At 67.5% G+C, this 43791-nt stretch carries 46 protein-coding genes and 1 tRNA gene; 24 read left to right on the forward strand and 23 right to left on the reverse strand.

What is annotated here, in order from left to right; translation table 11 throughout:
* Nucleotides 1-243: 243 nt before the first annotated feature.
* The 4 genes from B1964_RS07280 to B1964_RS07295 form a co-directional block, all read right to left on the reverse strand.
* A complete protein-coding gene (locus B1964_RS07280) occupies nt 244-1809 on the reverse strand; it encodes an APC family permease (RefSeq protein ID WP_079929358.1) in 1566 nt (521 codons plus the stop codon).
* A complete protein-coding gene (locus tag B1964_RS07285) occupies nt 1809-2696 on the reverse strand; it encodes a universal stress protein (protein ID WP_035728497.1) in 888 nt (295 codons plus the stop codon). The genes B1964_RS07280 and B1964_RS07285 overlap by 1 nt, the downstream gene beginning before the upstream one ends.
* Before the next feature lie 163 nt (nt 2697-2859).
* Nucleotides 2860-3756, reverse strand: coding sequence for a universal stress protein (locus B1964_RS07290; protein ID WP_079929359.1), 897 nt, complete (start codon nt 3754-3756; stop codon nt 2860-2862).
* Nucleotides 3757-3921: 165 nt separating this feature from the next.
* Nucleotides 3922-5772, reverse strand: a complete 1851-nt coding sequence (locus B1964_RS07295) for an NAD(P)/FAD-dependent oxidoreductase (protein WP_079929360.1) — start codon at nt 5770-5772, stop codon at nt 3922-3924.
* A gap of 184 nt (nt 5773-5956) precedes the next feature.
* Here B1964_RS07295 and B1964_RS07300 point away from each other — a divergent pair, with 184 nt between their 5' ends.
* The 3 genes from B1964_RS07300 to nucS all read left to right on the forward strand — a co-directional run bounded on the left by B1964_RS07300 (nt 5957) and on the right by nucS (nt 9507).
* Nucleotides 5957-7186: a GAF domain-containing protein gene (locus B1964_RS07300; RefSeq protein WP_035728495.1), complete on the forward strand. Its 1230-nt coding sequence runs from the start codon at nt 5957-5959 to the stop codon at nt 7184-7186.
* Nucleotides 7187-7271: 85 nt separating this feature from the next.
* The gene (gene glsA / locus B1964_RS07305; RefSeq protein ID WP_006371592.1) at nt 7272-8708 is read left to right on the forward strand and encodes a glutaminase A; all 1437 of its coding nucleotides are present in this window, start codon (nt 7272-7274) and stop codon (nt 8706-8708) included.
* Between the two features lie 100 nt (nt 8709-8808).
* The gene (nucS, locus tag B1964_RS07310) at nt 8809-9507 is read left to right on the forward strand and encodes an endonuclease NucS (protein WP_014359649.1); all 699 of its coding nucleotides are present in this window, start codon (nt 8809-8811) and stop codon (nt 9505-9507) included.
* A gap of 18 nt (nt 9508-9525) precedes the next feature.
* On the opposite strand, the gene B1964_RS07315 is transcribed toward nucS, so the two are convergent.
* Both B1964_RS07315 and mce read right to left on the reverse strand, forming a co-directional pair.
* Nucleotides 9526-10605 carry a hypothetical protein gene (locus B1964_RS07315; RefSeq protein ID WP_079929361.1) on the reverse strand — a complete coding sequence of 360 codons (1080 nt, stop codon included), beginning with the start codon at nt 10603-10605 and terminating at the stop codon, nt 9526-9528.
* A gap of 81 nt (nt 10606-10686) precedes the next feature.
* Nucleotides 10687-11172, reverse strand: coding sequence for a methylmalonyl-CoA epimerase (gene mce, locus B1964_RS07320; RefSeq protein WP_020171638.1), 486 nt, complete (start codon nt 11170-11172; stop codon nt 10687-10689).
* A gap of 80 nt (nt 11173-11252) precedes the next feature.
* Here mce and B1964_RS07325 point away from each other — a divergent pair, with 80 nt between their 5' ends.
* From B1964_RS07325 to B1964_RS07345, 5 genes are all read left to right on the forward strand, one after another.
* Nucleotides 11253-12482 carry an acetyl-CoA C-acetyltransferase gene (locus tag B1964_RS07325; protein WP_079929362.1) on the forward strand — a complete coding sequence of 410 codons (1230 nt, stop codon included), beginning with the start codon at nt 11253-11255 and terminating at the stop codon, nt 12480-12482.
* Nucleotides 12483-12666: 184 nt separating this feature from the next.
* The gene (locus tag B1964_RS07330; RefSeq protein WP_014359651.1) at nt 12667-13032 is read left to right on the forward strand and encodes a DUF3817 domain-containing protein; all 366 of its coding nucleotides are present in this window, start codon (nt 12667-12669) and stop codon (nt 13030-13032) included.
* Nucleotides 13033-13075: 43 nt separating this feature from the next.
* Nucleotides 13076-13384 (forward strand): thiamine-binding protein, encoded by a 309-nt coding sequence (locus B1964_RS07335; protein ID WP_006371586.1) that lies wholly within the window; start codon nt 13076-13078, stop codon nt 13382-13384.
* Nucleotides 13381-14667 carry an MFS transporter gene (locus tag B1964_RS07340; protein ID WP_079929363.1) on the forward strand — a complete coding sequence of 429 codons (1287 nt, stop codon included), beginning with the start codon at nt 13381-13383 and terminating at the stop codon, nt 14665-14667. Before B1964_RS07335 ends, B1964_RS07340 begins: the two co-directional genes overlap by 4 nt.
* Before the next feature lie 94 nt (nt 14668-14761).
* Complete coding sequence (locus tag B1964_RS07345; protein ID WP_020171635.1) at nt 14762-15679, forward strand: tetratricopeptide repeat protein; 918 nt, start codon at nt 14762-14764, stop codon at nt 15677-15679.
* Nucleotides 15680-15743: 64 nt separating this feature from the next.
* Here the strand turns inward: B1964_RS07345 and B1964_RS07350 are convergent, their stop codons facing one another.
* From B1964_RS07350 to B1964_RS07390, 9 genes are all read right to left on the reverse strand, one after another.
* Complete coding sequence (locus B1964_RS07350) at nt 15744-16505, reverse strand: ABC transporter permease (RefSeq protein ID WP_079929364.1); 762 nt, start codon at nt 16503-16505, stop codon at nt 15744-15746.
* The gene (locus tag B1964_RS07355; protein WP_079929365.1) at nt 16505-17284 is read right to left on the reverse strand and encodes an ATP-binding cassette domain-containing protein; all 780 of its coding nucleotides are present in this window, start codon (nt 17282-17284) and stop codon (nt 16505-16507) included. Before B1964_RS07355 ends, B1964_RS07350 begins: the two co-directional genes overlap by 1 nt.
* Entirely contained in the window at nt 17281-17661 is a 381-nt protein-coding gene (locus B1964_RS07360; protein WP_079929366.1) for a DUF1048 domain-containing protein, read from the reverse strand. The genes B1964_RS07355 and B1964_RS07360 overlap by 4 nt, the downstream gene beginning before the upstream one ends.
* A complete protein-coding gene (locus B1964_RS07365; protein WP_079929367.1) occupies nt 17658-17993 on the reverse strand; it encodes a PadR family transcriptional regulator in 336 nt (111 codons plus the stop codon). Before B1964_RS07365 ends, B1964_RS07360 begins: the two co-directional genes overlap by 4 nt.
* A 168-nt stretch (nt 17994-18161) precedes the next feature.
* Entirely contained in the window at nt 18162-20456 is a 2295-nt protein-coding gene (gene glgB / locus B1964_RS07370) for a 1,4-alpha-glucan branching protein GlgB (protein WP_079929368.1), read from the reverse strand.
* A 22-nt stretch (nt 20457-20478) separates the two neighbouring features.
* The gene (locus B1964_RS07375) at nt 20479-22479 is read right to left on the reverse strand and encodes a maltotransferase domain-containing protein (RefSeq protein WP_079929369.1); all 2001 of its coding nucleotides are present in this window, start codon (nt 22477-22479) and stop codon (nt 20479-20481) included.
* Nucleotides 22480-22600: 121 nt separating this feature from the next.
* On the reverse strand, nt 22601-24769 hold the full coding sequence (locus B1964_RS07380; protein WP_079929370.1) for an ATP-dependent DNA helicase: 2169 nt from the start codon (nt 24767-24769) through the stop codon (nt 22601-22603).
* A gap of 9 nt (nt 24770-24778) precedes the next feature.
* Complete coding sequence (locus B1964_RS07385) at nt 24779-25393, reverse strand: isochorismatase family protein (RefSeq protein ID WP_079929371.1); 615 nt, start codon at nt 25391-25393, stop codon at nt 24779-24781.
* A gap of 66 nt (nt 25394-25459) precedes the next feature.
* Nucleotides 25460-26716, reverse strand: a complete 1257-nt coding sequence (locus B1964_RS07390; protein ID WP_210739326.1) for a nicotinate phosphoribosyltransferase — start codon at nt 26714-26716, stop codon at nt 25460-25462.
* A 68-nt stretch (nt 26717-26784) separates the two neighbouring features.
* On the opposite strand from B1964_RS07390, the gene clpS reads away from it, so the two are divergent.
* Genes clpS through B1964_RS07405 form a run of 3 tightly spaced genes read left to right on the forward strand, consistent with a single transcriptional unit; the run spans nt 26785 to nt 28796 of the window.
* Complete coding sequence (clpS, locus tag B1964_RS07395; protein WP_026920197.1) at nt 26785-27108, forward strand: ATP-dependent Clp protease adapter ClpS; 324 nt, start codon at nt 26785-26787, stop codon at nt 27106-27108.
* A gap of 6 nt (nt 27109-27114) precedes the next feature.
* Nucleotides 27115-27690, forward strand: a complete 576-nt coding sequence (locus tag B1964_RS07400; protein WP_014359660.1) for a DUF2017 domain-containing protein — start codon at nt 27115-27117, stop codon at nt 27688-27690.
* Nucleotides 27691-27710: 20 nt separating this feature from the next.
* Nucleotides 27711-28796, forward strand: a complete 1086-nt coding sequence (locus B1964_RS07405) for a P1 family peptidase (protein ID WP_079929372.1) — start codon at nt 27711-27713, stop codon at nt 28794-28796.
* 46 nt (nt 28797-28842) lie between these two features.
* Here the strand turns inward: B1964_RS07405 and B1964_RS07410 are convergent, their stop codons facing one another.
* Together B1964_RS07410 and B1964_RS07415 are read right to left on the reverse strand one after the other, a co-directional pair.
* The gene (locus B1964_RS07410) at nt 28843-29235 is read right to left on the reverse strand and encodes a DUF4189 domain-containing protein (protein WP_079929373.1); all 393 of its coding nucleotides are present in this window, start codon (nt 29233-29235) and stop codon (nt 28843-28845) included.
* Nucleotides 29236-29262: 27 nt separating this feature from the next.
* Nucleotides 29263-30054, reverse strand: a complete 792-nt coding sequence (locus B1964_RS07415) for an LppX_LprAFG lipoprotein (protein WP_079929374.1) — start codon at nt 30052-30054, stop codon at nt 29263-29265.
* A 291-nt stretch (nt 30055-30345) separates the two neighbouring features.
* On the opposite strand from B1964_RS07415, the gene B1964_RS07420 reads away from it, so the two are divergent.
* From B1964_RS07420 to B1964_RS07465, 10 genes are all read left to right on the forward strand, one after another.
* Entirely contained in the window at nt 30346-30753 is a 408-nt protein-coding gene (locus tag B1964_RS07420) for a M67 family metallopeptidase (RefSeq protein ID WP_006371569.1), read from the forward strand.
* A 6-nt stretch (nt 30754-30759) separates the two neighbouring features.
* The gene (locus tag B1964_RS07425; RefSeq protein WP_079929375.1) at nt 30760-31044 is read left to right on the forward strand and encodes a MoaD/ThiS family protein; all 285 of its coding nucleotides are present in this window, start codon (nt 30760-30762) and stop codon (nt 31042-31044) included.
* The gene (locus B1964_RS07430; RefSeq protein WP_006371567.1) at nt 31041-32015 is read left to right on the forward strand and encodes a PLP-dependent cysteine synthase family protein; all 975 of its coding nucleotides are present in this window, start codon (nt 31041-31043) and stop codon (nt 32013-32015) included. The genes B1964_RS07425 and B1964_RS07430 overlap by 4 nt, the downstream gene beginning before the upstream one ends.
* Before the next feature lie 140 nt (nt 32016-32155).
* Nucleotides 32156-32755, forward strand: a complete 600-nt coding sequence (locus B1964_RS07435) for a rhomboid family intramembrane serine protease (RefSeq protein WP_079929376.1) — start codon at nt 32156-32158, stop codon at nt 32753-32755.
* Nucleotides 32752-33558, forward strand: coding sequence for a glutamate racemase (gene murI, locus B1964_RS07440; protein WP_193361613.1), 807 nt, complete (start codon nt 32752-32754; stop codon nt 33556-33558). Before B1964_RS07435 ends, murI begins: the two co-directional genes overlap by 4 nt.
* 83 nt (nt 33559-33641) lie before the next feature.
* Entirely contained in the window at nt 33642-34406 is a 765-nt protein-coding gene (locus B1964_RS07445; RefSeq protein ID WP_006371564.1) for a cyclic nucleotide-degrading phosphodiesterase, read from the forward strand.
* Between the two features lie 43 nt (nt 34407-34449).
* Complete coding sequence (rph, locus tag B1964_RS07450) at nt 34450-35202, forward strand: ribonuclease PH (RefSeq protein ID WP_006371563.1); 753 nt, start codon at nt 34450-34452, stop codon at nt 35200-35202.
* Entirely contained in the window at nt 35199-35840 is a 642-nt protein-coding gene (gene rdgB / locus B1964_RS07455) for an RdgB/HAM1 family non-canonical purine NTP pyrophosphatase (protein WP_079929378.1), read from the forward strand. The genes rph and rdgB overlap by 4 nt, the downstream gene beginning before the upstream one ends.
* Nucleotides 35841-35847: 7 nt before the next feature.
* Nucleotides 35848-36456: a TetR/AcrR family transcriptional regulator gene (locus tag B1964_RS07460; RefSeq protein WP_079929379.1), complete on the forward strand. Its 609-nt coding sequence runs from the start codon at nt 35848-35850 to the stop codon at nt 36454-36456.
* 66 nt (nt 36457-36522) lie between these two features.
* Complete coding sequence (locus B1964_RS07465; protein ID WP_079929380.1) at nt 36523-37824, forward strand: NAD(P)/FAD-dependent oxidoreductase; 1302 nt, start codon at nt 36523-36525, stop codon at nt 37822-37824.
* A 51-nt stretch (nt 37825-37875) separates the two neighbouring features.
* Here B1964_RS07465 and B1964_RS07470 read toward each other — a convergent pair whose 3' ends face one another.
* The 5 genes from B1964_RS07470 to B1964_RS07490 all read right to left on the reverse strand — a co-directional run bounded on the left by B1964_RS07470 (nt 37876) and on the right by B1964_RS07490 (nt 41390).
* Nucleotides 37876-38232, reverse strand: coding sequence for a DUF3817 domain-containing protein (locus B1964_RS07470; RefSeq protein WP_020171620.1), 357 nt, complete (start codon nt 38230-38232; stop codon nt 37876-37878).
* Complete coding sequence (locus B1964_RS07475; protein WP_006371555.1) at nt 38229-38690, reverse strand: hypothetical protein; 462 nt, start codon at nt 38688-38690, stop codon at nt 38229-38231. Before B1964_RS07475 ends, B1964_RS07470 begins: the two co-directional genes overlap by 4 nt.
* A gap of 80 nt (nt 38691-38770) precedes the next feature.
* The gene (locus tag B1964_RS07480) at nt 38771-39745 is read right to left on the reverse strand and encodes an NAD(P)H-quinone oxidoreductase (RefSeq protein ID WP_079929381.1); all 975 of its coding nucleotides are present in this window, start codon (nt 39743-39745) and stop codon (nt 38771-38773) included.
* A 47-nt stretch (nt 39746-39792) separates the two neighbouring features.
* Complete coding sequence (locus B1964_RS07485) at nt 39793-40716, reverse strand: acetoacetate decarboxylase family protein (RefSeq protein ID WP_079929382.1); 924 nt, start codon at nt 40714-40716, stop codon at nt 39793-39795.
* 101 nt (nt 40717-40817) lie between these two features.
* Nucleotides 40818-41390, reverse strand: coding sequence for a TetR/AcrR family transcriptional regulator (locus B1964_RS07490; protein ID WP_079929383.1), 573 nt, complete (start codon nt 41388-41390; stop codon nt 40818-40820).
* Between the two features lie 158 nt (nt 41391-41548).
* Here B1964_RS07490 and B1964_RS07495 point away from each other — a divergent pair, with 158 nt between their 5' ends.
* Nucleotides 41549-42232: a type 1 glutamine amidotransferase domain-containing protein gene (locus B1964_RS07495; protein ID WP_079929384.1), complete on the forward strand. Its 684-nt coding sequence runs from the start codon at nt 41549-41551 to the stop codon at nt 42230-42232.
* Nucleotides 42233-42283: 51 nt separating this feature from the next.
* A tRNA-Leu gene (locus B1964_RS07500) sits at nt 42284-42368 on the forward strand.
* Between the two features lie 68 nt (nt 42369-42436).
* Here the strand turns inward: B1964_RS07500 and B1964_RS07505 are convergent.
* Nucleotides 42437-43093, reverse strand: coding sequence for a hypothetical protein (locus tag B1964_RS07505; protein WP_014359671.1), 657 nt, complete (start codon nt 43091-43093; stop codon nt 42437-42439).
* A 285-nt stretch (nt 43094-43378) separates the two neighbouring features.
* Here B1964_RS07505 and B1964_RS07510 point away from each other — a divergent pair.
* Nucleotides 43379-43791: LysR family transcriptional regulator (locus B1964_RS07510; RefSeq protein ID WP_139765661.1), on the forward strand; the 413-nt coding region annotated here is incomplete at its 3' end.

A 43791-nucleotide genomic window follows, 5' to 3' on the forward strand; every position in this document is an offset into this window, starting at 1 on the left:
GCTAAGCCCACCAGCGCCAATGGTACTGCACCCTAATCAGTGTGGGAGAGTAGGACACCGCCGAACACTAATTTCCGGGATGCCCCGCAACACCTAGTGTTGCGGGGCATTCCCCATTCAACCCTTATTACTCGACGCCCGGTCGCACACAGCTCGACCACACATGTGTATGTGTGCCGGCTCCGACGTTGTGTGCCCTGCAGGACACACAACGCCGAAGTCGACACACAAACTCCCACCGACTTACTGCGCTGGTACCGATTCCTCGGGCGTCGTGTGTGGCAGTGTCTCACCGCGGAAGAACGCAGGATGGCGTGCGCGAAGATAGATCATCACCACAGCACCGACGGCGAGCAGTCCGAATCCGATGTAGAAGACCAGGCCGATACCGAAAATGGACGCGCCACTGCCATTGTCGGGATTCATGCTCTCGCCGACCGAGATGACGAACACGACGATGAGTGCGAGTCCACCGAGAAACGGGAATAGCAAGCGGTAGACGAAGTTCCGTGCGGACGAGAGCAGCGTGCGCCGGAAGTACCACACGCAGGCGAATGCGGTGATGCTGTAGTACCAGCAGATCATGATGCCCAGGGCGGCGATCGTGTCGATCAATGTGCGTTCGGACAACACCGTCACCACCGTGTAGAACACTGCCGTCACGATCCCGGCCACCAGTGCGGCGAATGCCGGCGACAGGAATCGCGGATGGATCTCGGCGACCTTCTTCGGGAATGCGCCGTACGTGCCCATCGCGAGCATGGTGCGGGCGACGGGGAGAAACGTCGTTTGCAAGCTCGCGATCGATGACACCAGGATCGCGGCGAAGAGCAACAATCCGCCCCATCGACCGAGGATCGGTGTGGCCAGGGCACCGAAGACGTTCTCGGCGTTGGCCTCCGAACCCAGACCGACCCCGTCGGTGCCGACGCCGGCGTACATCATCACCGCGACCGCGACCAGCAGATAGGTGAGCAGGATCGACAGGACACAGAGGATTCCGGCGCGCCCCGGGGTGCGTTGCGGGTCCTTGCACTCCTCACCGAGGGTGAGACAGGTGTCCCACCCCCAGAACGCAAAGATCGAGCCGGTGAGTCCGACGGCGAATGCCGAGATCGTCAAACCGGTGAACGGGTTGAACCAATCGATGTCGAAGGACAAGCCGGCGGGGGCGTCGCCGGCGCCGACCTTGACGAAAGCGATGATCGCGAAGGCGAACAGCACGATGATCTGAAAGCCCACGAGCACGTACTGGATACGTTCGCTGGTGGTGATCCCGTGCATCGACACCCAGGTGGCGATTGCCAGGAGAACAAGCGTGGTGAGGATGTTGACGAGCTTGTTCGTTCCGAGATCGGCGATCGAGGGGCGGTCGGCGATCTGGGCGATGATCAGGTAGAAGAATTGCACGCCGATCGCCGCCAGATTGGAGAGCACGATGATAGTCGCCACCACCATGCCCCATCCACACATCCAGCCGACGTAGGGCCCGAAGGCCTTGGTCGACCAGGTGAACGAGGCGCCACAGTCCGGGGTGTCGGAGTTGAGCTCACGGTAGGCGTAGGCGGTCAGGAACATCGGGATGAACCCGGCGATGAAGATCGCCGGCATCTTCAGACCGACCGCTGCGACGATCAAACCGATGCTGGCGGTGAGGGTGTAGCCGGGAGCCACCGTCGAGATCCCGAGGATCGCCCCGGAGAGCACACCCACCTTGCCGGTGGCGAGTCCCTTCTCGTTGGCGAGGTGGGAGTCGGGAATCGTCGGGGTGGCAGCGGGGCGAGACACGGCGGGATCGTTGGGTTTCATCAGGCGTCCTTCGGAACGACGATCATCGGAACCGACAACGCGCGCAACATCTTTGCTGCAGTCGAGCCGAGGAACAGGTGGCGGGGCTGGGCGAGTCGGCTCGAACCGACGAAGATCAGGTCGCCGTCCTCCCAGTGCAGCGAGGTGATGGCGTCCTCGGTGGTGCGGGCGGGTACGACGGCCGAGGTGATCGGATGGTCGTCACCGAGCTCGGCGCGTGCCTGGGCGAGGACGTCGGCGAGGTGGGCAGCTGCGGCAGCGCGCGCGGCATCGTCGTCGGCGTCGCGGCGCCAGGGGGTCACGTGGTCGTCATCGGTGACCAGGGAGACCAGCCGCAACGGCAATCCGGTACGGGCGCACGCGTCGACGGCGGCACGCACCAATGGTGCGGTACCCGGCCGTCGGCCGATGGCACAGGTGATCCGACGCGGTGCGCACGCCATGTCCCGGCTACCGCGTGGCGTCAGCACCACCGGTGTCGTCGACGCGTGCAAGACGTCGTTGACGACCGACCCGAGTGAGTGGCGTCCGACCAGTCCGCCTCCGGAGCCGCCCACCACGATCGCCGCGCAGTCGGTCGCCTGTGCTTCGGCCACCAGTCCTTCGGCGGCATTGTCGTGGAAGGCGACCCGGGTGGTGGCGGTGACGTCGTCGGGAACCCGGTCGGTGGCTTCAGTGAGCCATCGTGTTGCCTGTTCGTCGAGGATCTCCGCGAAGTCGGCGTTGCCGGTGGCTGCGATCTGTGCCGTCGCAGACGGCGGCGGCAAGACCATGCAGACGTCGAGGTCGGCGTGCAGGGATCGTGCGAGGACGACGCCGAGTGCCAGTGCGTCCTGTCCGCCCGGCGTGGACAGGTAGGCGACCAGCAGTGTGCGGCCGGTGGTCATGATGTGGGCTCCCATCGGTCAGGGTTCGTTACGTCGGATCCGCCCGTTTCGGATCACGAACCCCACTGTGCGCCGCATCACGTCCGGAACGCACCAGCCACCGTGTCGAATCGACGCCCCTGCCGCTGGACATTATGGTGAAGCCACTCGGGAGGGTGTCCGCTCAGTCGGGATCCTTGGGTACCACGACCATGGGAATGGCCAACGCACGCAGCATCTTCGACGCCGTCGCCCCGAAGAACAGTTGCTGTGGGCGAGCGAGGCGGCTGGAGCCGACGAAAATGATGTCCTCGGCGGTCCACTCCAGCGATGCGACGGCATCCTCGATGGTGTCGCCCGTGATCACCTCGGAGGTGATCTCCTGACCGTCGGGCAGTTGTGCGCCGATGGTCGCCACATGCTCGGCGAGCTGTTCGGTGGCGTGGGCCACTGCTTGTTTCTCGTCATCTTCTGTCTTGTCACCGTCGCGATGGGCCGTGGCATCGTCGCTGGTGACCAACGAGACCAGACGCAAAGGGAGACCGGACCGCGAACACGCGTCGACCGCGGCGCGCAGCAGTGGTGTCGCCCCGGGCCGGCGGCCGATGGCACAGGTGATCCGACGCGGCGGGCGGGCGGTTTCCTGTGCCCCGAGCGGCGTGATCACCACCGGCTTCGTCGAGATGTGCAGCAGGTCGTTGACCACCGATCCGAGTGCGTGACGTCCTCGGATGCCCCCTCCCGAACCGCCGACGATGATGGCCGCGCTTCCGGTCGACTCGGCCTCGGCCACCAGGCCCTCGGCGGCGTTCTCGTGAAAGGCGATGTGCCCCTCGGCGACCACCTCGTCGGGAATGCGGCCGACCGCCTCCGACAACCAGTCGGCGGCTTGGGCGTCCAACATCTCCGTGGTCTTCCGGACCGGGTCGGCGCCGCCGTCGCCGCCCTGCGGTGGTGGGGGCAGGACCATGCAGACGTCGAGTGCTGCATGGAACGGACCGGCGAGAGCGATCCCGAGGGCCAGCGCGTCCTCGCCGCCCGGCGTCGGGAGATAGGCGGCGAGCAGTTTGCGGGAGGGCATGGCGGCTCCGATCGGCGGTGTTCGGGGTGTGCGCTTCGATGCTCTCACTCTCGCGCGCCCGGCACACGCGTCTGGCACACGCGTGTGGGTTCCGAATCCGGACACGACGCGAGCCGGGCCGCCGCGGGGATTCCCGAAGCGACCCGGCTCGGCGTCGGCGGCAACTCAGCTCAGATGATGGACCTCTTGCAAGCCGTACACCGGGGTGGGAATTCCCTCATACCGCGCCTTGAGCTGCAGCGCCAGATACAGCGAATAGTGCCGCGACTGATGCAGATTGCCGCCGTGGAACCACAGACCGGGCTGCTGCGTCGGCTTCCACATGTTGCGCTGTTCGCCTTCCCACGGCCCGGGATCCTTGGTGGTCTCGGACCCCAGTCCCCACACCTTGCCGACCTTGTCGGCGATCTCCTGGCCCATCAGGTCCGCGGCCCACCCGTTCATCGAGCCGTAGCCGGTCGCGTAGACCACGACGTCGGCCGGCAACTCGGTGCCGTCGGCGAGAACGACACTGTTCTCGGTGAGATGGTCGACGTCGCCGTGCTCGAGTTTGATGGTGCCGTCGGCAACGAGTTCGCAGGCGCCGACGTCGATGTAGTAGCCCGAGCCGCGCCGCAGGTACTTCATGAACAGGCCCGAGTCGTCGTCACCGAAGTCCAGGTCGAAGCCTGCCGCCTCGAGGCGAGCGTAGAAATCCTTGTCGCGTTCGCGGATCTGGTCGTACAGCGGGATCTGGAACTCGTGCATGATCCGGTAGGGCAACGAGGCGAAGGTCAGGTCGGCCTTCTTGGTGGTCATCCCGCCCGCCACCGCCTGCTCGCTGTACAGGGCGCCGAGACCGATCTCCATCAGCGAGTCGGATTTCACGATGTGCGTCGAGGACCGCTGCACCATGGTCGTATCGATGCCGTTGTCCACCAAAGCTTTACAGATGTCGTGCGCGGAGTTGTTGGAGCCGATCACCACCACCTTCTTGCCGACGTAGCCGTCGGGCCCGGGGTGTTGACTGGAATGGTGCTGCTCACCGGTGAACACGTCCTGGCCGGGGAAGGTGGGCACGTTGGCCTTGCCCGACATACCGGTCGCCAGGACCAGCTGATCGGGGTGCAGGGTCAGATGCTCGCCGTCGCGATCGATCTCGACGGTCCAGCGGCCCTCGTCCTCGTCGTAGGTCGCCGATTCGCACGTCGTCTTCGACCAGTAGGGCACCTCCATGACCCGCGTGTAGAACTCGAGCCAGTCGCCGATCTTGTCCTTGGGTGCGAAGACCGGCCAGTTCTCCGGGAAGGGGAGATACGGCAGGTGGTCGTACCAGACCGGATCGTGCAGGCACAGCGACTTGTAGCGGTTGCGCCACTGATCGCCGGGGCGATCATGACGGTCGATGACGATCGACGGAACGCCGAGCTGGCGTAGTCGGGCGCCGAGTGCGATGCCGCCCTGACCGCCACCGACGACGAGGACATACGGCTGACGCGTGCGCCCCAACTCGGCCTCCTCGTCGGCCTTGCGCTCCGCCCAGGATCGGGTGTCGGGGTCGGATCCGTGAACCGCTCCCATGACCCGGGTCGGGCCGCTGTGTTCCTCGTGGCCCTTGAGTTCCTGCAGGGTCGTCAGCAGGGTCCACGCCTGGTCCTCGCCGGAGTCGGCGTCGGGTCGTAGACGCAGATGCCCGACGCCCCGGCCGGTCGCCGTCTCGAACTCGATGAACGCCGAGACCACCCCCTCGTCGTCGGTGGCCGGTTCGCTGGTGGCGAAGCCCGACGGGGCGGTGTCGGAAAGGCGCTCGCCGAGCATGTCGGCAATCTGCTCGCGGCCTTCGACCGTCTTCAGATTCCAGGTGAACGACACCAGGTCGCGCCAGAACGAGTCCGTGGCGAACATCGAGGTCACTGCCGGGATGTCGCGTGCGGCGAGTGCGGTCTCGAATCGATCGAGCCACCGGGTGGCGCGCTGTTGTGGTGTGGGCGGTTGGTCTGCGGCGGTCGCCACATCGGGTTCGAGTGTCTGGGTCATGCCAGCTCCCTTCGGTCATCTCTGATGTGACTCACAGCACACGCGCCGGCAGTGCGTGACGGCAAGGGTTGCATCCCGTTGCGACGTGCGGGGCGGTTGCGACGTGCGGGGCACGGGACTGCAACCCGATGCAACCCCGGTGGTGTCTTTGCGAATTGGCTGTGACCGAGCGCACAATCGTGAGGTGTCGACACTGCCAGCCGGACTCGAGCCCGCCGTCGCCGCCGGCGACGATCCGCGCCAGTTCGCGGCTGTCCTCTCGGCGGTGTACGACGCAGCGATGGCCGGCGACAAGCCGCCGGCCCGTCCCCGGCAGGTCATCAGCGAATCGTGGGGACGTGTCCTCGGCGCCGGGGTCGACCCCGACCACGGTCCGGATGCGGCAACTCTCGACGTGGCCGAGATCGAGGTGCGTCGAAACGAGTCGGGACTGCACGAGGTCCTCGACGACCTGACCTTCGGCCTCGATGCGGTGATCTCCGACGGCCACAACATTCTCGTCGTCGCCGACGCGGCCGGGCATGTGCTCTGGCGCAGCGGTGCCAACCAGGTGCTGCATCGGGCCGACCGGCTCGGTTTCGTCGAGGGTGCGTGCTGGGCGGAATCGTCGGTGGGTACCAACGCAATCGGCACCGCCCTCGAGTCGGGGCGGGCGGTTCAGGTGTTCTCCGCGGAGCACTTCGTGCGCACCCATCACACATGGACCTGTGCGGGTGCGCCCATCCGCAATCCACGCAGCGGCGACGTGCTCGGGGTGGTCGACGTCAGTGGTCCGGCGGCCACGATCCACCCGACCACGCTGGCCCTGGTCGACACCGTTGCCCGGCTCGCCGAATCCCGGCTGCGCGAACACCATCGACGCGTTCTCGACCAGCTCCGGGCGGTCGCCGCGCCCATACTCGCGCGGACCGAGGGTCCGGCCATGGCCGTCGACCGCGACGGCTGGGTGGCCGCAGTGGGATCGGTGGCACCGCGGGCGCGACTGAGCATCCCGACGGGACTCGCACCCGGCCGCACGGCCGTACCCGACCTCGGCCTGTGCGAGATCGAACCACTGCCGGGAGGATGGCTGCTCCGGACGGTTGAGGCCACCGATCCGAGTCGGCCCACCGAGGTGGTGATCGGCGCCGACGGCACCGGCGTGGTGGTGCGCGTCGAGGGATTCGCCGGCAGCTGGACCCAACGCCTCTCGCCTCGGCATGCGCAGATTCTCGGTATGCTCGCCGCCGCGCAACCCGGTGGGCTTCGCGCGGCCGAACTGTCGCAGAACCTCTTCGGCGTCGCCGACCGCACGATTACCGTGAGAGCCGAGATCTCCCGTCTCCGTAAGCATTTCGGCGGTCTGCTGTGTGCCAACCCGTACCGCTTCGCTGACGGTGTGGTGGTGCGTGACACGCGTTTCGCCCCGAACTGATGGGCGGCGCCCGCCGTCGATGTCAGCGGTCCGCCTCGCCGCGGGATCGGCGCGGGATGACTGCCGCACCGGATAGATTGGTGCCGTGCCGATCTCCCATGTCCACGGATACCTGCGCCACATCATGGATGAATGCGCGCCCGATCGTTCCGGAGCGGTTGCCGACTACATCCCCGAACTCGCCGCCGTCGACGCCGATGGCTACGCCCTGTCGATGTGCATGCACGACGGCAACACCTATTCGCTCGGTGACGTCGGCGTCGAGTTCACCATCCAATCGGTGTCCAAGCCGCTCACCTATGCGCTCGCGCTGACCCGCCTCGATGTGGCGGAGGTGGATGCGAAGATCGGCGTCGAGCCGTCGGGTGAGGCGTTCAACGAGATCAGCGTGGACGAGCGGCGCCGTCCGCGTAATCCGATGATCAATGCCGGCGCGATCCTGGCGTCGTCGATGCTGTTGCCGCCGGTCCGGTCGCTGCCGGCCGGTGCCGTGGACAAGGCGTTCGACGAACTCGTCGAGTTCTACTCCGGTTGCGCCGGGCGACATCTGACGATCGATGAGCAGGTCTACGCCTCCGAGGCCGCCACCGGTTCCCGTAATCGCGCCATCGTCTACATGCTCGACAGTTTCGGCGCGGTCGACACCGACCCCGAGGCGGCCCTCGACCTCTACTTCCGTCAATGTTCGCTGCGGGTGACCAGCGACGACCTCGCCGCGATCGCCGCGACGATCGCCGCGGGCGGGGTCAATCCGCGCACCGGTCGGCGGGTGCTGAGCAACGAGGTGGCCCAGCGGCTGTTGAGTGTGATGACCACGTGCGGCATGTACGACGGCGCAGGGGACTGGGTCACCTCGGTGGGTCTGCCGGCCAAGAGTGGGGTCGGTGGCGGCATCCTGGCGGTGCTCCCCGGCCAACTCGGGATCGGTGTGTACTCACCGCGCCTCGATCAGCACGGCAACAGCGTCCGCGGTGTCGATACCTGTCGCCGGTTGTCCCGCGACCTGGGCCTGCACATGTTCAATGTGACGCGCGAGAGCCGGGTGTCCATCCGGTCGGTGTACTCGATCGGTGAGTTCGAGGTCGGCGCGGACTGGGACGAACTGCAGCGCAGTTACCTGCGAACCTGTCGCGACCGGGTACGGGTATATGAACTGCAGGGGGATCTGACCTTCGCCGGCGCCGAGCGTGCCCTGCGTCGCATCGAGTCCGATCTCGACGACCTCGATGTCGCAATCGTCGAGATCTCGCGCGTCGGGGTGATCGATCCGGTCGCCCGGACGATGCTGCTCGGTATCAAACACACCACCGATGTGCGCGGGCAGCGCGCCATGCTCGTCGATCCCGATGGCGTGGTACGGGAGAGCGTGGACAGTCATCGCTCCGACTTCGTGGTGCCGAATCTGAATGCGCCCGAACAACTCCGGGGTCTCGATCCCACCCTGCCGCACGTGCACTCGACGATGGAGGCCGCGGTCCGCGACGCCGAGGAATTCCAGCTGGAGTCCTTTCGGCGCCCGTGACGTGTGCGTGTTTCGGCCGCGGATCACCGGACGGGATTTCCGCCGCCGCACTCGGAGTGGGGTTCTTCGAGACGTAGGGCGAGCAGTTAAGCTGCCGACTGTGCGTCTGGTGATCGCGGAATGCCAAGTGGACTATGTCGGACGGCTCACGGCCCATCTGCCGATGGCGCGTCGGTTGCTGCTCATCAAGTCCGACGGGTCGGTGAGCGTGCACGCCGACGACCGCGCCTACAAGCCGCTGAACTGGATGAGCCCGCCCTGCTGGCTGGCCGAGGAGCCGGTGCCCGAAGAGGTCGCCTGCGCGCACGACGAGGTGGTCGCCTACTGGGTGGTGACCAACAAGGCCGGTGAGGAGTTGCGGATCACCATCACCTCGATCGAACACGATTCGACCCACGAACTCGGCGTCGATCCGGGGCTGGTGAAGGACGGCGTCGAGGCCCATCTGCAGGAGTTGCTCGCCGAACACGTCGAGACCCTGGGCCCCGGCCACACCCTCATCCGCCGGGAGTACATGACGGCGATCGGCCCGGTCGACATCCTTGCGCGCGACGCCGACGGCGCGACCGTCGCAGTGGAGATCAAGCGGCGCGGCGAGATCGATGGTGTCGAGCAGCTCACGCGGTATCTCGAATTGCTGAACCGCGATCCGCTCCTCGCCCCGGTGAGCGGGGTCTTCGCCGCGCAGCAGATCAAGCCGCAGGCGCGCACCCTGGCCCAGGACCGCGGAATCCGTTGTCTCGTACTCGATTACGACGCACTCCGCGGGGCCGAGAGCACGGAGTTCCGACTGTTCTGATCGGTTGTGCTCAGCCGATCAGTTCTGCTCGACCTCGAGTGGGGCGGTATGGATCGGTGCGGTATCGGCGCGCTTGCCTGCGTGGCGGCCGTTGTGGCCGGTGGCCTTCTGGAACGGCTCGGTGTCGATTTGCGCGTCGCGTGACAACAGGGTGTTGAGCAGTTCGGCGTCGCTGTGTTCGGACGCGGTGGTCAGCTCGGCATCGACCTCGGTGTTCAACAACGCCGGGAGTTCGGCGAGACGCTCGGAGATCCGCGAGAACTCGGAGACGATCTCGTCGCGTGCCTTCGTGACGCGGTCGCCGAGTTCGCGCGAGCGCGCCACCCGTTCGGTGGCGATGGCCCGCGCGGTGCTCTCGATGTCGGCGGCGAGGGCGTTCGCCTCAGATCGCTGGGCGGACAGTTCCGCGTCGTGTTGAGTCCGCGCGTCCTGCAACTCCTGTGCCGTGCGGCGCCGGAGTTCCTCGGTCTCGGTGCGCGCCTTGGTGAGGATCCGTTGCGCCTCGGCCTTGGCTGCGGCCATCGTCTTCTCGTGTTCGGACTCCATTGCGGCGGCGCGGTCGGCGCGTTCGGCGGCGGCGCGTTCGGCGTCCGCGGCGGCCTCGGCCTTGGTGGCGTCGGCCTCGTTGCGCGTCTTCGCCGAGTACTCGTCGGCGTCACCGACGATCTTGCTCGCCCGGGCGCGCGCGTCGGCGACGATCCGCTGGGCCTCCTCGGCGGCGTTGCGCTGGGTGTCCTCGGCCTCCTGGCGAGCCACGGACACCGTCTCGGCCGCTTCGGCACTCGCCTCGGCACGCATCTCCGAGGCCTCGTCGGAGGCCAGCTGCAACATCCGTGAGAGGCGTTCACTCATGCCGGTGACCGACGTCGGCGGCACCGACAGCTTGTCGACCTCGCGGCGCAACTCCTCGATCTCGTCGCGGGCATCGGCCAGGTGCGCCGCGAGTTCGCGGGCATGCGCGGTGGCCGCGTCGCGATCCGCGGCCAGCACCCGCATGTCGGCGTCGATGCGCCGGAGGCGGTCGGCGACCTGTTCTCGGTCGTACCCGCGCATCACGATCGCGAACGGTAACTGCTGCTTGGGTGCAGGGGCTGACATGCGGGCCAGTCTAATCGCAGCACCCGGACGTGCCGAGGAGGACGAAGGTCCCTCCCCGGCCACGCAGACGACCCGGTGGTCTCAGTGGGCAGACGCCGCGGGCTCGACCAGTTCGAGGAGCACCCCGCCGGCGTCCTTGGGGTGTACGAAGTTGATCCGGGAGCCGGCGGTGCCGCGACGCGGCTGTGGGTACAGCACGCGGACGCCGTTCGCGGTCAAGCGGTCCATCACCGCCACGACGTCGGTGACCCGTACCGCGAGCTGCTGCAGGCCGGGGCCGTTGCGATCGAGGAATTTCGCGATGGTCGACTCCGGGGTCAGCGGCGCGAGGAGTTGGATGACGGCACCGTCACCTCCTTGCGGGCCGATCATCGCCTCACGCACGCCCTGCTCGTCGTTGGTCTCCTCGTGGAGCTCGACGAATCCCAGATTGTCGGCGTACCACTGCTTGGCGGCGTCGAGATCGGGCACGGCGATGCCGACGTGATCGATCGCGAGGACGAGATCGGAGATCAGTGCGGCCGGGGATTGGGCGGTGGTGGCGGGGTCAGCTGCGGAAGTACTCATGGCCTAACGGTAGCGTTAGAGGCGACAAAATACAGAGCGACCGCTCGGTTGGTGCCGCGGTCAGAGTCGTGGAGGTCCCCATGTCCCCAGATCAGACGACGTCGGTGATCGTCGCCGGCGCACGCACGCCGTTCGGCCGGATGCTCGGCTCTCTCAAGGGTTTCAGTGCCGTCGACCTCGGTGCCATCGCCATCAAGGGTGCGCTCGAGCGCTCGGGGGTGGCCGCCTCGGAGGTTCAGTACGTGATCATGGGTCAGGTCCTGACCGCCGGTGCCGGACAGATGCCGGCACGCCAGACCTCGGTCAAGGCCGGCATCGGGTGGGACGTACCCGCGCTGACGATCAACAAGATGTGCCTGTCGGGAATCGACTCGATTGCACTCGCCGACCAGCTGATCCGCGCCGGGGAGTTCGACGTGGTGGTCGCCGGCGGTCAGGAATCGATGACCCAGGCGCCGCACCTACTGCCGGGCAGCCGTAGCGGCTTCAAGTACGGCAATACCGAACTCGTCGACCACATGGCCTACGACGGCCTGTTCGACGCGTTCACCGACCAGCCGATGGGTGCGCTGACCGAGCAGGGCAACGACCTCGGGGCGAGCGGAGCGACGGGGAATGAATATCGTGGGTTCTCCCGCGCCGAGCAGGACGAGTTCGCTGCGCGCAGCCATCAGCTCGCCGCCACGGCCTGGAAGAACGGTGTCTTCGCCGACGAGGTGGTTCCGGTGTCGATCCCGCAGCGCAAGGGCGATCCGATCGAGTTCGCCGAGGACGAGGGCATCCGTGCCGACACCACCGCCGATTCGCTGGCCGGCCTGCAACCTGCCTTCCGCAAGGACGGCACCATCACCGCGGGCAACTCCTCGCAGATCTCCGACGGGGCGGCCGCGGTCGTCGTGATGAGCAAGGCCAAGGCCACCGAACTCGGCGTCGACTGGCTCGCCGAGATCGGTCCGCACGGCGTCGTCGCCGGTCCGGATTCGTCGCTGCAGCAGCAGCCCGCGAATGCCATCCGCAAGGCCTGTGACCGCGCCGGGATCGCGCCGACCGACCTCGACCTCATCGAGATCAACGAGGCGTTCGCGGCCGTCGGGCTGGCCTCGACGAAGTCCCTGGGCGTCGATGAGTCGATCGTCAACGTCAACGGCGGGGCGATCGCCGTCGGCCACCCGATCGGCACCTCCGGAGCACGCATCACCCTGCACCTGGCGCTGGAACTGCAACGGCGCGGTGGCGGCGTCGGCGCCGCGGCGCTCTGTGGCGCCGGTGGACAGGGCGATGCGCTGATCGTCCGGGTTCCCAAGGCCTGATCTCCAGAGCCTGATCTCCAGAGCCTGATCGCCGGAGGTCTGAGCGCCGGAGTCTGATCTCCCCGGGTCTGACCTCCAGGGCCTGATCGACACCGCAACCATCCCGTGGTGCCCGTGATGTGGGTCACGTCGGATCGCGTACGGCTACTACGGGATGTCGTAGGTTGTCCGCGGCTCCGGCACAATGGAGCGCATGAGGCAATTCTTCGACCTGTCCACGCCCGCCAAACGATTCCGCTTCGTCGCCGTGCTCGAAGCCATCACGTGGGCGGCGCTGCTCGTGGCGATGTTCTTCAAATGGGTGCTCGGCCACGACGAGGCCGTGCAGATCCCCGGCATGACGCATGGGATCGTGTTCATGGTGTTCGTCGTGGTCTCGCTGCTGACCGCGTTCTCCCTGCGCTGGAGCGTGAAGGTCACCGGGCTGGCCCTGTTCTCGAGTATCCCGCCGTTCGGGACCCTGGTCTTCGAGTGGTGGGCCCGGCGCAACGGACACCTCGCCGAGCTGTCGGTGTCGGAGTCGACGAGCAACGCAGCGGCCGCTGCCTGAGATACTCGGCTGCCTGAGATACTCCGCTGATGGGGACTCAACGATGATCGTCGCATTCAGCATCACGCCGTCGGGCGGCGACGCGGTCGAGGACGACGGCGGCATGAGCGCCGCGGTGGCGCAGGCGGTGCGCGTGGTTCGCCACTCCGGACTGCCGCACCAGACGACCGCGATGTTCACCTACATCGAGGGTGAGTGGGACGAGGTGATGGCCGTGGTCAAGCAGGCCACCGAAGCTGTCGCGGCGCTCGCCCCGCGCGTCGGGCTCGTGCTCAAGGCCGACATCCGGCCGGGGCACACCGGCGAACTGGCGGGCAAGGTCGCCCGGGTCGACGCCCATCTGGAGAATTGACCGATTCCGGGCGGTCGACGGCGCCCGAGCATCTGGGTCGATCTCGTGCCGGTGTGACCGCGATCTTCTGCCTCAACGGCTTTCTGGCCGCGCTCTGGGTGGCCCACATCCCGGTCATCACCGAACGCACCGGCACCTCGCACGAGTTGTTGGGCGGGTTGCTGTTGCTCGTGGGCGCGGCGGCCTTCGTCGGGATGCAGGTGTGCGGGCATCTGATCGACCGCGTCGGCTCGCGAACTACCACGATCGCCGCAGCGGTCGTCCTGTGCCCGGCCATGCTGGGTCCGGTCCTGGCCACCGACCCGGTCGGCCTCGCCTGCGCGCTCGCCCTCTTCGGGTTCGCCAACGGTTCTCTCGACGTGTCGATGAACGCGCAGGCCGTCGTCGTCGAACGGATCTATCGACGCCCGATCATGTCGGCGTTTCACGGTTTCTTCTCCGTCGGTGGACTTCTCGGTTCCGGTGCGGTGGCCCTGGGGCTGTGGATGCAATGGCCGGTGGTGGCGACGGTGGCGGTGCTCGCCGGCATCGGGCTGGTCGTGGTTGCCGTCGCGGCACGGGGAATCGTCGCCCGGGGTGGTGCCCCGGTCTCGGTTTCGGCGCAGGGCGCCCCCGGCGGTGACGCCGACACGGAGTCGCCCCAACCAGGTGTCCCGGCCTCGCCGGATGCCCCACGTGTTCGCTGGTGGCGCGAGGTGGACCTGCGACGCCTGTCGGTGATGGCGGCATTGGCGTTCGTGCTGATGCTCGCCGAGGGCACGTCGTACGACTGGAGTGCGTTGCACGTCGTCGAGACCTTCGGCACCCGGGAGGCGGTCGGCGCCATCGCATTCGCGAGTTTCAGCGCGGCGATGATGGTCGCCCGGTTCGTCGTCGATCCCATCGCGGCACGTGTGGGACCGGTGTCGGTGGTGCGTGGGGGTGCGGTCATCGGAGCCGTCGGGATGGTCATCGTGCTCGTCCCGTCGACGCCGACCACCTCCTCGGCGATCGTCGCGATCATCGGATGGACGATCTTCGGCATCGGGTTGGCCGGGCTCATCCCGCAGATCTTCACCGCCGCGGGCAATCTCACCGAGCACTCGAGCGGGCGGGCGATCTCGATGGTGGTGGGCTGTGGCTATCTCGGCATGCTCGCCGGGCCGGCGATCGTCGGCGTGATCAGCGGCCACTCGAGTCTGCGTCTCGGCCTCACACCGGTGTTGGTCGCCCTCGCTTTCGCGGTCGTGGCCGCCGGGGTGGTCGCCGCGCCCGACAGAGGTGAGCGCACCTCACGCGTGTGAGCGCGACGCGCGGTCATGACACACTGTAGGGGTGAGCAGACCTTCCAACAGGGCACAGGCAGCCGCAGCCCAGCAGGCGGCCGCAGCTGTCGCGATGTCCGGTGCAGTCGACCTGTCCGCACTGAAGGAACGCGCGGAAGCCCAACGCGCGCAACCACAGCGTTCCGCAGCTCCCGGCGGACCGCCGGCATCCGGCCCGAGCTCGCCGGGTTCCGCCTCGCCGGGATCGGTGGTGGACGTGACCGAGGAGACCTTCGAGACCGACGTGCTCGCCCGGTCGACACGGCAACTCGTCGTCGTCGACCTGTGGGCCACCTGGTGTGAGCCCTGCAAGCAGCTCTCGCCGGTGCTCGAGCGGATGGCGGCCTCGGCCGGCGGGCAGTGGGTGCTCGCCAAGGTCGACGTCGACGCCAATCCCCGTATCGCCCAGGCCTTCCGCGTGCAGTCGATCCCGATGGTCGTGGCGATCGCCGCGGGCCAACCGGTCGCCGCGTTCAACGGGGTACGCAGCGAGCAGGAGATCACCGCGTGGATCGATGAGATCCTCTCCCAGGTCGGCGGTCACCTCACCGGGGTGCCCGACGCCGACGAGCCGGAGCCCGAGGCCTCAGATCCACGGATGGACGCCGCCGAGGAGTTGCTCGACTCCGGGGACTTCGACGGCGCACTCGGCGCGTACCGGGCCATCGTGGAGGCCGAGCCCGACAACGTCGAGGCCGCCTCGGCGGCACGCAACCTCGAGTTCGTGCTACGGGCCCAGGCCCACGATCCGGCCATCGTGGAGACCGCCGCGGCCGCAGATGTCGACGCGCAACTGGCGGCGGCCGACGTGCTTCTGCTCGCCCAGCAGCCCGAGGCGGCATTCGATCGGATCATCGAGGTGGTGCGCGCGACCGCCGGTGACGACCGCACCCGCGCCCGCACCCGGCTGCTCGAGCTCTTCGAGTTGTTCGATCCGGCCGAGCCGTTCGTCGTCGCCGCCCGGCGCAAGCTCGCGAGTGCCCTGTTCTGAGTCCGACCCGCGCTGAACCGATAGCGGTTCGACCAGAGCCGTGCCGGAGCGCGGGTCATGGAGTTCACGACACCTTGCGTCGGTAGACGACCATCGCGGCGGCGTAGGCGATCACCAGGATGCCAACGCACCATCCCAGGGCGATCCAGAGGTCGCCGCCGACCGGCTGCCCGGCGAACAGTGCGCGAATGCTGTTCACGATCGAGGTCACCGGCTGATGCTCGGCGAAGGCCCGCACCGGTCCGGGCATCGACTCGGTCGGCACGAACGCGGAGCTTATGAACGGCAGGAAGATCAGCGGGTAGGAGAATGCACTCGCGCCGTCGACGCTCTTCGCGGTGAGCCCGGGGATGACCGCGACCCAGGTCAGCGCGAGGGTGACGACGACGAGGATGCCGGCCACCGCGAGCCACCCGAGGACGCCGGCACTCGACCGGAACCCCATTGCCACCGCGACCAGCACCACGATGGCCACGGCCACCATGTTGGCCAGCAACGAGGTCAGCACATGCGCCCACAGGGTCGCCGAGCGTGCAATCGGCATGGATTGGAAGCGCTCGACCATCCCACCGGCCATGTCCGAGTACAGCCGAAACGCGGTGTAGGAGATCCCCGACACCACCGTGATCAGCAGGATGCCCGGCAACAGGTAGTCGATGTAGGGGCCCGAACCGGTCTGGATCGCACCGCCGAGGACGTAGACGAACAGCAGCAGGAAGGCGATCGGCATGACCGCGGTGGTGATGATCGTGTCCGGGCTGCGCGTCACATGCCGCAGGGTGCGGCCGAGTAGGGCAGTGGTGTCGGTGGCGAAATGTGTGGCCATCACGGCTCCTTGGTCGTACGGGTGGTGTCCTCGCCGATCATCGCGAGGAAGACGTCTTCGAGCGAGGGCTGCTTGACGACGTACTCGACCTCGGCGGGCGGGAGGAGCGCGGTGAGCTGGGCGAGGGTGCCGTTCTGGATGATGCGCCCCTGATGGAGGATCGCGATTCGGTCGGCGAGGTGTTCGGCCTCCTCGAGGTACTGGGTGGTCAGCAGCACCGTGGTACCGCGTCGGGCGAGGTCGGTGATCGACTCCCAGACCTCCAGGCGCGCTTGCGGATCCAGTCCGGTGGTGGGTTCGTCGAGAAAGATGACCGGTGGTTCGCCGATCAGGCTCATGGCGATGTCGAGTCGTCGTCGCATCCCGCCGGAGAACGTGGCGACCCGACGGTCGGCGGCGTCGATCAACGAGAACCGGTCCAGCAGGTGCTCGGCCACGGCGTCGGCGTCGGGTAGATGGCGCAACCGGGCGACGAGGACGAGGTTCTCGCGGGCGGTGAGGATGTCGTCGACCGCCGCGAATTGTCCGGTCAGGCTGATGGATTCGCGTACCAGTTGTGGCTGCCGGGTGACATCGTGACCCAGGACCCGGATGGTGCCGGCGTCGGGCCGGGCAAGCGTGGTGAGGATCTTGACCGTGGTGGTCTTGCCCGACCCGTTGGAGCCGAGCAGGGCAAAGATGCTGCCGGGCGCCACCTCGAAGTCGACCCCGCGCAGGACCTCGAGTTCCTTGAACGACTTACGCAGTCCGGCAACGGAGATGGCGGGCTCGGCGGTCATTTCTCACGCTCCGGGGTGTCTGTGTCGGGGTTGCTCGCCTCGGCGGCGATCGCCTGATCGAGCGCCGTGGTCAATCGCTTGCGTTCCTCGCTGATCCACGACGCCTCCGGGTAATTGCGCAGGAATCCCTCGGCGAACTCGATCGGGTCGTCGCCGACGAGGTCGGCGACCGGGGTCCGGTCGGCGGCGGCCTGCTCGAAGAGGTCGGCGAGGTCGGTGAGCAACGACATCAGGGCATCGGTCTCCGAGGAGGCGAAGTAGTAGATGTAGTGCTCGACGGCCTCGAGGACGGTGCGCAGATGGTCCGGTAATGCGTCCCTCCGCGCTTTGTATCCGCGCCAACGTTTCTTGTCGCCGATGATCTTGGTGAGCATCACGATTGTTCCTTTCGGTGGTGAAGTGTGTCGAGCCGGTCGGTGAGGAAATCCCAGGTGCGCCAGAACTCGTCGAGGTACTCGTGACCGGACACGTTGAGGGAGTACACCTTTCGGGGCGGACCCTTCTCCGACGGCACCTTCTCCACGTCGACCAGTCCGCGCTTCTCGATGCGCAACAGCAACGCGTAGACGGTTCCCTCGGCGATGTCGGTGAAACCCTGTTCCCGCAGTGCCGCGGTGATCTCGTACCCGTAGGCCGCGCGCAGACTCAGGATCGCCAGGACGATGCCCTCCAGCGTGCCCTTGAGCATCTCGGTCATTTGTTTGCCCAACGCGTCCTCCGATACTCGGGTGTGAAGTACTACTCAGTGTTGCTGACTACTAGTACATAGTAACGCTGAATAGTGAAAGCGCAAGGCGTCCAGCAGGCCACACAGACGACGGCGCCGGGTCGAGGATCTCGACCCGGCGCCGTCGGGGGTTTCAACCGACGTGGGCGATCACGGGGGCGTTGGAGCGGAATGGGTCGGGGAATCGACCGGCACCGGGGCCAGCCAGATCGCCGAGTTCGCCGGGAGCATCACCGTCGCCGAGACCGGACGGGCATGCCACGGTTGGTCGTCGGTGACGACGCTGCCGAGATTTCCCTGACCGGAACCCGAATACGCCGACGAATCGGTGTTGAGGACCTCGGCCCAGGTGCCCGCCACCGGAAGCCCGACGCGGTAGTTGCTGCGATCGGAGCCGGAGAAGTTGAACAGACATGCGAGAACCGAACCGTCCGCTCCGTATCGAAGGAAGCTGATGACGTTGTTGGCGGTGTCGTTGGCGTCGATCCACTCGTAACCCGCCGGGTCGGTGTCCGCGCTGAACAAGGCCGGGGTCTGTCGGTAGACCCGGTTGAGATCGGTCACGAGAGCCGAGATGCCCGAATGCAATTCGCCTTCCCAGCCCGACATCTGTGACCAATCCAGGCTGCGGTCCTCGGCCCACTCGCCGGTCTGACCGAATTCCTGTCCCATGAACAGCAATTGCTTGCCCGGATGCGCCCACTGATATGCCAGGAACACGCGGACCCCGGCGGCCTTGGTGAACGAGTCGCCGGGCATCCGGGTCCACAGTGTGCCCTTGCCGTGGACGACCTCGTCGTGGGAGAGCGGCAGGACGAAGTTCTCGCTCCACGCGTACATCATCGAGAAGGTGATCTCGTGGTGGTGGAAGCTGCGGTGAACCTGATCACGCCCGAGGTAGCCGAGCGTGTCGTGCATCCAGCCCATGTTCCACTTGAAGCTGAAGCCCAGCCCGCCCAGATCGGTCATGCGGGTCACGCCCGGCCATGCCGTCGATTCCTCGGCGATCGTGACCACGCCCGGGAAATGCTTGTGCACAGTGGCATTGGTCTCCTGTAGGAACTGCACCGCCTCGAGGTTCTCGCGCCCACCGTAGATGTTGGGACGCCAGCCGCCGGCCGGGCGCGAGTAGTCGAGGTAGAGCATCGAGGCGACCGCGTCGACGCGCAGGCCATCGATGTGGAATTCGTCGAACCAGAACAGCGCGTTCGCGACCAGGAAGTTGCGTACCTCGTGGCGGCCGAAGTCGAAGACGTATGTGCCCCAGTCGAGTTGCTCGCCGCGCATCGGGTCGGCGTGTTCGTACAGGGCGGTGCCGTCGAAACGCGCCAATGCCCATTCGTCCTTGGGGAAGTGGGCGGGCACCCAGTCGACGAGTACGCCGATCCCGAGCGAATGCAGGTGGTCGACGAGATACCGGAAGTCGTCGGGGTGGCCGAACCGGGCCGAGGGCGCGTAATAGCTGGTGACCTGATATCCCCACGAGCCGCCGAAGGGGTGCTCGGCGACCGGCAGGAATTCGACGTGGGTGAAGCCCTTTTCGACGAGGTAGTCGCCGAGTTGCTCGGCGATCTCCCGGTAGGACAACCCCATTCGCCACGACCCGAGGTGCACCTCATAGATGCTCATCGGTTCGGTGGCCGGTGCGGAGGCGGCGCGGGTGGCGATCCACGCGTCGTCGGACCACTCGTGCGCCGAGGTGGTCACCACCGACGCGGTCGCCGGGGGCACGTTGGTGCCCAACGCCATCGGGTCGGCCTTCTCCCGGATCACCCCGTCGGCGCCGTGCACCTTGAACTTGTACTGGGTGCCCGCGCCGATGTCGGGCAGGAAGACCTCCCAGATGCCGCTGGAGGCCAGCGATCTCATCGGCGCGGTGCGCCCGGTCCAGTCGAAATCGCCGATCACCGCCACGCCGTGGGCGTTCGGAGCCCACACCGAGAACGCGGTCCCCGACACCTCGCCGTCGGGAGTGGTGTAGCTGACCGGCCGCGCCCCGAGGATTTCCCACAATCGCTCGTGGCGGCCCTCGCCGAACAGGTAGCGGTCGGTCTCGCCGACGCTCGGCAGGAAGCGATAACCGTCGGCGACGACGTAGGACTCGTGGCCGCCCGCGCCGTCGGGATACTCCACGCGGTAGCGGTAGTCGATGAGACCCTCGATCGGGACCGCGACGACGAACAGATCGTCGGTCTGGGCGGTCATCGGATAGTCGACGCCGCCGATGACCGCGGTGACCGACGTCGCGGTGGGACGCAGCGTCCGCAGCACGGTGAAACCGGTCCCGGTGTCGTGCGCGCCGAGGAAGGCATGCGGGTCGGGATGGGTCAGGGCATCGATCCGTCGCAGATCGTGGCCGGAGGCGTTCGGGTCGGGCTCGCCGCACGCCGGCGAGGCCGTGGGCCGGGGATCGTCGGGGGTGGGGAATTGCGGGGGATTGGTCACGTCGTCGTCCTCTCCTCGTTCCTCACCGGATGCGGTAGGAAAGCTGTTGCGCGAGCGCCGGATCGAGGGGCGGCAGGGCCAGGATATGGGCCACCGCGCGCCACGGTTCGAGTTGGATGTAGTTCGCCTGACCCCAGGTGTACTCCTCTCCGGTGACCTCGTCGCGGACCCCGAAGTGGTCCTGCCAGTCGAAACCGAGGGCGGGCATGTCGAGCCACAGGGTCGCGGTCTCGGTGCCGAATGGATTGAGGTTGATGACGACCAGTACCCGGTCCCCGGAGGCGGGGTCGATCTTGGAGTAGGCGATCAGCGCCGGGTTCTCGATGTGGTGAAAGGTGATGTTGCGCAACTGCTGCAGAGCCGGATGACGACGCCGGATCGCGTTGAGCGAGGTGATCCACGGTTCCAGGGATTCCCCTCGGGACGCGGCCGCCTTGTAATCGCGTGGGCGCAGTTGGTACTTCTCCGAATCGAGGTACTCCTCGCTGCCCTCCCGGGCCGGCAGGTGTTCGTAGAGTTCGTATCCCGAATACACACCCCAGGTCGGGGAGAGGGTCGCCGCCAGCGCCGCCCGCAATGCGAACATGCCCGGGCCACCATGCTGCAGGCTCTCGTGGAGGATGTCCGGGGTGTTGACGAAGAGATTCGGCCGGGCCTCGTCGGCGTGTGCGGCGAGTTCGTTGCCGAACTCCTCGAGCTCCCAGCGCGCGGTCTTCCACGTGAAATACGTGTAGGACTGCGTGAACCCGAGGCGCGCCAGTCCGTAGAGTCGTGCGGGGCGGGTGAATGCCTCGGCCAGGAACAACACGTCGGGATGGCGTTTCTTGATCTCGGTGATCAGCCATTCCCAGAAGTTCGGCGGCTTGGTGTGCGGATTGTCGACGCGAAAGATGTTGACGCCCAAATTGATCCAGTGCAGCACCACGCGTAGCACACCTGCATAGATGCCGGCGCGGTCGTTGTCGAAATTGAGCGGATAGATGTCCTGGTACTTCTTGGGTGGGTTCTCCGCGTAGGCGATGGTGCCGTCCGGCAGGATCGTGAACCAGTCGGGATGCTCGGTGGCCCACGGGTGGTCCGGGGCGCATTGCAATGCGAGGTCGAGTGCGATCTCCATGCCGAGTTCGCGCGCCCGTCCGACGAAGTAGGTGAAATCCTCCTCGCTGCCCAGGCGCGGGTGGATGGCGTCGTGGCCACCGTCGCGGGACCCGATCGCCCAGGGCGAGCCGACGTCCTCGGCTCCGGCGATCAGGGTGTTGTTGGGGCCCTTGCGGTTGACCTCGCCGATCGGATGGATCGGCGGCAGGTAGACGACGTCGAATCCCATGTCGGCGATGCGGGGCAGATCCTGCGCCGCGGTGAGGAAGGTGCCGTGCACCGGGCGCCCCTCGTTGTCCCATCCGCCGGTCGAGCGCGGAAACATCTCGTACCACGAGCCGAACAGCGCGCGTCGGCGATCCACCCAGACGCGGTGGTTGCGGCTCTTGGTGACCATCTCGCGGACCGGGTGTTGGTGCAGCAGTGAGGTGACGGCGTCGGCGATGGCGGGGGCGACCCGCGTCGACAGGGACATGTCCTCGGCGCGCAGCAGGCGGATCGCGTCGGAGAGGACCCCGCGTTCGGTGGGGGCGATCTGGTCGCGGGCCCGGGAGAGCACGCGCGCGCCGATCTCGAGGTCGTTGGCCAGGTCCGCAGCGGACTGACCGGCCTCGATCTTCTTGACGATCGCCGACCGCCAGGTCGTGTACGGGTCGCTCCAGGCCTCGACGCGGAACGTCCAGTAGCCCTCGGTGTCGGGGACGAAGACGGCGTTGAACTGGTCGGGCTCGATCGACGGCGTCATGGTGATCTCGTAGACGCGTCGGCGCGGGGCCTCGATCCGCACAGTGACCCCGAGTGCGTCGTGGCCCTCGCGCCACGCGGTCGCACTGATCGGGATCGTTTCTCCGACAACGGCTTTGGCTGGATACTGGCCCGCCGAAACCAAGGGTTGGATGTCGTCGATGCCCATCCGGCCGATCACAGACGGTCTCCCTTCTCACCCCGACCGCGTGTCGGTGCGAGGATGCGTCGTTGCTCACCGCGGCCTCTGCGCCGGGGCGTGGTACCCATTCTTGTCGCTCGGAGCGCTCCGCGCGCCAGGATCAGCGTACGGGCACCCCTGTCAGCCTGCTCAGTGCCGACCGGACCACGGTGGGGTCGGTGGTCCGCCAGAAGGGTGGTAGCGACGCCGCGAGGTAGCCGCCGTATCCGGCGGTCGCCAGACGCGAATCGAGCACCGCGACCACACCACGGTCGTCGACCGAACGCAGCAGCCGACCGGCGCCCTGCGCGAGCAGCAGCGCGGCATGGTTGGCGGCGACCGACAGAAAACCGTTGCCGCCGCGGGCGTCGACGGCGCGCTGACGGGCGGTGAGCAGCGGATCGTCCGGCCGGGGGAACGGAATCCTGTCGATGAGCACCAGACTCAACGACGGCCCGGGCACATCGACGCCCTGCCACAGCGACAACGTGCCGAACAGGCAGGTCTCCGGGTCCTCGGCGAATTGCTTGACCAACGTCGAGGTGGTGTCGTCACCCTGGCACAGGATCGGCACCGACACGCGGTCGGCCAATGCATCGGCGGCCGCGCGCGCCGCCCGCATCGACGAGAACAAACCGAGGGTGCGTCCGTTGGCGGCACCGATCAGCGACTCGATCTCGTCGAGGGTCGCCGGGGCCAGTCCGTCGCGCCCGGGCCGTGGGAGGTGGCGGGCGACATAAAGGATCGCCGAGCGCGGATAGTCGAACGGTGAGCCGGCGTCGAGACCGGTCCAGCGGACCGTACCCTCGTCCGACGGGGCGGCCTTGCCCGTCGCGGTCGCCGTCCGCGCGGCCACCGCGGATCGCCCAGACCTGTCTCGCCCAGACCCGTCCCGTGCTGACCCGTCCCGTGCTGACCCGTCCGGTCCCGGGTCATCGACCTCGTCGGCGGCCGGGGTGTCTGCACCGCGCCCCGAAGCCGGCAACCCCCAGGTGGCGGCCAGCGCGTCGAACGAACCGCCGATGGTCAGCGTCGCCGAGGTCAGGATCACCGTGGAGGTGGAGAACAGGGTGCTGCGCAGCAACCCGCCGACCGACAGCGGTGCGATGTGTAGCACCGGGCGGGTGCTCGCCGATGGCCCGCGGCCCACCCGCTCGTGGCCCACCCAGACCACGTCACGACGCTTGGCCACCTCCGGCTCGGAGAACGCCCCGAGCAGCCGCACGATCGTGTCGTGGAGATCCTCGAGTCCGGTGAGCGCGGCCGAGCGGGCCGCGGCGGCACCCTCGTCGCCGCTCGCCCCGAGGCCGCGGACCGGCCCGATGGCACCACGCGTGGCCCACAGGCGGTCGCGCAGCACCGTCAGCGTGGCGCCGGCCGCAGGCGGCATGGCCGTCCACTCGCCGGGCGGACATTCCTCGAGGAGCTCACCGAGGTGCTCACCGGCACCGATGAGCGCATCGACGGTTTCTTCGTCGACGAGTTTGCCGACCCGCTTGGACAGGTTGGCCACCGCTGCCGCCGAGACCTCCGCGGTGCTGACCGAGGTGATGCGGTCGACGAGTTCGTGCGCCTCGTCGATGATCACCACGTCGTGATCGGGCAGGACGTTGGCAGGGCTGAGCGCGTCGATGGCCAGCATCGCGTGATTGGTGACGACGACGTCGACCTGGGCGCTGGCTCGGCGTGCGCGTTCGGCGAAACAGTCCTCGGAGTAGGAGCAGTTGGTCGCTCCCAGACACTCCCGCGCCGACACGCTGACCTGTCGCCAGGAGCGGTCGGCGACTCCGGGGGACAGGTCATCGCGGTCACCGGTCTCGGTGTCGGAGGTCCACTCCCGCAGCCGGGTGACCTCGCGGCCGGTCCGGGACAGCTCGAAGGCATCGAAGAGCTCGGTATCGGGTTCCTCGACGGCGCCCGCGTGGATCTTGTGCAGGCACAGGTAATTCGAGCGGCCCTTGAGGATCGCGAAGGTCGGCTTGCGCCCGAGCGGGCCGGCCAGGGCATCGGCGAGCCGTGGCAGATCCCGCTCGACGAGTTGGCGCTGCAGGGCGATCGTCGCCGTCGACACCACCACCGTGTCGCCGGAGGCCACGGCATGCCGGATCGCGGGCACCAGGTAGGCCAGTGACTTACCGGTGCCGGTGCCCGCCTGGACGGCGAGATGCTCGCCGACGTCGATGGCGTGATCGACGGCGTTGGCCATGCGCAGCTGGCCGTCGCGACGACGGCCGGACAATGCGGTGACCGCCGCGTCGAGCAACTCGGTCACCGAGGGAAGATCGGTCATGGATGCGGCTCAGGACTCCTCGGATGCGCCACTGTACAGCAGATCGCCGTCGAGAGTTATTCCCGCCGAACGCATCTCGTCGAGCGCGGCCTTGGCTGTCGATGTGTCGACGGCGGCGGTGAAGTTGAGCAGCACGCGGGTACGCAGACCGGCGCGCGCGGCGTCGAGGGCAGTGGCACGCACGCAGTGGTCGGTGGCGATCCCGACGACGTCCACCGAGTTCACCCCGGCCACGCGCAGCCACCGTTCGAGGGATACCCCGTCGTCGTCGGCGCCCTCGAATCCCGAATAGGCGGCGCTGTACTCGCCTTTGGAGAAGACATCGGCGACCGTCGAGGTGTCCAGCGCGGGCGAGAACGCCACACCATCGGTGCCGACCCGACAGTGCGGCGGCCACGAGTCGACGTAGTCGGGGTCGTCGGCGAAGTGCGCACCCGGATCGATGTGATAATCGCGTGTGGCCACCACGGTCCGGTAGTCGCCCAGGATGCTGTTGATCGCACCCGCCACGGCGTTACCCCCGCGGACGCCCAGCGCACCGCCCTCGCAGAAGTCGTTCTGGACGTCGACGATGACCAGGGCGTCGGCCGGGCCGGACCATTCGCCGGACTGCGGGCTGCTCATGATTCTCCTCGGGGCGGTGGACAGGCGGCTGGTGACGGGCGACGGGAAGGCGGTGGCCCGGAATGCTCAACCCAGAACGTAGCGCGTCGGCACCGCCGGATCACCGTGCGACAGGCCGAGTCCCTCCCACGGCAGGCTCACGAGGCCGCGGCCGAGGTGGTCGCGCGCGTCGGACAGGTTTGGCAGATCGTCGACGGGCTCGCCGGAACGGACGAGCGGGATCTGCAGGTCGCGGGTGACGAGCCCGTGGGTGTCCGGCAGCGGATCGCCCGTGCGGTGGATGATCTCCTCGACGATGGTGCCGCTGGGTCGGGCCGCGCGGACGGCGGTCTTGGCACCACCCCGCGATTCCTTGTGGCTGGCGCGTTTGGCGACGGGGGTGCCGTCGACCTCGACGAGCTTGTAGACCATGCCGGCGGTGGGTGCACCGCTGCCGGTGACCAAGGAGGTGCCCACCCCGTAGGTGTCGACGGGTTCGGCGCGCAGCGAGGCGATGGCGTACTCGTCGAGATCGCCGGACACGACGATCTTGGTGCCGGTGGCGCCGAGGGAGTCGAGCTGATCGCGGACCTGTCGGGCGAGCACGCCGAGGTCGCCGGAGTCGATGCGCACCGCCCCGAGTTCGGGTCCGGCGACCTCGATGGCGTTGCGGACCCCGGCGGTGATGTCGTAGGTGTCGACGAGCAGCGTGGTGCCGACACCGAGCGCCTCGATCTGCGCGGCGAAGGCCGCCTTCTCGTCGGGGCCGTCGGGCCCGGCGAAGCCGAGGGTGAACGCGTGCGCGGCGGTGCCGGCACTCGGCACCCCGTAGGTGCGGGCCGCCTCCAGGTTGGAGGTGGCCGCGACGCCCGCGATGTAGGCCGCCCGCGACGAGGAGACCGCTGCCCGCTCGTGGGTGCGGCGCGACCCCATCTCGATGATCGGCCGGTTGCCGGCAGCGCTGACCATCCGCGCCGCCGCCGACGCGATCGCACTGTCGTGGTTGAGGATCGACAGGATCAGGGTCTCGAGCAGTACCCCCTCGGCGAAACTCGCGCGCACGGTCAGGATCGGGGATCCGGGAAAGTACAGCTCACCCTCGCGGTAGCCGTCGATGTCACCGGAGAACCGGTAGTCACGCAGCCAGGCGATCGTCTCGGCATCGCAGAAGCGTTCGAGGACCGCGATCTCCTCGTCGCCGAATCGGAAGCGTGCCAGCTCGTCGATGACCCGTCCGGTACCGGCGACCACGCCGTAGCGCCTGCCGTCGGGCAGGCGCCGCGCGAACACCTCGAAGACGCACCGGCGGTGCGCGATCGGGTGGCGCAGCGCTGCGCGGACCATGGTGACCTCGTAGTGATCGGTCAGCAGGGCGGTGTTGTCCACGTTGTTGATCCCTTACCCTTGGACGTATGGCGCCTGACGGAATGCGTGCGCATGAGGCTACTCCCGGTGGTGCGGCCGTCGCCGAACCCACCGTCGCCGAGGGCGCATCGGACCTCGACCGCCCGTGGATGACGGTCGTGTGGGACGACCCGGTCAACCTGATGCGGTATGTCACCTTCGTCTTCCAGAAGATCTTCGGCTACTCCGAGGCCCGGGCGAACGAGCTGATGATGCAGGTGCACACCGAGGGGCGCGCGGTGGTGTCCAGCGGCGGCCGCGACAAGGTGGAGTCCGACGTCCGAAAGCTGCATGCCGCGGGATTGTGGGCGACGATGCAGCGGGATTGCTGAGCGCGCGTGCGCACCTGGAAAAGGCAGGGTCGGGGTTCGCGGATGCGGATCTGCTCCAACCTCGAACGCCATGAGGTCGAGCTGCTCGCGTCGATGGTGACCTCGATGACCGACCTCCTCACCGAACGGGAATCGAGCGCGCCCACCGACGAACTCGCTGCGATGACCGGCATCCGCACGGGCCACTCGTCGCCGCCGACCGATCTCACCCTTGGCCGGTTGCTGCCCGATTTCCATCGTCCCGACCAGGAGCGTGACCTGGAAGCGGAGATGATCAATGGCGACCTCAACGCCGCGATGCGCAGCCTGAACGAGCCGAAGATCATCGACGCCAAACTCGGGGCCGCCCGGACCTTGCTGGATTCGTTGCCCGCCGGCGGTGGCGACATCGCCCTGACCGAGGCACAGGCTCTCGACTGGCTGACCGCGCTCAACGACGTCCGGCTGGCTCTCGGCGCGATGCTCGGTATCTCCGAGGACACCCCCGACCAGCTGCCCGAGGGTCATCCGCATGCCGCCCATCTCGACGTCTACCACTGGCTGACGGTGATGCAGGAACTGCTCGTCGAGGCCTTGATGTGACGGGGGAGTCGGACACGCGAATGTCGCAGGCGGGCAACCGCATCACCGATATCGACGGGATCACCGTCGGCCATCACCACCGCATCGATGCCGAGGTGACCGTCGGCGGTGGCGGCCCCGACGACCCGCCGGGGACCGGCTGGTGCAGCGGCACCACGGTGATCCGGATCGACGGGCCGCGCCCGTGCGCGGCCGTCGACGTACGCGGTGGTGGTCCGGGTACCCGCGAAACCGATCTGCTCGATCCGGCGAACACCGTCACCACCGCCCATGCCGTGGTCCTGACCGGTGGCAGCGCCTACGGGCTGGCCGCCGCGGACGGCGTGATGAGCGAACTCGAGCGCCACGGTGTGGGCCTGCCGATGGACGGGCACGGGCACGTGGTCCCGATCGTTCCCGCCGCGGTGATCTTCGACCTCCCGGTCGGGGCCTGGGAGAACCGTCCGGACGCGGGGTTCGGTACCGCGGCGGTGCGCTCGGCGGGTCGCGAGTTTGCGGTGGGCAGCGTCGGTGCCGGTGCGGGTGCGCGGGCCGGTGCCCTCAAGGGCGGTGTCGGCACGACGAGTAGACGGATCGAGGAGGGCCCGGCCGCCGGGATCCTGGTGGGCGCGCTCATCGTCGCCAACCCGGTCGGTGCGGTGATCGACCCGGATACCGGATTGCCTTGGGGGGTCGGCCAATCCGAGCTGGCTCGACTGGGTCTGCAGCAGCCGGCGCCGGCCGAGGTGGCCGCGCTGGCAGACGTCGTCGCCAAGCCGACCGTCCTCAACACCACGATCGGCGTCGTCGCGACCGACGCGGCGTTCGCCCCGGCGTCGTTGCGGCGGGTGGCGATGTCGGCGCACGACGGGCTCGCCCTGGCGATCCGTCCGGTGCACTCGCCGCTCGACGGCGACACCATCTTCGCCGTGGCCACCGGGGCGCACCCGGTGGCGCCGACCCCGGCGATCCCGCCCGGCATGAACCCCGACACCGCGGTGCTGGCGCAGGTGTGTGCGGTCGCCACCGAGGTCACCCGGGATGCGGTCATCGCGGCGATCGTCGCCGCCGAACCGGTTGCAGGCATCCCCGCCTACCGACGCGTGATGGCGTCAGCATTGCGCTGACGCCATCACGGTCTCCGGTGGCCCGCCGGTGAGAGCGGGGCGGTGGTTATTGGTGGTCCGAGGTGCAGACCCAGGTGTAGATCTCGCCGCCGCCTGCGGCGTAGAGCGCGTTCGACTGGGCACTGTAGAGGCTGGGGCCGCGGCCGTAGCCCCAATACGACGGTGACGAGGCGACCGCGCCGCAACCGTTGCCGAACTGGACCACGACCTTGCAGCCGTAGCCGCAGGAGTCGAGTGCCGCGTCGGCGGCCTCGGCGGAGGAGTCGTAGTCCCACGCTCGTCCGGCGTCTCCGGTCGAGGTGTTCAGCGCGATCGCGCCGTAGTAGTTGCCGTAGGCGTGGGCGGCGGGGGCGGTGTCGAGGGCGGCGGGAGCAACGAGCGCTGCACCCACCGCGCCCACGGCGACGGCCGAGGCAACCAGACGCTTGCGAATACTCATGAGCTGTCTCCTTGCGTGAGCGGGTGATCAGGCCGGCGCGCGCGAGGCGTCGGACGGGTTGGGGGTTCCGGAGGGGGACGGGGTGGCGATCGTCGCCGGTTTGGTGACCTCGACGGTGTTGTTCCAGTTCGACAGGTTCATCGTCATCGTGGAGTTGGTCGCCGGTATGAGGACCACTCGGGCGAGCTGGTTGTCGGGAGTGATCCAGACGTTCACCGGGACCTGGGCGTCCTGGTTCTTGGTGATGTTGGTCCCGGTCAGCGCGGCGAGTTGCTTGGCGGCGACGGTCCCGGTGACGCGGGTGGCCTTGACGCCGCCGATGACCTCGGTGCCGGAGGTCTTGGGGTCCTGCATGTTCCGCAGCAGATTCGCCAGGCCCTTCTCGGGGTTGAGAACGACCGAGACGTCGTAGACGGAGCGGCCGTCGCCGTAGTCGACGTAGCCCTTGTTGCCGATGTCGGCGTAGAGGTGCTGATCGACGTAGACGAACGGTGCGGCGCTGTCGGTGGTGCCCAGCATCACCGTCGCGGTGCCCTTGGCCGCGGTCTTGGGCTTGGTCACCAGATCGGCGTCGACCTTCTTGACGGTCACGTTGGGAACCTTGCCGTCGACGGTGAGGCCCAGATGGGCGCCGGTGAGGGCGGCGGTCTTGTCGGCGGCGGCGTTGATGAGGGCGGCCGGATCGTTCATCGACGACGAGGCGGTGGTGTTATTGCCACCCGAGCCGCTGTCGGAATCCGACGAGCAGCCGGTGAGTGTGATGGCAGCGGCGATACCCGTGGCGATGGCGGCCGTGGCAACACGGTGGGCACGGTGCATGTGGTGAGCTCCTGATTCTCTGAGGTTCCCCCGGGGGCCGATGTCGGTTGTCGAAGTCGGCACCGCAGATCGTGAACTGTGGCGAAACGCTACAGCGCCGGACGACGGTGTGAAAACAGCTGTAGTTCGCACGGATGACGGGTGTGTGGCGCGGGCGCGAGCCGCCCGGGCGCAGCTCTGACCTGCGAGAGCATGCGATCGGACAGGCGACCGGAATAGCGTCGCCGAGCCGGACGTTGCGTAGCCACGATGTGCGGAGTGCACCCGTGACGGTGAGAGCGAGGAGTGGCAGTGCTGCGGATCAGCCGCGAGCTGGTGGACCAGATGATCGCGCATGCACGTGCCGATCATCCTGACGAGGCGTGCGGGGTGATCGCCGGTCCCGAGGGCTCCGACGAGCCACAGCGGTTCATCCCGATGGTCAACGCCGAACGGTCACCGACCTTCTACCGATTCGACTCGCTCGAACAACTCAAGGTGTGGCGGGAGATGGACCGCCGGGACGAGGAGCCGGTGGTGATCTACCACTCGCACACCGCAACCGAGCCCTACCCCAGCCGTACCGACGTGTCGTACGCGAGTGAGCCGGGCGCCCACTACGTCCTGGTGTCCACCCGCGAGCCAGACACCGACGAGGTCCGCAGTTACCGGATCCTCGACGGGGTGGTCACCGAAGAAGAGATCGAGATCAGGAGCTGAGCAACCATGGCGGTAACCGTGTCCATCCCGACGATCCTGCGTACCCACACCGGTGGTGAAAAGCGGGTCGACGCAACGGGATCGACGTTGAGTGAACTCATCGACAACCTGGAGTCGGCGAACCCGGGGCTACGCGAACGGCTGGTCGCCGACGGCAAGTTGCATCGTTTCGTCAACATCTACGTCAACGACGAGGATGTGCGCTTCTCCGGTGGTCTGGACACCATCATCGATGACGGGGACGAGGTCACCATCCTCCCCGCGGTGGCCGGCGGTAGCGCCACGTCGTGACCCGCTACGACTCGCTGATCGCCTCGGTCGGCAACACTCCGCTGATCGGTCTGCAGCGGCTCTCGCCGCGCTGGGACGACGATCCGACGCAGGGTCCGCACGTGCGGCTGTGGGCCAAACTCGAGGACCGTAACCCGACCGGCTCCATCAAGGACCGTCCCGCATTGGCGATGATCGAGGCGGCCGAACGCGACGGCACCCTGAGGCCCGGGGCGACGATCCTGGAACCCACGAGCGGCAACACCGGGATCTCGTTGGCGATGGCCGCCAAGCTCAAGGGCTACCACCTGATCTGTGTGATGCCGGAGAACACCTCCGAGGAACGCCGATCGCTACTGAAAATGTATGGCGCCGAAGTCATCTCGTCGCCGGCCGCCGGAGGTTCGAACACCGCGGTGCGGGTGGCCAAGGAACTTGCCGCCGAGCACGACGACTGGGTGATGCTCTACCAGTACGGCAACGAGGCCAACTGGCGCGCGCACTATGCGGGCACCGGTCCCGAGCTCTACGCCGACCTCCCCGAGATCACGCACTTCGTCGCCGGACTCGGCACCACCGGCACCCTGATGGGGGTCGGGCGCTATCTGCGTGAGCGCGACCCCGACATCGAGATCGTCGCCGCCGAGCCGCGGTACGGCGACGAGGTGTACGGGCTGCGCAACATCGACGAGGGCTTCGTGCCCGAGCTCTACGACGACTCGGTGCTGACCCGCCGATTCTCGGTGACCGGAATCGACGCCGTCGCCCGGGTGCGCGAACTCATCGACACCGAGGGCATCTTCGCCGGGATTTCCACCGGTGCGATCCTGCAGGCTGCGCGAGGGATCGGACGCAAGGCGCTCAAGGCGGGTCGGCGCGCCGACATCGGTTTCGTCGTGCCCGACGCGGGATGGAAGTATCTGTCGACCGGGGCCTACGACGGTAGCCTGGAAGAAGCAGAGCAGGCCCTGGAGGGACAGCTCTGGGCCTGAGGGCCCGATCCGCCCCGACTGCACCTGACCGACCCCGCATCTGACCGACCGAACCCGACCGACAAGGCACCGGCACCGGCGCCGAGGAGAACACCATCAACGCGACCCAGACACCGGGAGCGCCGCCGACGCGGCGCCCGTTGTGGCAGCGCTCGGCGCTGGTCATGGTGTTCATCGTCATCGGCCTGATCATCGTCGAGGCCATCGATGTCGCGACCCATTACGACCTCGATTCGGCCGGCATCGAGCCGCGTCGTATCGACGGACTCGACGGCATCGTGTGGTCGCCCTTCCTGCACGCCAACTGGGACCATTTGTGGACCAACCTCGCGGTCGGGGTGGTCCTCGGATTCCTGTTGCTGCTCGCCCGGCGATTCCTGTTCGTCACAGCGGTCGTCTGGATCACCTCCGGACTGGGCGTGTGGCTGTTCGCGCCGAGCGGATCGGTGACCGTCGGGGCCTCCGGGGTGATCTTTGGCTGGCTCGCCTATCTGCTGGTTCGTGGATTGTTCAATCGCAACCTCTGGCAGATCCTCGGTGGCCTGGTCTTGCTGCTCGTCTACGGGTCGGTGCTGTGGGGCGTGCTGCCGACCGACCCGACCGTCTCGTGGCAGGGACATCTGTTCGGGGCCATCGGCGGCGTTCTTGCCGCCTGGTTCCTCGCCGACCGCGACCGGCGTCGTCGATCTCCGGGTAACGCGGCCGCAGGTGGTCCGCCGATGCCGGGGGTGTCGCAATAGTCGCCCCCGGACCCGACGCCCCGATCGGCATCTTCGATTCCGGCGTCGGCGGGCTCACCGTGGCCCGCGCGATCATCGACCTGCTCCCCGACGAGGACATCGTCTACATCGGCGACACCGCCAACGGCCCCTACGGGCCGCTGACCATCCCGCAGATCCGCAAGCACGCGTTGGCCATCGGCGACGAGCTCGCCGAGCGCGGGGTGAAGGCCATCGTCATCGCGTGCAACACCGCGTCGGCGGCATGTCTGCGCGACGCCCGCGAGCGGTACGCGCCGATCCCGGTGATCGAGGTGGTCCTGCCGGCTGTGCGGCGTGCGGTGGTGGCCACCAAGACCGGTCGTATCGGGGTCATCGGGACCGAGGCCACCATCGCCTCGCAGGCCTATCAGGACTCCTTCGCCGCCGCCCGGGACGCGGAGATCACCGCGGTCGCCTGCCCTCGGTTCGTCGACTTCGTCGAGCGCGGCATCACCAGCGGACGCCAGATCCTCGGCTTGGCGCAGGGCTACCTCGAGCCGCTGCAGGACGCGGGCGTCGACACCGTGGTGCTCGGCTGCACCCACTACCCGCTGCTCTCGGGCGTCATCGCCCTCGCCATGGGCGACGAGGTCACACTCGTCTCCAGCGCCGAGGAAACCGCCAAGGACCTCTTTGCCGTATTGACCCGCTCCGACATGTTGCACCCGCACACCGATCGCGCCGCCGAACGAGTGTTTCAGGCCACGGGAAATCCGGAATCGTTCGCGCGCTTGTCAACTCGGTTCCTCGGCCCGACGGTCGGCTCGGTGGCCCGCATCTGAGGTGACCGGCGGGAGTCGTTCACACACCGACTTGTGATCGGATACCCGGCCACCATGACGCCCACGCATGGCAAGGTAGGGCTATGCGTGTCACGGTGCTCGGTTGCTCGGGAAGTGTGGGTGGACCGGGTGCAGCCTGTTCGGGCTACCTGTTCTCGGTGCCCGGCGAGCAACCCGTGCTGATGGACTGCGGACCCGGCGTCTTCGGCGAGCTGATGCGGGTGTCCGATCCCGACAACATCGCGGTCGTGCTCTCCCACATGCACGCCGACCACTGCCTCGATCTGCCGGCGATGATGGTCTGGCGCCGCTATGCCCCGCCCGGACCGGCACCGGAGAAGGCCCCGCTCTACGGCCCGTCGGGGGTGGCGATGCGAATCGGCGCGGCGTCCTCGGAATTCCCCGGCGAGATCGACGACATCAGCGACACCTTCGACGTGCACGAGTGGGCCGACGGGATGGAGATCACGCTGGGCGGGATGAACATCCACGCGATCAAGCTCGATCACCCGCCGGAGACCTACGGGCTGCGCGTCACCGGTCCGGAGGGTCACGTGATCGCTTTCAGCGGAGATACCGGGCCGTGTGACGAACTCATCGATCTCGCCGCCGACGCCGACCTGTTCCTGTGTGAGGCGTCGTGGACCCATGATCCCGGCAACCGCCCCGAGCATCTTCACCTGTCGGGTATCGAGGCCGGTGAGGCCGCTGCGAAGGCCAACGCGAAGGCCTTGGCCATCACCCATGTCGCGCCGTGGTGTGACGCGTCGGTGATCATGGCCGAGGCACGCAGCACATTCTCCGGTCCGGTCGAACTCGTCCGGCAAGGACAGATCTTCCACTTCTGACGCCCCGGCGGCGTCACCGCGCTCGGTGTCTACAGTTGATCGGGTGACGACACGCGCTGACGGCAGGGCCGACGACGAACTCCGACCGATCACCTTCACCCGCGGATTCACCTCCCATCCGGCCGGATCCGTACTGGTGGAATTCGGACAGACCCGGGTGCTGTGCACCGCCAGCGTGACCGAGGGTGTACCGCCGTGGCGTCGGGGATCGGGCCTGGGGTGGCTGACCGCCGAATATGCGATGCTGCCCGCCGCCACCCATGAGCGGTCTCGCCGCGAATCGGTCGCCGGCAAGGTCGGAGGCCGCACCCACGAGATCAGCCGACTCATCGGACGCTCGCTGCGTGCCTGCATCGACCTCGCCGCGCTGGGGGAGAACACCATCGCGCTGGACTGCGACGTGTTGCAGGCCGACGGCGGCACCCGGACCGCCGCGATCACCGGTGCGTACGTCGCGCTCGCCGACGCGGTGACCTGGCTGGGTGCCGCGGGCAAACTCTCCGACCCGCAGCCGTTGTCGTGCATGATCGCCGCGGTCAGCGTGGGCGTGGTCGACGGCCGGGTCCGGCTGGATCTGCCCTACGAGGAGGATTCGCGGGCCGAGGTCGACATGAACGTCGTGACCACCGACGCCGGCACCCTGGTGGAGGTGCAGGGCACCGGTGAGGGCGCGACCTTCCCGCGCGCCACCCTGGAGAAGCTGCTCGATCTCGCCGAGATCGGCACCGCCAAGCTCTTCGAGGCGCAACGCGCGGTGCTCGACGAGCCGTACCCGGGCGAGTTGCCGACCGCATGAACGCTCCTGATTCGACACCCCGCCGCGTTCTGTTGGCCAGCCGCAACGCCAAGAAGCTGGCGGAGCTGCGACGCGTCGTCGACGCCGCGGGCATCGTGGGACTCGACGTCGTGGGACTCGACGCGGTCCCGGAGTACCCCGAGGAACCGGAGACCGGTGCAACCTTCGAGGAGAACGCGCTCATCAAGGCGCGCTCGGGAGCGCGTGCGACCGGACTGCCTTGTCTGGCCGACGATTCCGGGTTGTCGGTGGACGCCCTCAACGGTATGCCGGGAGTGCTCTCGGCTCGCTGGAGCGGACGCCACGGCGACGACGCGGCGAACAACGAGCTGTTGTTGAGTCAGATCGCCGACGTTCCCGACGAACGTCGCGGGGCTGCATTCGTCTCGGCCTGTGCACTCGTGGTGCCCGACGGTACCGAGACGGTCGTGCGCGGCGAGTGGCGCGGGACAATCCTGCGAGAAGGTCTCGGCGCCAACGGTTTCGGCTACGATCCGTTGTTCGTCCCGGACGACGCCGCGGCGGCCGGGCGCACCTCGGCGGAACTGTCGGCGCAGGAGAAGGATTCGCTGAGTCACCGCGGGAAGGCGTTGGCGCAGTTGGTGCCTACGCTGGCGGCGCTCGCCGCCTCCGACTGAGTCCGCCGTGGTTTACGTCGAGGCGTCGGAACGGAGCCGTCGGTCGGTCGCCGCGGCCCGGGCGGTGATGGCGCGAGAGGGCGTGGCCGCCACGACACTTCGCGCCGTCGCGGCCGAGGCCGGTGTACCTCTCGGAACCCTGCAATATGTCTTCCCCACCAAGGAAAAGCTGGTCAAGGCCGTCATCGAGGATGTGGTGGAGGAGATCGCCGCGTTGCTCGCCGAGTCCCTGCCGGTGAAGGGCGGGCTCGCGAGGGCGATCCGCGACGGCGTCGCACTGTTCTGGTCGACTCTCGTGACACCCGATGTGCGACTGCAGATCGTGCAGGGTGAGCTACTCAACCACAGCCTCCGCAAGCCGGGGTGGGAGCACCTCGCCGCGTGGCAGTACGAACGCTATTGCAGCGTGCTCGTGCAGTGGTGTGAGCGGGCGGCGCAGGGGGCCGGCGAGACCACCGCGGTGCCGATCGAGCGGCTGGCGCGCACTCTGCTCGCCGGAATCGACGGCATGACCCTGCAATACGTCTGCGACCCCGACGACGAGCGCGCCGAGGGCGATCTGGCGTTCTTCGTCGAGACGGTGATCACCGCAGCCGGCATCCGACCCGCACGCTGAGAAGCGCCATTGCCTTTCGAGCCCGTCCGGCCCTAAAGTCAGTCATACGACTGACTGAGGAGTTCGATGGGCAACGATGTCGATGTAGTGGTGGTGGGCGCGGGGCTGTCGGGGCTGATCGCTGCCCGCGCACTTCGGCGATCAGGGGCCGCCGTCCTGGTACTCGAGGCCGGCGACAGATGCGGTGGCCGGGCGTATTCGGTGACGTCGAGTCTCGGCTCGCCACTGGACCTCGGTGGTCAATGGGTGGGGCACGATCACCACCGGCTGATGGCTCTGGCCGACGAACTCGGTGCAACCCGATTCACGATGCACACGCCGACGATGCCCAGCTTCGCCGACGGCTCCCGACGTGTGCGGGTGACCTCGCCGTCGATGCTCGCCGCCGTCTTCGGTCTCGCCGCAGTGAGTGCGGGCCGACGCGTGCGACGTCGGCAGACGTGGGCGACGACGAGCGTGCAGAGCTGGCTCGACCGCCTACCCGGGCGCGCCCGACGACTGCTCGAGGTCGTCGCCGCGATCTCGTGGACCGCCGACCCGCAACGGTTCTCGGTGCGGACCATGATGAGCCTCATCGATGTACAGGGTGGTCTGGTGACCATGCTGTCGACGAAAGGTGGTGCCCAGGACGGGCTGGTCGTCGAAGGGATCGGATATCTCGTCGACCGACTCGTCGACGATCTCGGCTCGGCGGTACGCACGAACTGCGTCGTCACCGGGATCGAGCGGTCCGATGACCGCGTCGTCGTTCGCACCGCCTCGGGTGACATCGGCGCCCGCGAGGTCATCGTGGCCGTACCGCCGCCGGTCGCGGCGCGGATCACCCACCACCCGCCACTGCCGGCCGGGCGGATCTCGATGGAGCACGGCACATTCATGGGCTCGGTGTACAAGGCGATTGCGGTGTACCCGACCCCGTTCTGGCGGGAGTCGGGCGAGGCCGAGATGATCCTCATCGACCGCCCCGGTGTCGCCGTCTTCGACACCTCGCCCCCGGGCGGCCCAGGCCATCTGTGCCTACTCGTCGGCGGTGCCGAGGCGCATGACCTCGATGATCTCGATCCGGTGGAACGACGGCGACTTCTGTTGGGCAGGATCGCCGGTCATCTCGGGGATGCCATCCGCGAGCCGGTCGACTGGCACGAGAAGGCGTGGCACCTCGACGATCACGTCGGCGGCGGCTACATTGCCGTGCCGCAACTCGGCGCCGGTCACGATGAGCTGCCGATGTCGTCGCAGGCAATCGGGCGCGTCCACTGGGCCGGAGCGGAGACCGCGAGTGAGCACCCCGGGTACCTCGACGGCGCAATCGGTGCCGGTGAACGAGCTGCCGAGGAAGTGACGCGGGCGCTGCGAACGCGGGCCTGAGCGGCTCGCGGGATGGATGCCGACGGGGCGCGACCGCCGGCGCGTCAGGGCCTACAGCGACTTACCGCCGAGGCCGTACTCCCGCTTCACCTCACGGGTGCGGATGTGCTCGAAGTAGAACGACAGGAACGGGATCGTGCCGGCGATCGCCGTCAGCACGATCTTGCCCAGCGGCCAGCGCACCTTGATGGCCAGATCCACGGTCATGATCAGGTACACGAAGTACACCCAGCCGTGCACGATCGGGACGAAGTCCAACGAGTCGACGCCGAAGCCGTACTTGACGATCAGCTCGACCACCAGCAGCAGCAGCCACAAGCCGGTGACCCACGCGAGGATGCGATATCGCAGGAGTGCTCCCTTGACCTTCTCGACGGGAGTGGCGGTGGGTTGGGCGGTCTGGGTCACTTGCGGCGGTCCTCACTGACAGATGAATCGGGTGTGGCGGTGGCCAGGTGTCCGTCGCCGTGTGCACGATCGGCGGCGCTGAGCTCGGCCAGGTACCTGTTGTACTCGCGGAGTCCGGCGTCGTCATCCGCGACGGTCGATTCGCGCAGCGACGAGGCGCTCGGGGTGCTCGCGCGCTCGGGGAGTAGATCCTCGGGGATTTCCGTCATCCCCTTGGCCGCGGTCGCCCTCTGCAGTTCCTCGGGGTCGCTCTCCAGGACGACGAACCGTCGGTAGGCCCAAAGGAACGCGAAACCGAAAGCAGGCCACTGCAACGCGTAACCCAGGTTCTGGCCGGTCCCGCCGGCCTCATAGGTGTCCCACTGCCACCACGCCAGGCCGAGACAGACAATCGCGGCAACCACCACCAGCACCAGGAGTGCGGGGCGGTGCCGTCGACGGCCGGGCTGCGCGGACATACCTACGACGGTACCTGGCCTGCGCCGATGAGCTGCCGGGCGGTCCGGGTGATCTCTGTCTACATCGCCTTCCGTGCGGGTCACTGCCCGGTCAACAGGAGGACCTTCCCGACGGAGTCCGCCGATTCGAGCAGCGCCTGCCCACGCTCGGCATCGGCGAGCGGAATCCGTGCGGAGATCACCGGCGCGACGAGGCCTTGTTCGACGAGCGGCCATTCGTCGGCCGCCACCGCCGCCACGATCTCGGCCTTCGATCCCGGACCGGTCAGGGGACGGTTGCGGACGTTGAGTCCGATGATCCGGGCCCGCTTGCCGATCAGTGCGGCGACGTTGACCTCGCCGGTGAAGCCGCCCTGCATCCCGATGATCACCAGTCTTCCGCCCACGGCGAGGGCGTCGATGTTGCGCGACAGGTAGCTGCCGCCCATGATGTCGAGGATCACATCGGCGCGGCCGGCCAGCTCGGCGGCGAAATCCTGTTCGCGGTAATTGATCACGAGGTCGGCACCGAGCGCTCGGCAGCGCTGGGCCTTGTACTCGGAGCCGACGGTCACCGCGACGCGAGCTCCGAGCGCCTTGGCCACCTGGATCGCGTGGGTGCCAATGCCGCTGCCCCCGCCGTGCACGAGCAACAGCTCGCCCGCGCGGAGCCCGGCGTCGGCGACAACCGTGGACCAGACCGTGCTCGCCACCTCGGGCAGCGCCCCGGCGTCGATGAGCGACACCGCCGATGGCACGGAAAGCACCTGGGTCCCCGGGGCGACGGCGTAGTCGGCGTACCCGCCACCGGCGATGAGGGCGCACACCTGCTGCCCGAGCGCGGGGGAGTCGGGGCCGACGTCTCGACCGAGCGCGACGACGGTGCCGGAGATCTCCATGCCCATGACGTCGGTGATGCCGGGCGGTGGTGGATACAGCCCCTGGCGCTGCATCAGGTCGGCGCGGTTGATCCCGGCGGCGGCGACGCGGACGAGTACCTCGTCGGGTCCTGGTGTGGGAGTGGGGATGTCGGCGACGGTGAGGTTCTTTTCAGCGTTGACGACGATGGCTCGCATGGTGGACGGAACCGAGCTCGTCGGAGTGGGGCTCGTCGGAGTGCGGCTCATCGGGCCGACCCGACCGAGAAGGGGACCGGCATGTGCAGCGCGGCCTGCGCCGACGTCGTGGCGTCGAAGCGGATGGTCCGCACTGGCTTGAGGGAACGCAGAGCGTCGGCCATCCGGCCCTCGCCGACGGTCAACTCGAAACCCCGTGGAAACAATGATGTCCCGGTCGTCAGGAGGTTGGTCTGATTGAGCGTGGAGTGCCACGCTCCGTCGCGCCGGGTGTAGGAGGTGAGGGTCGAGACCCGCGCACCACTGGTGAAGTTCTTTTGCGCGGGAGTCGATGCCGTGAACCGGAGGTCGGTGCCTCCGGCGTCGTTGGCGATGCGTGCCGAGGTACGCGTCGAGTCGATGCTGACCTGAAGGTCGGTGACCCACTTGGGAAATCCGTATCCGTCGTGGCCACGCACCTGCGCGATCTCGGTGTTGACCGGTAGCGAGAGCACATACGAGTGCAGGTGATCGTTGGCGAGGGCCGACGCGAGGTCGGCAATGCCACGCCCACCGTGGCGGGCCGGACGCACCGCGACCCCGACAGCCGCCTCGGTGTAGAAATCGATGTCGCACACGTCATATCGGAAGAACATCACCGACACCAGTCCGAGGCCGGGTGCGATCTCCAGGGGGGCGAGCTCGCTGGGGATGCGAGCGCGGATCGCGCGACTCGGGGCGAGCATCGTGAGCCGAGCCGAGGCCATCGCGTAGTAGAAGTTCGGCGTGCGAGTGGTGCCGATCGGTGACTGCACCTGCGTTTTCGGGAGAGTCCGGAAGAAGTCGACGCCGGGCACGCCGGGCATGGCCGCCACCTCGTCGAGTGGCGCGTCCATCCGGTAGCGGTCGAACATGCCGTCTCGCGGAACCGTGACCAGGCGTCCGCCCAGGTCGACGTCGACGGTGTCATCAGTGGTGCTGGGGGTGCTCATGGGGTTGCTCCTCGCGCATAATGTATGCATTGCTCACATGAGGGTATGCCTGCGAAGTGAACGATGTCAACATTGACTGCGTCGGCCCGGATGGGGTGAGGTCAGTGACGCAAGGACGCCAGCACGACGGAGCGGATGGTCGAGTCGATCGTGTCCGGGGTCGACGAATCGAGCTTGCCGTCGAGGAAGAGGAATGCGAGGCCGTGCACCAGCGCCCACGCGCCGGTGGCCGTGGCATCCGGTGTGTCCGAGGGGATTGCGCGCTTCACGACGTCGCGGAGATAGGCGTGGATGGCCTCGACCGCCTCGACCCGCTCGGTGCTGTCGGTGTCGCAGACGCCGCCGAACATGATCCGGAACAGGCCGGGTCGGTCGATGGCGAAATGCACGTAGGCCACCGCGATATCGGCGAGATCTTGAGTCGAACTCGGATTCCGTTGCGCTGCTTGCAGAGTGGTGGCCAGTTCGCGATAGCCCACCGCAGCCACCGCGGACAACAGCGCGTTGCGGTCGGCGAAGTGGCGATAAGGGGCGCCGGTGGAGACCCCGGCCCGGCGCGCCACGGCTCGCAGCGACAGATCGGCGTCTGCGCCCTCGGCGTCGACGAGTTCGATCGCGGCACGGACCAGCGTGGCGGGCAGATCGCCGTGATGGTAAGCCGAACGAGGGGGCATGAAGCGAAGTGTATCCAGATCGATTCGCGAAGCGCCTCGCCGCCCGCGGGTGCGAGCGTCGGTTGACGTAGGGGAGCGCGAACGCCTAATGTATGCACCGTCTACATTGCGGCCGCAGAACGCGGACGCACGAAACCGAACCCACAGGAGCGTGTCTCATGGCGACTCGCATTCTCAACGTCGTCACCAACGTCGGGCATTACGACGACCCGTCCCACCCGACCGGCCTGTGGCTGTCGGAACTCACGCACGCGTGGCAGGTTTTCGACGACCGCGGCTTCGAGCAGACGATCGTCAGCCCGCGCGGCGGCCATGTCCCATTGGAGCCGCGATCACTGAAGTTCCCCAACTACGACAAGACCGCGAAGACCTGGCATGCCGATCCCGCGCGCATGCAACTGCTCGAGACCACCGCGTCACCCGACGAGATCGACTCCGCCAACTACGATGCCATCTACTTCACCGGCGGCCACGCGGTGATGTACGACTTTCCCGAAAGCGAAGGGCTACAGCGGATCACGCGTGAAATCTTCGAGCAGGGAGGGGTGGTCTCCTCGGTCTGCCACGGCTACTGCGGTCTGCTCAACACCACCCTGTCCGACGGCACCCTCCTCGTCGCCGGACGCAAGGTCACCGGCTTTGCCTGGCAGGAAGAGGTGCTCGCGCGAGTGAACAAGCTGGTGCCCTACAACGCCGAGGCGGAGATGAAGAAGCGCGGCGCCCTGTACGAGAAAGGCCGACTGCCGTTCGTCTCGTACGCGGTGGTCGACGGAAACCTCGTCACCGGCCAGAACCCCGGATCGGCCAAGGAGACGGCTCTCAAGGTTGCGGCGCTGCTCTGATCGCAGTCGATTCCGTCGATCGCCGACGTGGGCGGTAGTCTGGTTCGGCACGCGCGAGTGGCGGAATTGGCAGACGCGCTGGATTTAGGTTCCAGTGTCCTAGGACGTGGGGGTTCAAGTCCCCCCTCGCGCACCATATGTCATGAGTCGCGACATCGTTGACGCACGATGTCGCGACTCATTGCGTTTCAGCGTTTGCGTGGGTCAGAGGGCGCCGTACTTGTCGATGATCGGTTCAAGCAGTTCGGCCGCGCGCACCCCGGTGATCACCTCGTCGTTTTGGACCTTGGTGACCACCTTGGATTCGGCGTCCTCGTAGACGTGTTCGCCGATGAGCAGACCCTCCTCGGTGTAGGGCCACACGAATGCCAGCGTGCGACGCACGAGGTAGTAGGCATCGGCGTCGTACTGGGATTCCGGCGCAGTATCGCTACCGACCGCCGCGAAGACGTTGTCGCCGAGGAGCGCTCCGGGAACGAACTGATTGAACTGGGCTTCGCCGCTGAAGCCCCAATCGTTCACCGCCATTTTCTGCTTCCCCGTCCACATGACCAGCATGTCCATCTCCGCGAGCTGCTGATAGAACGTGCGTACCGCGTCCATGCCGTCGAGGATCACGCCCTGCCCGCCCTCGAACAGCCGATAGTGCGGGTGACGGACGGTCATCGAGGGCGCCAGTAGATCCTCGTAGCGGCCGGACACCTCGAGGAGTCCGTGGCGTCGGTAATTGATCAGGATCTTGCGGTGCAGCGGGTTGTCGAGGCTCTCGATGAGTTCATCGACGTCGTCCATCATGTGGACGAACTCTTCTTCGTACGGGGTCTGAGCCGTGATGTTGCTGCTTGCCTGAATTGCGGTCATTCGATTCTCCTCATTCTGATTCCGTGCGTCACGCGGCCGGCAACGCGCGCATTTCGAAACGCTTCGACGACGTGGCGTCGGCGTGTTGGGCGACGTGGCCCGCGAGCGGTTGTGCGGGCTGAACGGGCTGAGCACCCCGCCACAAACGCTGATCTGAGTGAAGCGCCCGGCGCAGCGCGAAGCCATGTCCAGTTCGACGAGTTTGTTCATCGATCGCTTAACGGTCCAGGTCACACCTCTGCTCCGGAAGTGAGGCGAGTCACAATTCGTTTAGACTGACTGATCGTGGACCTCAATTTGCGTCTGGTTCGGCGCCTCATCGCCGTCGTCGACGAAGGACATTTCGGACGGGCGGCCGATCGGAGCTTCATCAGCACACCCGCGCTGAGCCAGCAGATCCGAAAACTCGAACAGTCCCTCGGAGTCGATCTGGTCGATCGCACCTCCCACCCCGTGGTCCCGACAGAAGCGGGTCGCGCCTTTCTGACCGACGCCCGACTGGCCCTGAACGCCGCGGACCGAGCCGTCGCCTCGGCGGAGGCCTTTCGGCGGCGGGCCGCAAGCTCGGCACGTCTGGGATTCATGACCGCGAGCACCGGTATCCACCTGCGCGAGGTCCTCGACGAACTACAGCGGACGATGCCCTCGGCGACGGTGCAGTTGCTGGAGCTCCCTTGGCCCCGACAGATATCGGCGGG

This window comes from Gordonia sp. i37, assembly GCF_002043085.1.
GTDB classification, from domain to species: domain Bacteria; phylum Actinomycetota; class Actinomycetes; order Mycobacteriales; family Mycobacteriaceae; genus Gordonia; species Gordonia polyisoprenivorans.

Excerpts from the sequence above, each read along its gene's own strand:
- B1964_RS07465 (WP_079929380.1), top strand. The coding sequence starts at position 36,523 with ATGGGCAACGATGTCGATGTAGTGGTGGTGGGCGCGGGGCTGTCGGGG.
- B1964_RS07350 (WP_079929364.1), bottom strand. The coding sequence starts at position 16,505 with ATGGCCACACATTTCGCCACCGACACCACTGCCCTACTCGGCCGCACC.
- B1964_RS07355 (WP_079929365.1), bottom strand. The coding sequence starts at position 17,284 with ATGACCGCCGAGCCCGCCATCTCCGTTGCCGGACTGCGTAAGTCGTTC.
- B1964_RS07380 (WP_079929370.1), bottom strand. The coding sequence starts at position 24,769 with ATGACCGATCTTCCCTCGGTGACCGAGTTGCTCGACGCGGCGGTCACC.
- B1964_RS07475 (WP_006371555.1), bottom strand. The coding sequence starts at position 38,690 with ATGTCCGCGCAGCCCGGCCGTCGACGGCACCGCCCCGCACTCCTGGTG.
- B1964_RS07425 (WP_079929375.1), top strand. The coding sequence starts at position 30,760 with ATGGCGGTAACCGTGTCCATCCCGACGATCCTGCGTACCCACACCGGT.
- B1964_RS07505 (WP_014359671.1), bottom strand. The coding sequence starts at position 43,093 with ATGACCGCAATTCAGGCAAGCAGCAACATCACGGCTCAGACCCCGTAC.
- B1964_RS07480 (WP_079929381.1), bottom strand. The coding sequence starts at position 39,745 with ATGCGAGCCATCGTCGTCAACGCTGAAAAGAACCTCACCGTCGCCGAC.
- B1964_RS07485 (WP_079929382.1), bottom strand. The coding sequence starts at position 40,716 with ATGAGCACCCCCAGCACCACTGATGACACCGTCGACGTCGACCTGGGC.
- B1964_RS07410 (WP_079929373.1), bottom strand. The coding sequence starts at position 29,235 with ATGAGTATTCGCAAGCGTCTGGTTGCCTCGGCCGTCGCCGTGGGCGCG.
- B1964_RS07280 (WP_079929358.1), bottom strand. The coding sequence starts at position 1,809 with ATGAAACCCAACGATCCCGCCGTGTCTCGCCCCGCTGCCACCCCGACG.
- B1964_RS07495 (WP_079929384.1), top strand. The coding sequence starts at position 41,549 with ATGGCGACTCGCATTCTCAACGTCGTCACCAACGTCGGGCATTACGAC.
- B1964_RS07490 (WP_079929383.1), bottom strand. The coding sequence starts at position 41,390 with ATGCCCCCTCGTTCGGCTTACCATCACGGCGATCTGCCCGCCACGCTG.
- B1964_RS07415 (WP_079929374.1), bottom strand. The coding sequence starts at position 30,054 with ATGCACCGTGCCCACCGTGTTGCCACGGCCGCCATCGCCACGGGTATC.
- B1964_RS07285 (WP_035728497.1), bottom strand. The coding sequence starts at position 2,696 with ATGACCACCGGCCGCACACTGCTGGTCGCCTACCTGTCCACGCCGGGC.
- mce (WP_020171638.1), bottom strand. The coding sequence starts at position 11,172 with ATGAGTACTTCCGCAGCTGACCCCGCCACCACCGCCCAATCCCCGGCC.
- B1964_RS07315 (WP_079929361.1), bottom strand. The coding sequence starts at position 10,605 with ATGTCAGCCCCTGCACCCAAGCAGCAGTTACCGTTCGCGATCGTGATG.
- rdgB (WP_079929378.1), top strand. The coding sequence starts at position 35,199 with ATGAACGCTCCTGATTCGACACCCCGCCGCGTTCTGTTGGCCAGCCGC.
- B1964_RS07345 (WP_020171635.1), top strand. The coding sequence starts at position 14,762 with ATGTCCGGTGCAGTCGACCTGTCCGCACTGAAGGAACGCGCGGAAGCC.
- B1964_RS07405 (WP_079929372.1), top strand. The coding sequence starts at position 27,711 with ATGTCGCAGGCGGGCAACCGCATCACCGATATCGACGGGATCACCGTC.
- B1964_RS07330 (WP_014359651.1), top strand. The coding sequence starts at position 12,667 with ATGGAGCGCATGAGGCAATTCTTCGACCTGTCCACGCCCGCCAAACGA.
- clpS (WP_026920197.1), top strand. The coding sequence starts at position 26,785 with ATGGCGCCTGACGGAATGCGTGCGCATGAGGCTACTCCCGGTGGTGCG.
- B1964_RS07390 (WP_210739326.1), bottom strand. The coding sequence starts at position 26,716 with ATGGTCCGCGCAGCGCTGCGCCACCCGATCGCGCACCGCCGGTGCGTC.
- B1964_RS07295 (WP_079929360.1), bottom strand. The coding sequence starts at position 5,772 with ATGACCCAGACACTCGAACCCGATGTGGCGACCGCCGCAGACCAACCG.
- B1964_RS07325 (WP_079929362.1), top strand. The coding sequence starts at position 11,253 with ATGTCCCCAGATCAGACGACGTCGGTGATCGTCGCCGGCGCACGCACG.
- B1964_RS07385 (WP_079929371.1), bottom strand. The coding sequence starts at position 25,393 with ATGAGCAGCCCGCAGTCCGGCGAATGGTCCGGCCCGGCCGACGCCCTG.
- B1964_RS07290 (WP_079929359.1), bottom strand. The coding sequence starts at position 3,756 with ATGCCCTCCCGCAAACTGCTCGCCGCCTATCTCCCGACGCCGGGCGGC.
- B1964_RS07335 (WP_006371586.1), top strand. The coding sequence starts at position 13,076 with ATGATCGTCGCATTCAGCATCACGCCGTCGGGCGGCGACGCGGTCGAG.
- B1964_RS07445 (WP_006371564.1), top strand. The coding sequence starts at position 33,642 with ATGCGTGTCACGGTGCTCGGTTGCTCGGGAAGTGTGGGTGGACCGGGT.